Source organism: Streptomyces sp. Ag82_O1-12 (assembly GCF_900182715.1).
GTDB lineage: Bacteria > Actinomycetota > Actinomycetes > Streptomycetales > Streptomycetaceae > Streptomyces > Streptomyces massasporeus.
On the sequence record NZ_FXUW01000001.1, the window covers coordinates 8338349 to 8395387 of the forward strand.

General features: G+C 69.7%; 49 protein-coding genes and 8 pseudogenes (2 of these 57 only partly in view). 27 read left to right on the forward strand and 30 right to left on the reverse strand.

Going from position 1 to position 57039, the window contains the following annotated elements; translation table 11 throughout:
* The 4 genes from QOL88_RS38060 to QOL88_RS38075 form a co-directional block, all read right to left on the reverse strand.
* Window positions 1–824 carry the 5' end (the start) of a family 78 glycoside hydrolase catalytic domain gene (locus QOL88_RS38060; RefSeq protein ID WP_218892929.1) on the reverse strand. It extends 2461 nt beyond the left edge of the window, so only the first 824 of its 3285 coding nucleotides appear in the window; the start codon lies at window positions 822–824; its stop codon lies beyond the left edge, outside the window.
* A gap of 168 nt (window positions 825–992) precedes the next feature.
* Window positions 993–1469 carry a hypothetical protein gene (locus tag QOL88_RS38065; protein WP_097222724.1) on the reverse strand — a complete coding sequence of 159 codons (477 nt, stop codon included), beginning with the start codon at window positions 1467–1469 and terminating at the stop codon, window positions 993–995.
* A 163-nt stretch (window positions 1470–1632) separates the two neighbouring features.
* Window positions 1633–1932 carry an AzlD domain-containing protein gene (locus QOL88_RS38070; protein WP_097222725.1) on the reverse strand — a complete coding sequence of 100 codons (300 nt, stop codon included), beginning with the start codon at window positions 1930–1932 and terminating at the stop codon, window positions 1633–1635.
* Window positions 1929–2744 carry an AzlC family ABC transporter permease gene (locus QOL88_RS38075; protein ID WP_097222726.1) on the reverse strand — a complete coding sequence of 272 codons (816 nt, stop codon included), beginning with the start codon at window positions 2742–2744 and terminating at the stop codon, window positions 1929–1931. The genes QOL88_RS38070 and QOL88_RS38075 overlap by 4 nt, the downstream gene beginning before the upstream one ends.
* A gap of 63 nt (window positions 2745–2807) precedes the next feature.
* Between QOL88_RS38075 and QOL88_RS38080 the strand changes: the two genes are divergently transcribed.
* Both QOL88_RS38080 and QOL88_RS38085 read left to right on the forward strand, forming a co-directional pair.
* Window positions 2808–3458, forward strand: a complete 651-nt coding sequence (locus QOL88_RS38080; RefSeq protein WP_097222727.1) for a CGNR zinc finger domain-containing protein — start codon at window positions 2808–2810, stop codon at window positions 3456–3458.
* A 449-nt stretch (window positions 3459–3907) separates the two neighbouring features.
* Window positions 3908–6679 (forward strand): alpha/beta hydrolase family protein, encoded by a 2772-nt coding sequence (locus tag QOL88_RS38085; RefSeq protein WP_097222728.1) that lies wholly within the window; start codon window positions 3908–3910, stop codon window positions 6677–6679.
* A gap of 78 nt (window positions 6680–6757) precedes the next feature.
* On the opposite strand, the gene QOL88_RS38090 is transcribed toward QOL88_RS38085, so the two are convergent.
* Both QOL88_RS38090 and QOL88_RS38095 read right to left on the reverse strand, forming a co-directional pair.
* Entirely contained in the window at window positions 6758–7255 is a 498-nt protein-coding gene (locus QOL88_RS38090) for a peptidylprolyl isomerase (protein ID WP_031107460.1), read from the reverse strand.
* Window positions 7256–7386: 131 nt separating this feature from the next.
* Complete coding sequence (locus QOL88_RS38095; RefSeq protein ID WP_097222729.1) at window positions 7387–11184, reverse strand: CHAT domain-containing protein; 3798 nt, start codon at window positions 11182–11184, stop codon at window positions 7387–7389.
* A gap of 71 nt (window positions 11185–11255) precedes the next feature.
* On the opposite strand from QOL88_RS38095, the gene QOL88_RS38100 reads away from it, so the two are divergent.
* From QOL88_RS38100 to QOL88_RS38115, 4 genes and pseudogenes are all read left to right on the forward strand, one after another.
* A complete protein-coding gene (locus QOL88_RS38100; protein ID WP_097222730.1) occupies window positions 11256–11651 on the forward strand; it encodes a hypothetical protein in 396 nt (131 codons plus the stop codon).
* Window positions 11648–12601 carry a hypothetical protein gene (locus QOL88_RS38105; protein ID WP_097222731.1) on the forward strand — a complete coding sequence of 318 codons (954 nt, stop codon included), beginning with the start codon at window positions 11648–11650 and terminating at the stop codon, window positions 12599–12601. Before QOL88_RS38100 ends, QOL88_RS38105 begins: the two co-directional genes overlap by 4 nt.
* Window positions 12602–12619: 18 nt before the next feature.
* Window positions 12620–12724: pseudogene (locus tag QOL88_RS38110) on the forward strand (histidine kinase dimerization/phospho-acceptor domain-containing protein); the annotation flags it as partial.
* A 197-nt stretch (window positions 12725–12921) separates the two neighbouring features.
* Entirely contained in the window at window positions 12922–13305 is a 384-nt protein-coding gene (locus QOL88_RS38115; RefSeq protein ID WP_097222733.1) for a gas vesicle structural protein GvpA, read from the forward strand.
* 168 nt (window positions 13306–13473) lie between these two features.
* On the opposite strand, the gene QOL88_RS38120 is transcribed toward QOL88_RS38115, so the two are convergent.
* On the reverse strand, window positions 13474–14037 hold the full coding sequence (locus QOL88_RS38120; RefSeq protein WP_097222734.1) for a cysteine hydrolase family protein: 564 nt from the start codon (window positions 14035–14037) through the stop codon (window positions 13474–13476).
* 516 nt (window positions 14038–14553) lie between these two features.
* Between QOL88_RS38120 and QOL88_RS38125 the strand changes: the two genes are divergently transcribed.
* Both QOL88_RS38125 and QOL88_RS39065 read left to right on the forward strand, forming a co-directional pair.
* Window positions 14554–15396 carry an alpha/beta hydrolase gene (locus tag QOL88_RS38125; RefSeq protein WP_257028110.1) on the forward strand — a complete coding sequence of 281 codons (843 nt, stop codon included), beginning with the start codon at window positions 14554–14556 and terminating at the stop codon, window positions 15394–15396.
* A 342-nt stretch (window positions 15397–15738) separates the two neighbouring features.
* Window positions 15739–15834, forward strand: a pseudogene (locus QOL88_RS39065) (IS5/IS1182 family transposase); the annotation flags it as partial.
* A gap of 130 nt (window positions 15835–15964) precedes the next feature.
* On the opposite strand, the gene QOL88_RS38135 reads toward QOL88_RS39065, so the two are convergent.
* Complete coding sequence (locus QOL88_RS38135) at window positions 15965–16444, reverse strand: MarR family winged helix-turn-helix transcriptional regulator (protein WP_373559333.1); 480 nt, start codon at window positions 16442–16444, stop codon at window positions 15965–15967.
* Window positions 16445–16541: 97 nt separating this feature from the next.
* Between QOL88_RS38135 and QOL88_RS38140 the strand changes: the two genes are divergently transcribed.
* The 3 genes from QOL88_RS38140 (at window position 16542) to QOL88_RS38150 (ending at window position 19077) form a co-directional block, all read left to right on the forward strand.
* The gene (locus tag QOL88_RS38140) at window positions 16542–17423 is read left to right on the forward strand and encodes an NmrA/HSCARG family protein (protein ID WP_097222737.1); all 882 of its coding nucleotides are present in this window, start codon (window positions 16542–16544) and stop codon (window positions 17421–17423) included.
* A 79-nt stretch (window positions 17424–17502) separates the two neighbouring features.
* Complete coding sequence (locus tag QOL88_RS38145; RefSeq protein ID WP_097222738.1) at window positions 17503–17952, forward strand: MarR family winged helix-turn-helix transcriptional regulator; 450 nt, start codon at window positions 17503–17505, stop codon at window positions 17950–17952.
* A 291-nt stretch (window positions 17953–18243) separates the two neighbouring features.
* A complete protein-coding gene (locus QOL88_RS38150) occupies window positions 18244–19077 on the forward strand; it encodes a PIG-L family deacetylase (protein ID WP_097222739.1) in 834 nt (277 codons plus the stop codon).
* 253 nt (window positions 19078–19330) lie between these two features.
* Here the strand turns inward: QOL88_RS38150 and QOL88_RS38155 are convergent, their stop codons facing one another.
* The 4 genes from QOL88_RS38155 to QOL88_RS38170 all read right to left on the reverse strand — a co-directional run bounded on the left by QOL88_RS38155 (window position 19331) and on the right by QOL88_RS38170 (window position 22640).
* Window positions 19331–20491: an oxygenase MpaB family protein gene (locus tag QOL88_RS38155; RefSeq protein ID WP_097222740.1), complete on the reverse strand. Its 1161-nt coding sequence runs from the start codon at window positions 20489–20491 to the stop codon at window positions 19331–19333.
* Between the two features lie 83 nt (window positions 20492–20574).
* A complete protein-coding gene (locus QOL88_RS38160; RefSeq protein ID WP_097222741.1) occupies window positions 20575–21630 on the reverse strand; it encodes a polyprenyl synthetase family protein in 1056 nt (351 codons plus the stop codon).
* Window positions 21620–21898: a polyprenyl synthetase gene (locus tag QOL88_RS38165; RefSeq protein ID WP_097222742.1), complete on the reverse strand. Its 279-nt coding sequence runs from the start codon at window positions 21896–21898 to the stop codon at window positions 21620–21622. The genes QOL88_RS38160 and QOL88_RS38165 overlap by 11 nt, the downstream gene beginning before the upstream one ends.
* Before the next feature lie 418 nt (window positions 21899–22316).
* A complete protein-coding gene (locus QOL88_RS38170; protein WP_257028019.1) occupies window positions 22317–22640 on the reverse strand; it encodes an RICIN domain-containing protein in 324 nt (107 codons plus the stop codon).
* 586 nt (window positions 22641–23226) lie between these two features.
* Between QOL88_RS38170 and QOL88_RS38175 the strand changes: the two genes are divergently transcribed.
* The 3 genes and pseudogenes from QOL88_RS38175 to QOL88_RS38185 all read left to right on the forward strand — a co-directional run.
* The gene (locus tag QOL88_RS38175; RefSeq protein WP_097222744.1) at window positions 23227–24228 is read left to right on the forward strand and encodes a DUF6192 family protein; all 1002 of its coding nucleotides are present in this window, start codon (window positions 23227–23229) and stop codon (window positions 24226–24228) included.
* Between the two features lie 2 nt (window positions 24229–24230).
* Complete coding sequence (locus tag QOL88_RS38180) at window positions 24231–24650, forward strand: RacP protein (protein WP_097222745.1); 420 nt, start codon at window positions 24231–24233, stop codon at window positions 24648–24650.
* Window positions 24651–24717: 67 nt separating this feature from the next.
* Window positions 24718–25522: pseudogene (locus tag QOL88_RS38185) on the forward strand (IS5 family transposase); the annotation flags it as partial.
* Window positions 25523–25569: 47 nt separating this feature from the next.
* On the opposite strand, the gene QOL88_RS38190 reads toward QOL88_RS38185, so the two are convergent.
* Window positions 25570–26484, reverse strand: coding sequence for a S41 family peptidase (locus QOL88_RS38190; RefSeq protein WP_097223386.1), 915 nt, complete (start codon window positions 26482–26484; stop codon window positions 25570–25572).
* A 261-nt stretch (window positions 26485–26745) separates the two neighbouring features.
* Between QOL88_RS38190 and QOL88_RS38195 the strand changes: the two genes are divergently transcribed.
* A protein-coding gene (locus QOL88_RS38195) for an IS5 family transposase (protein ID WP_373559334.1) occupies window positions 26746–27563 on the forward strand; the annotation gives its coding sequence in 2 pieces (ribosomal slippage) (window positions 26746–27097 and window positions 27097–27563; 819 coding nt in all).
* 9 nt (window positions 27564–27572) lie between these two features.
* On the opposite strand, the pseudogene QOL88_RS38200 reads toward QOL88_RS38195, so the two are convergent.
* The 3 genes and pseudogenes from QOL88_RS38200 to QOL88_RS38210 all read right to left on the reverse strand — a co-directional run.
* Window positions 27573–27677, reverse strand: a pseudogene (locus tag QOL88_RS38200) (MerR family DNA-binding transcriptional regulator); the annotation flags it as partial.
* Window positions 27678–27819: 142 nt separating this feature from the next.
* On the reverse strand, window positions 27820–28611 hold the full coding sequence (locus tag QOL88_RS38205; RefSeq protein WP_097222746.1) for a hypothetical protein: 792 nt from the start codon (window positions 28609–28611) through the stop codon (window positions 27820–27822).
* Window positions 28608–29237, reverse strand: coding sequence for an ABC transporter ATP-binding protein (locus QOL88_RS38210; RefSeq protein ID WP_257028111.1), 630 nt, complete (start codon window positions 29235–29237; stop codon window positions 28608–28610). Before QOL88_RS38210 ends, QOL88_RS38205 begins: the two co-directional genes overlap by 4 nt.
* A gap of 212 nt (window positions 29238–29449) precedes the next feature.
* Here QOL88_RS38210 and QOL88_RS38215 point away from each other — a divergent pair, with 212 nt between their 5' ends.
* From QOL88_RS38215 to QOL88_RS38235, 5 genes and pseudogenes are all read left to right on the forward strand, one after another.
* Window positions 29450–30664: a flavin-containing monooxygenase gene (locus QOL88_RS38215; RefSeq protein WP_373559364.1), complete on the forward strand. Its 1215-nt coding sequence runs from the start codon at window positions 29450–29452 to the stop codon at window positions 30662–30664.
* A 773-nt stretch (window positions 30665–31437) separates the two neighbouring features.
* Window positions 31438–31629, forward strand: a pseudogene (locus QOL88_RS39070) (cation transporter); the annotation flags it as partial.
* A gap of 87 nt (window positions 31630–31716) precedes the next feature.
* Entirely contained in the window at window positions 31717–32502 is a 786-nt protein-coding gene (locus tag QOL88_RS38225; RefSeq protein WP_097222748.1) for a sulfite exporter TauE/SafE family protein, read from the forward strand.
* A 266-nt stretch (window positions 32503–32768) separates the two neighbouring features.
* Window positions 32769–33767 carry a YdcF family protein gene (locus tag QOL88_RS38230; RefSeq protein WP_143668918.1) on the forward strand — a complete coding sequence of 333 codons (999 nt, stop codon included), beginning with the start codon at window positions 32769–32771 and terminating at the stop codon, window positions 33765–33767.
* A gap of 326 nt (window positions 33768–34093) precedes the next feature.
* On the forward strand, window positions 34094–35083 hold the full coding sequence (locus QOL88_RS38235) for an aldo/keto reductase (protein ID WP_097222750.1): 990 nt from the start codon (window positions 34094–34096) through the stop codon (window positions 35081–35083).
* Window positions 35084–35272: 189 nt separating this feature from the next.
* Here the strand turns inward: QOL88_RS38235 and QOL88_RS38240 are convergent, their stop codons facing one another.
* The 6 genes from QOL88_RS38240 to QOL88_RS38250 form a co-directional block, all read right to left on the reverse strand.
* Window positions 35273–35842: a hypothetical protein gene (locus QOL88_RS38240; protein ID WP_097222751.1), complete on the reverse strand. Its 570-nt coding sequence runs from the start codon at window positions 35840–35842 to the stop codon at window positions 35273–35275.
* Between the two features lie 172 nt (window positions 35843–36014).
* On the reverse strand, window positions 36015–36188 hold the full coding sequence (locus QOL88_RS38710; RefSeq protein WP_349362275.1) for a hypothetical protein: 174 nt from the start codon (window positions 36186–36188) through the stop codon (window positions 36015–36017).
* Window positions 36185–36295 (reverse strand): hypothetical protein, encoded by a 111-nt coding sequence (locus tag QOL88_RS38715; protein ID WP_349362276.1) that lies wholly within the window; start codon window positions 36293–36295, stop codon window positions 36185–36187. Before QOL88_RS38715 ends, QOL88_RS38710 begins: the two co-directional genes overlap by 4 nt.
* On the reverse strand, window positions 36292–36846 hold the full coding sequence (locus tag QOL88_RS39075) for an nSTAND1 domain-containing NTPase (RefSeq protein ID WP_373559365.1): 555 nt from the start codon (window positions 36844–36846) through the stop codon (window positions 36292–36294). Before QOL88_RS39075 ends, QOL88_RS38715 begins: the two co-directional genes overlap by 4 nt.
* A gap of 9 nt (window positions 36847–36855) precedes the next feature.
* Window positions 36856–37308, reverse strand: coding sequence for a hypothetical protein (locus QOL88_RS38245; RefSeq protein ID WP_097222752.1), 453 nt, complete (start codon window positions 37306–37308; stop codon window positions 36856–36858).
* A 288-nt stretch (window positions 37309–37596) separates the two neighbouring features.
* Complete coding sequence (locus tag QOL88_RS38250; protein ID WP_257028020.1) at window positions 37597–37947, reverse strand: polyprenyl synthetase family protein; 351 nt, start codon at window positions 37945–37947, stop codon at window positions 37597–37599.
* A 170-nt stretch (window positions 37948–38117) separates the two neighbouring features.
* Between QOL88_RS38250 and QOL88_RS38255 the strand changes: the two genes are divergently transcribed.
* Complete coding sequence (locus QOL88_RS38255; protein WP_097222754.1) at window positions 38118–38900, forward strand: phosphotransferase enzyme family protein; 783 nt, start codon at window positions 38118–38120, stop codon at window positions 38898–38900.
* Window positions 38901–38909: 9 nt separating this feature from the next.
* Here the strand turns inward: QOL88_RS38255 and QOL88_RS38260 are convergent.
* The 4 genes and pseudogenes from QOL88_RS38260 to QOL88_RS38275 form a co-directional block, all read right to left on the reverse strand.
* A pseudogene (locus QOL88_RS38260) lies at window positions 38910–39271 on the reverse strand (NF041680 family putative transposase); the annotation flags it as partial.
* Between the two features lie 613 nt (window positions 39272–39884).
* Entirely contained in the window at window positions 39885–41048 is a 1164-nt protein-coding gene (locus tag QOL88_RS38265; protein WP_097222755.1) for a GH12 family glycosyl hydrolase domain-containing protein, read from the reverse strand.
* A gap of 276 nt (window positions 41049–41324) precedes the next feature.
* Complete coding sequence (locus tag QOL88_RS38270) at window positions 41325–42347, reverse strand: LacI family DNA-binding transcriptional regulator (protein ID WP_097222756.1); 1023 nt, start codon at window positions 42345–42347, stop codon at window positions 41325–41327.
* Between the two features lie 342 nt (window positions 42348–42689).
* Window positions 42690–45608, reverse strand: a complete 2919-nt coding sequence (locus tag QOL88_RS38275; RefSeq protein WP_097222757.1) for a glycoside hydrolase family 48 protein — start codon at window positions 45606–45608, stop codon at window positions 42690–42692.
* Between the two features lie 752 nt (window positions 45609–46360).
* Here QOL88_RS38275 and QOL88_RS38280 point away from each other — a divergent pair.
* Together QOL88_RS38280 and QOL88_RS38285 are read left to right on the forward strand one after the other, a co-directional pair.
* Entirely contained in the window at window positions 46361–48094 is a 1734-nt protein-coding gene (locus QOL88_RS38280; RefSeq protein ID WP_097222759.1) for a glycoside hydrolase family 6 protein, read from the forward strand.
* 458 nt (window positions 48095–48552) lie between these two features.
* Window positions 48553–48717 (forward strand): hypothetical protein, encoded by a 165-nt coding sequence (locus QOL88_RS38285; RefSeq protein ID WP_179879081.1) that lies wholly within the window; start codon window positions 48553–48555, stop codon window positions 48715–48717.
* A gap of 393 nt (window positions 48718–49110) precedes the next feature.
* On the opposite strand, the gene QOL88_RS38290 is transcribed toward QOL88_RS38285, so the two are convergent.
* On the reverse strand, window positions 49111–49281 hold the full coding sequence (locus tag QOL88_RS38290) for a hypothetical protein (protein WP_031106884.1): 171 nt from the start codon (window positions 49279–49281) through the stop codon (window positions 49111–49113).
* A gap of 453 nt (window positions 49282–49734) precedes the next feature.
* Window positions 49735–51717 (reverse strand): APC family permease, encoded by a 1983-nt coding sequence (locus QOL88_RS38295; protein ID WP_097222760.1) that lies wholly within the window; start codon window positions 51715–51717, stop codon window positions 49735–49737.
* Between the two features lie 388 nt (window positions 51718–52105).
* On the opposite strand from QOL88_RS38295, the gene QOL88_RS38300 reads away from it, so the two are divergent.
* From QOL88_RS38300 to QOL88_RS38310, 3 genes and pseudogenes are all read left to right on the forward strand, one after another.
* The gene (locus QOL88_RS38300; protein WP_097222761.1) at window positions 52106–52777 is read left to right on the forward strand and encodes a DUF4097 family beta strand repeat-containing protein; all 672 of its coding nucleotides are present in this window, start codon (window positions 52106–52108) and stop codon (window positions 52775–52777) included.
* 69 nt (window positions 52778–52846) lie between these two features.
* A pseudogene (locus tag QOL88_RS38305) lies at window positions 52847–53977 on the forward strand (serine hydrolase domain-containing protein).
* A 210-nt stretch (window positions 53978–54187) separates the two neighbouring features.
* Entirely contained in the window at window positions 54188–54952 is a 765-nt protein-coding gene (locus QOL88_RS38310; RefSeq protein ID WP_097222762.1) for a hypothetical protein, read from the forward strand.
* Between the two features lie 95 nt (window positions 54953–55047).
* Here the strand turns inward: QOL88_RS38310 and QOL88_RS38315 are convergent, their stop codons facing one another.
* The gene (locus QOL88_RS38315) at window positions 55048–55650 is read right to left on the reverse strand and encodes a TetR/AcrR family transcriptional regulator (RefSeq protein ID WP_097222763.1); all 603 of its coding nucleotides are present in this window, start codon (window positions 55648–55650) and stop codon (window positions 55048–55050) included.
* Between the two features lie 48 nt (window positions 55651–55698).
* Window positions 55699–56694 carry an NADP-dependent oxidoreductase gene (locus QOL88_RS38320; protein ID WP_283445920.1) on the reverse strand — a complete coding sequence of 332 codons (996 nt, stop codon included), beginning with the start codon at window positions 56692–56694 and terminating at the stop codon, window positions 55699–55701.
* A gap of 153 nt (window positions 56695–56847) precedes the next feature.
* On the opposite strand from QOL88_RS38320, the pseudogene QOL88_RS38325 reads away from it, so the two are divergent.
* A pseudogene (locus QOL88_RS38325) lies at window positions 56848–57039 on the forward strand (cytidine deaminase family protein); its annotated part runs 172 nt beyond the window's last position; the annotation flags it as partial.

Consider the following 57039-nt stretch of genomic DNA (forward strand, 5'->3'; position numbering starts at 1 on the left):
GTGAACGTGGAGTCGGTGAAGGTGCTGACGAGCTTGCCGTCGAGTGTCGTCCTGATCGTGTCGCCCGCCACGTCGTAGCGCACGGTGTGCCGATCGGCGAGGAGGGACGCGTTGGTGAAACCGTAGGCCGCGAGGTCTACTTCCTTGACGACGCTGTACGTGCCCTTGACCTGCTTGTGCAGCTTGAGCGTAGGGCTCGATCCGGTGACGTTGAACTGCCACATGTATCCGTTGGCCGAGTCGGGAGCGCGCAGGAACATGCCGAAGGCGGCGTTTTCGAGCTTGAAGCGGACGGTCGCGGCGTAGTCGGTCCATGTGGCCGCTTCACCCGGAGCGCCGGGGCGCGTGATCCACTGGGCGCCGTCCCAGTCGCCGGCGTCCAACAGGCCGGTCTCGAAGTGCGCGTCCGCGCTCCACCGGCTCACCGCTCCCTTGTCGTCCCAGACCCGGACGCGCCAGTGGTAGCGAGTGGCCGACTTCAGGCTCGGGCCGCCGTACTCGACGTCGACCTGCCGGCCGGACCTCACCTTGCCGGAGGACCACACGTCGGCGACCCCTGGTCCGCGTCCGACCTGTATCTCATAGGCCTGTTGTGCCGTCGCCCGCCGGTCCGACACCAACTGCCATCCGAATACCGGGGTTTCACCGCCGATGCCGATGGGGTTCGTGCGGCTGTTGGTGCTCAGGGCACGCACGGCGAGAGGGGTGTCCGCGGCGGACGCCGTTGGTGACAGGGGAGTGGGCAATACGGACATGCCGCCGAGTACCGCGAGCACGACGAAGCCCGTAAAGAGGCCGAGCGTGAGGGGGCGCCTGAGGAGCATGGCTTCTCCGGTCTGCTGAATCGTTTCAATCAGGCAGGTCGCGGGGACAGTAGCTGTGTGACGTGAGACACGTCAATATGTGAAGTCGGCCTGGATTGCCGTCGACGCCGGGCGGTTGAGGAGGAGTCGGTCTCTCGCGAGCGTGAGGCCGACGCTCCATCGACCATGTCAGTCCCACGAGTTGAAGAGGACCGCGCCCAGTGTGGTGATGCCGTGGAAGCGGATGTCACGCCATTCGCCCTGGCTGAGGACCGAGGTATCGACATCGGCCAGCGCGGTGGTGAGCCGCACGCGGTCAAGCACGTCGAACCCGAGGTCGGCGAAGGCGTGTGCCCAGGGCGGTGGGGTGAGGAACTCGTCGGTGTACCCATCCCGGAGTTCTTCGGCGAAGGCGATCCAGGGATGGTGGGCGTGGCAGAGGACCACGTGCTCGCCCGCGCTCGCGACGACCGTCGCGGTGTGGAACGTCCGGGGGTAGGTCTGCTCCTCGACCTGGCCCACACGGCCTTCGGCGGCCCGGGCGGCTGCGTACAGGGCTGCCCGGAACGTTCGCTGGTCGACCTCCGGCACAGGCCCGTCCTTCGGCTGGAAGAAGCCCGTGGCGCCTCGCGGCAGTACGAACGCTGCGTCCTTGTCTGCGGCCATGCGGCTCATTGTGACGAAGCGCGTCCCCGCCGGCGTCTCACCCGCGCTGCGAACGGCTGTGTCGTGCAGGCGTCAGGAGTCTTGTCGCTGACCTCCGTGCCCTTGGCCCGCCGGGATCGAGTTGTCGATCCGTCCTGGGCGCTTGCGGCGGGCGGGTGGTCCCCTACATGCGCAAGAGCGCCGTCACGGCGACCGCGGCCACCAGGGCCACGGGGAGTGGGGCACGGCGCCAGAGGAGCAGCGGGACGACCGCGAGTCCCGCGATCACGGTGAGGTCCACGGCGCTCCAGCGGGAGCCCAGTACGTCCACGACGATGAAACCGGCGAGCAGCGCGGGGGCGGTGAGGGCGATCACCGACTGTGCCCGTGGGGGCAGGGTGCGCCCGCCGAAGAGGGCGGGGCCGAAGGCCTTGCAGGTGAAGCTGAGGGCGGCGACGGCGCCGATGGTGAGCCAGAGAGTCATCGTGCGACCTCTTCGTCGGAGTGGACGGGTCGCACGGCCTTGTCGGACTCCTCGGCCTGCCCGGTCGCTTCGGCCCTGTCTGCCTCTTCGGCGCATTCCGGCCCGGCGGGCGGTGAGGCGGGCGCCCGGAAGAGAGCGACGAGGGCCGCGAGCGCCGCGCCCACGAGGGCGGGCCCGGCCGGCAGGAAGACGATGAGACCGGCCGCGAGCGCGGCGCCGAGCAGGGCCGGCAGCCGGTTGACCCGTTCCCGGCGGACCTCGTCGAAGAGGAGCGCGACGAAGAGTGCCGGTGTGAGGACGTCCAGTCCGAGTCGGTGCAGGAGATCGGGGTCGGGTGACACCACGACGCCCAGGGCGGTGCCCGCGACCCAGGCCGGCCACTGGATCGCGGTGGCGCCGAAGAGCACGTACCGGTCGAACCGTCCGCCTCCGAGATGGGCGGCGGCCCATGACCCGTCGACCACCGCCTGGCCTTCGAGCGCGCGGCGGAACCGGCCCCCGCGCAGATCACCGGCTACGGCGATGCCCATGGGGATGAAACGGCTGTTGATCAGCGCCGCTGACGTCACTGCGCCCGCGATGCCGCCGCCGGAGCCCAGGGTCGCGAGCAGGGCGAACTGGGCGGACCCCGAGAAGACGGCCATCGAGCAGATCACGGGCGCGAGATGTCCCCAGCCCTGCGAGGCGCTGATCGCGCCGAAGCTGACGGCGAGCAGAAAGGCAGCGGCCGCGAGCCCGGACCCGGTCTTGAGCCCGGACAGGAAGCTCGCACGCGGCGAGACGACGGCTTTCGCTGGTCGGAGACTGTCCATGACCCGAGCCTAACAGTCATAAGAGTTTATGCCCGTTAGAAAAGCAAGTACGCTGAGGGTGTGATGAGCAAGCAACCGGTCCTCCGCGCCCCGTCCGCGTCGGGAAGCCCTCACGACTCCGGCATGTCACTCGTGGGCGGCCACCCGGTACTGGACTTCGCCAACACCATCGCCTGGCGCCTGGACCCCGCCCGCACGGCCGACCGCGTCCAGGGCACCGAGGCGTGGGTCCGCTGGGCCGTCGCCGGCGGACTCCTCACCGTCGACCGCGCCGAGGCGATGCTCCGAGCCGAGACGGCGGACTCCGCACCCACAGAGGGCGAGACCGCGGCGCTCATGGACCTGCGCGCCACCCTCTTGCCGATCCTGGACGCCCTCGTCGACGGCGAGGCGCCCCCTGCCGAGGAATGGGAGGCACTGCGCCGCAGCATGGTGCTGGCCCGTGAGGACGCCGCACTGCCCCCCTCCTTCCCCCTGCGGTGGGAGCCTGGCACGGACCGTCTCGGCGACCTCGCTCACACGCTGGCGCTGCTGACGGAGGACCTGCTGTCCGGGGACGGCCTGGGCCGGATCCGGCGCTGTGCGGGCCCCGGCTGCGGCTGGTTCTTCCTCGACCGCTCCCGGAGCGGGACCCGGCGCTGGTGCAGCTCGGACGACTGCGGCAACCGGGACCGCGCCAAGCGCCACTACTCCCGCACTCGCCGGCCCGGGTGACATCGCGGGCGCGCGCCGCCGTACGAACCGTCGTTGCGGGCCTATGAGCCCCGGCGGCGGAGCGCACCGCCCAGGGCTCACGCGCAGGCGCGGGCGAGGATGATGGGGCCGCCAGGGCTCACGCGCGGGCGCGGGCGCGGATGTTTCGGGGGCGGCCAGGCGCCGGAGTTCGGTGGGCCGTCCCAAGACCAGTGAGTCGACCGCGGCCCGCCGGTGGAAGACCTGCGCGTCGTGCTCCTCGGTCAGGCCGACCGCCCCGTGCGACTGCGCGGCGTCGGTGGCCCGCTCGAGCGCTGACGGTCAGCCGCACTGGCTTGATCACACCGTTCGCCCGCCAACGGCGTCCGCTCCACAGACAACCCACAGACATCCCTCTCTCGTCCTACGTGACGCGAGAGACGCCCGGGGCCGACGGGACGTCTGCGCGCGGGGTTTTGAGGAGTGGACCATTGATCCGTGCCCGGCGAATATGTGTGACCGCAGTGGCGGTGCTGGCGACCCTGGCGGGCTCGCCCGGACTGGCACAGGCTGAACAGTTACGCGAATCGGGACTGTTGAGCGCGACGGACGACAACCCACTTCCGCCCGGGTGGCGGATCGGCGGGGAGGGCGGGGCGCGTGAGCTGGTCTGGCGTGCGCCTGAGGTCGTGCCCATGGGGGACGCCCGGGTCGAGTTCCGCACCGGGGACCGGCTGCTCGGGGTGCCGAAACCGGCGAAGGACGGGCGGACCTTCCGGCTCGCCCTCGACCAGACGCGTCCCAAGCAGCTGAGGGACCTTCAGGTGACGGCCGCGGGGCGTCGGCTGGACGCGGCGGCCGACGCCCCGCACGAGTCCGGCTCGCGCGGTGCACGGACGCCCGCGCAGGCGCCGGCCAACGGCGTTGACCCGGGCAAGCCCGGCTCCTACCGCACGGTCACCGGCACATACGACCTCGACCCGGTGCGCCTGCCCGGGTTCGACACCCCCGTGGAGATGACCGCCGAGGTCGTGGCACCGAAGGGTGCCGCCGGCAAGCGGCCGCTCGCACTGTTCCTGCACGGTCGCCACTCCACCTGCTACAAGCCGGGCTCCGAGGACGACGTGACCGGCGACTGGCCCTGCGCCGGCGGCTACAAGCCGATCCCGAGTCACCTGGGCTATCTGCGCGACCAGCGACTGCTGGCCTCCCAGGGCTATGTGACGGTGTCGATCTCGGCGAACGGCATCAACGCCCAGGATCAGGAGACCGAGGACGCCGGCGCGCAGGCGCGTTCCTCGCTGGTGCGCCGGCACCTCGCCCGCTGGGCCGACTGGACCGCCCATCGCTCCTCCGCCCCGGCCGCGGTACGCCGGGCGCCGAAGGCGGACCTCTCCCGCGTCCTGCTCGTCGGCCACTCCCGCGGTGGCGAGGGCGTCAACCGGGCCGCCATGGACAGCCTCTACCCGCCGCCTGCCGCCGAGGACGGCTACCGGGGCCCCGTGCGCTGGAAGGCGCGCGGCACCGTGCTCATCGGGCCGACGATCTACGGTCGGAATCCGGTCGCCGACGTACCGTCCGTGACGCTGCTGCCGGGCTGCGACGGTGACGTCTCCGACCTGCAGGGCGAGGACTTCGTCGACGGGACGCGCGGGATCGGCCGGGGCACGGCACTGCACAGCGCGGTCTACATGGTCGGCGCCAACCACAACTACTTCAACAGCGAGTGGACCCCGGGCGAGGCCGTCGCACCGGCCGACGACGACTTCAGGACCGACCCGGAGCAGCCGGCGGACCCGGTGTGCACGCCGGGTGCCGCGACCCGGCTGACCGCCGCCCAGCAGCACAAGGCGGGGGCCACATACATCGCCGCCGCGGCCCGGCTCTTCCTCGCCGGGGACGATCGGGTGCGTCCGCTGCTCGACGGTTCCGGCAAGCGGGCCCCGTCCGCGGACCCGGCCCGGGTGCTGACCCACGCGGTCGGCGGCCGTCGCAGCGGTGGTTTCCTGCCGGACGGCGGGGCGAAGGTGACCGGCGCCCGGCTGTGCTCGGCGATCGACCCGGACCCGGCCGCGGCCTGTCTGAACCCGGATACCCCCGGATCGTCACCGCACTTCGCTTCGTGGGAGACGGAACGGGAGACCGGCCGCAGCGCGGTGGACCTGACATGGTCGGCGCCGGGCAGGGCCGCGCGTGTCACTCCGGCCAAGCCGCTCTCCCTCCGCGGCTCCCAGAAGCTCGCGCTGCGGGTCTTCGTACCGCCGAACACGACCGGCACGAAGTTCGACGTGTCCGTCACCGACTCCTCCAACCGCCGGGTGAAACTGGGCGCTGTCCGGGTGGACGGGCTCCCAGGCTCCGCGAGCACCGCCTCCTACTGGGCTCAGGAGCTGCGCGTCCCGCTGTCGGCCGCGACCCGGGCCGGACTCGACCTCAGGCACGTCAAGTCCCTGGAACTGACGCCCCGTTCGCAGACCGGACGGGCCTGGCTGATGGACGCCTGGGGCTGGGCACCGGGCACGTCGGCGGTGAAGGCGGCCGCACTGCCGCGTGTCGACGTGGGCCGCACCATCGTCAAGGAGGGCGACTCGGGCACCCGCACCTACCGGATCCCGGTCGAGATCTCCGGGCGCGGCAGCGGGCAGGTCCGCGTGTACGTCCTCGACCCGGACAGCGGCCGGGCGGTTAACCGCCTCGTGACCGTACGGCCCGGCAGCCACACGATCGACGTTCCGGTCGAGGTGAAGGGCGACACGGCCTACGGCGACGACGTGGAGCACGACATCGCCGTCAAGGCCGTCCACAACGCCGTCGTCGGCAAGTACCGGGGCGGGATCACCGTCGAGAACGACGACCCCGAGCCGGTGATCACCCTGTCGCCGGTCACGGACCGGGTCACCGAGGGAGGGGCGCTGACCTGGCGGCTGTCCGTGGACGCGCCCGCGGCGGTGGACCTCTACGAGCCGGTGCGGGTGCTCCCGGTCGCCGAGGGCGCCGAGCTGTCCACCAAGGACGTGGACCCGCAGTGGCTCAAGGAAATGTCCGGCGACGTGCCCGACCCCGAGCGGCGGCTGTCCGACGCGCACCTGTGGGTGTGGCTGAACATCCCGCCCGGGAGCACCGGCGTGGACTTCGACGTGCCGACCCTACCGGACCAGGTGGTCGAGCCGGCCGAGTCGATGCGCCTCGCACTGACCGACCGCAACGCGGAGCCGCTGCCCGGCAGGCCGGTGCTGACGGGGACGGTGCTCGACAGACCGTAAGCACGAGGGACGAGGGTTCGCGAGCACCCTCTCGTGCGGGGTCCGGCCTGTCCCGACCCCGCACGCTGCGGCGTATCGTCAGAGAGTGCCGGAGTCGGCGATGGTGATCGTGGCCGAGGTGCGGCCGGACCGCGAGCCGTAGCTCTCGATCTTGCGCACGAGTTCCATGCTGCTCTCGTCGGCGACCTCGCCGAAGACGACGTGCTTGCCGTCGAGCCACGACGTCACGATCGTGGTGATGAAGAACTGCGAGCCGTTGGTGTTCGGGCCGGCGTTGGCCATGGAGAGCTGGCCCGGCTTGGTGTGCTTGAGCGTGAAGTTCTCGTCGGCGAACTTCTCGCCGTAGATGCTCTTGCCGCCCGTGCCGTCGCCGCGGGTGAAGTCACCGCCCTGGAGCATGAACTCCGGGATGACGCGGTGGAAGGACGAGCCCTTGTAGCCGAAGCCCTTCTCGCCGGTCGCGAGCGCGCGGAAGTTCTCCACGGTCTTGGGGGCGACGTCGTCGAAGAGGTTCATGTTGATCCGGCCGGCGGGAACGCCGTCGATGGTGATGTCGAAGAAAACCTTGATAGTCATGCCCCCATCCTGTCATCTGCCACCCTCAGGAGCGCCACGAGCATCTCGGATGCGCCCCCGCACCGCTGGTACGGCCAGGTGCTCCCCGAAGCGGCACGCCGTGCCCGGCCCGGCGACACCCCGGCACACGATCAGACTCCGGTGTGGACGTGCGCGGCCCAGCGGGTGGGGGCGGCGGGGTAGCGGTCGCGGAGGTCCAGGAGGGCCTCGGTCAGGGCTTGGGCGCCGGGCAGACCGGCGGCGCGGCGGGTGTGGAAGGCCTCGGCCACCGCTTCGGCCGCCGCGTCGGTGACCGGCCACAGGGTGCCGACGACCTGGCGGTAACCGCAGAGCTGGAAGGCCGCTGTGATGTGCACGAACTCGTCCGCGAGCCGGTGGGCCGTGACGCCGGTGCTGCACGCGGACAGGTGCGCCAGGTCCGCCTCGCGCAAGCGGAGGTCCGCGAGTACGGCGACGGTCAGCGGACGCTCGCGGTGATCGGCGAGGAGCAGTCGACTGCCCGACGGGTCGAGCGGGTCGGTCAGACCGTGGCACACGAAGTGCGCGGTGCCGTGCCGCGGGAGGGCGTCGAGTACGGACTGCGAGGTGGCCGCCGGGCCGGTGAGTACGGTGACGGGCCCGGCGGGCCGCAGAAGCTCGGCGACGCGGGCCGCCTCCTTCTCGGCGTGGCCGAGAGGTTCCGCGCCCGGGGTCTGCGGCAGGGCGACGACCAGCGTGCCTGCGGCCGGGGACGCGGGAGGGCGGGTCCGGGCCTGGGCAAGAACGCGCAGAGTGGAGGTGGTGGAGGAAACCGTCCGGTCGAGGAGCGTGGCGCGGCGACGACCCCCGGGCGGGGGTGAGCGGTGCAGGCCGGCCGCGTGCAGGGGCAGCGAGGCGAGGAACCCGACCGGGCACCACCACAGGCGAGGCCGGGGGCGGTCCGCCGCACCGTCGATGCCGAGCCGGTCGAGCACAGGGGCGGCGACGGTGTCCCAGAGCCATTCGAGAGTGGCGTGGAGCTCGCTCTGGGCGTGTTCCTGCGCGCCGAAGACGGCGAACGGGTCGTCGCCGAGCTCGTGCGGGGCGGCGAGCGCATCCTGGAGCCGTTGCGCACGGGCGACCGCGTCCTCGGCGTCGAGGTCAGGCAGTGGGACGACGGTGACCGGTTCCGTGGGCGGTGCGGCAGGGTCGAGGATGAGGGCGTCGGAGCGCCAGGCGCTGCAGTAGACCAGCACGACCGGGCCCTCTCCCGCCGCGTCCCGCAGCTCGTCGATCGTCGGCCCGTCCAGGAAGTCGGCGTTCCCCAGCGCGCGGATGCGGGCGAGCAGGCGCGTCCAGCGGACGCCGTGCCGGAGCCGCTCCTCGGCCGAGCCGTCGAACGCGGTCGGCACGGCAGCGCGCAACTCCTCGAACTCGGCGGCGAGTTCGGGCTGCTCGCGGCGCAGGTCCGCGAGCGCGGTGTCGGGGGTGCCCAGGGCATCGGCGGCGAGGACACCCCTGGCACGTTCAAGGAATGTGACGGCCCGTGCGGGGTGGCCGGCCGCGACGGCGGCTGCCGCCGTGGAGGAGGCCAGCCCGGCGGTCTCCCGGAGCGTGAACTGCCGGTCCCGGCGCGTGAGTTCGTGCGGGGCGATGAGCGGCAGCAGTCCGACGGCCGTACCGAAGGCGTCGAGCGCGGCCTCGGCGTCCCCGCGGTCCATGGCCCAGTTGCCGGCGCGGGCCGCGGCGGCGAGCCGTGCGGCGGGCCGGGCCGTGGTGATCGTGGCAGCCTGCCGGAAGGCTCCCTCCGCCTCCGCGGCGGCCTCGGCGGCGCGCTCGGGGTCGCCCGCCGCCCGCGCCTCGCGGTGGTCCAAGGCGCGGACCACGGCGAGCGTCAACAGGAACTCGACACGGTCCGGATGCTGTGCGGGCACGGCGGCGGCCGCCTCACGGGCCAGCGCGGCGGCCTGCGCGAGGGCGTCGGGCTCCCGCGTCTCCAGCGCCGCCGCGGCCAGATGGTGGACCTGCAGACATTCGGCGAGTGCGATGCGCACCATGGGCCCGTTCGTGGCGTCGAGCGGGATCGCGGCGACGGCCTCGCGCAGCAGGGCGAGGGCGAGCTCGAGCAGGGCGGGATGAGGCTCGGGCCCCGCGCACAGGCCCAGGACGGCGTGGCCGGCATGGGCGACGAGGGACGGCTTGAGGGGATGGTCGTCGGGGCAGGTCTGCTGGGCCTGAAGGCAGCAGCTGACGCCCTCCGACATCCGCTCGACGTACGCGTCCTCGTCGCTCAGCCGGTCCGCCCCGCGCAGCAGTACCTCGCCGAGGTGGGCCAGCGCCACGGCACGCCCCACGCCGGACGGGGGTGAGGAGGCCACCACCCGGCGGGCGTAGGTCTCGGCGTCCCCGAGCGCGTCCAGGTCGCGGCGGCGCTGGTACAGCTGGAAGAGCCCCTGGCTCAACTCGGAGAGCCACGTGAGCTGCTCGTCGGCGGTGAGGTCGGGGTCCGGGCCGTCGGGGCCGCCGTCGAGTTCCCGCAACAGCTCGATGCCCTCGGCGAGTGCGGCGAGGTCCCCGGTCTCGTCGTACCGCCTCAGCAGGGTGCCGGCGAGCAGCCGCATCGCGTTGCGTGACCGGGACCCGGGCGCCTCGGCCCGTACCCGCTGCCGTGCCTCCTCCACGGGGTCGGCGGGATCCTGTCCGGCAGCGTGGGCCAGTCGCTCGGCCTCTCGCAGTAGCCCGACGGCGTCGCGGTACGAGGCGTGGCCGGGCGGCGCGAGGCGGCACGCTTCCTCGGCGGACGCCAGGGCCTCCGCGACGAGCGCCGTGTTCCCGCCCGCCCGTTCCTGCCGTGCGAGGTCGAGCAGGCAGTGGGTGAGCAGCAGCCGGCGGGAGATCCGGTTCGGGTCGTTGGCGGCGGACCCCGCCACCGAGGCACGCAGCGCGTCGGCGGACCGGCGCAGCAGCTGGAGGTCGCGGGTCTCCTTGTAGAGGTTGCGCAGGTCCTTGCCGTAGTTGTTGAGGATCGCGGCCCGCTGCGGCTCCGCGTCGGGCACGGTGCGAGCGGCCTCCGCGCCGAAGTCGACGGCGGAGCGCAGGACGGCCGGGTCCGCGGAGCGGTCGTACAGCGCCGAGTACAGGTTCTGGACGTGGCAGAGGCGCACGGCGCGCAGGGGGTCGTGCAAGGGGGTGAGATTCAGCGCGACGATGCTGACCTCCAGGCTCTGCTCGAGGGCCGCCTCGTCGCCGGTGCGGCGGAACGCGTCGAGGAGCAGCGAGCCGTGGTTGAACATGACCAGCGGCCGCTGCGGATCGTGCTCGGCGCAGAGCCGGGCGGCCTCCTCGCTGTAACCGCGTGCCGCCTGCAGGAGGTGGAGTTCGCCGGTGCGGGTCAGTTCGTGCTGGAGGGCCACGCCGAGCGCCGTCCGGGCACGGACGCTGCGGGAGCGCTGCTCCTCGGGCAGGATCTCTAACAACCCCGGGGTGACGCCCACCAGTTCGCGAAGCAGGACGATGGCCGTGCGGAGGGTCGCCGGGTCGCGGATCGCACGGTAGCGCTCGACGGCGAACGCGGCATGGTCGTAGAGCGCCTCCAGCCGCTGGTCGGGGTCGCGGGCGATCCTGGCGAGGCCCCTCGGCAGCCGCGGCAGGCGCCGTACGCCGGCCCGGATGCCGGATGGTACGAGCGCCGGCGCGAGGGCGTCGAGCCAGGCCGACAGCTCCAGAGCCCTATTGCGCAGGGCGCGTGCGCTGACGGGCGGCGGCGGGGCTGCCAGGTGGAGCTGCCAGCTCGCGACGGCGACGGTCTGCGCCATGTCGGCCTCGGGCGGCGGATGATCCTGCAATGCCTGGTCGGTGAGCCGCAACAGACCTGCGGTGGTGGGATCGAGGAGCGGCACGTCGTCCCCGGTGTCCTCGAACCGGCTGACGCGGGCGCGCAGTTCGGCGTAAAGACTCAGCTCGACAGCCACTCGATGCTCCCGTCCCGCTCCCGGCCACTATCTGACATTCTCTGCCATGACGACCTTGGACGGGAGGGCGCATGCACGACCTGGCGGACCGACTCGACCGGCTGTGCCGACTGCTTCGTGGGGGCGAACTCACCCGCCGTGCCCGGGAGTACGGGGTGGCCGAGCACCTGGAGCGAGTGCTGGACGCCGTGCGCGCCGGGACCGACCCGGAGCGGGTACGCGCCGATCTCGAAGCGCTGGACGAGGGATTCGCCCGACACGGCATCGACGGCCTGACCGTCCGGGCCCGGGCCTACCAGCCGCTGTCGGGGACCGTCGGGCATCCGGTCCTGCGGGGCTGGGTGTGTCCGGCAGCGCACCGCTGCTCCCGGTTCACCCAGCACGCCACCGGGACCCCGGGCGGGGACGCCGGGCCCGTGTGCGAGGCACTGGGGACGCCCCTGGTGTGGGTGGAGATCCCACTGTGAACGCCTTCCTGGGAGAACTCGGCCGGAAGCTGGCCGAACGCTGGGTGACGCTGCTCGTGCTGCCGGGCGCGCTCTACGTGGCCGTGGTGACGGCCGCGTCGGTACTCGGTCAGGGGCGGGCGCTGGACCTGCGCGGGCTGAGCTCCTGGATCGACGGTCTCGCGGCGGCGCGGGGCGCCGGCCAGGTCGGGATCGTGGTCCTCGTGGCGGCCGGCGCACTGACGGCTGCCACGGGTGCGGGGCTCTGCGCGGCAGCACTCGGCGAAGGTGTGGCGCTGCTGTGGGCGGTGGAGGGGCGGCGCGGCCCGGGGCGGTGGCTGGCCGAGCGGCGCCGGCAGCGGTGGCAGCGGGCCTACGCGGAGGTCGTCGCGGCGCGCCGGGCGGTGGCGCTGAGCGCCGTACCTCCGCACGGGGCGGACCCGGAAGCGCGCGCGGCACTACGGGCGTCGCTGGACCGCTGCCGTCGGATCTGTCCGGTGCCGGCCGACCGTCCGACATGGATCGGGGACCGGCTGCGGGCGGTGGACCTGCGGGTCCACCACGCGTACCGGGTCGACCTTGAGGCGCTTTGGCCCAGACTGTGGCTGGCGTTGCCGGACCCGGCGCGCACCGAGCTGACGGACGCGTACGCCGCGTACCGGGCGAACGCCCGGCTGACGGGCTGGGGCCTGATGTACTTCGTGCCGGCGCCGTGGTGGTGGCCCGCCGCGCTCGTCGCCGCCGTCACGCTCACCACGGCATGGATCCGCGCCCGGGGCGCGGCGGAGTCGCTGGCGGACCTGGTGGAGGGGGCGGTGGACCTGTACGGGCGCGACGTGGCGACGACGCTCGGGGTACTGCCGGACGGCGAGGGCCTGGACCGCGCGTCGGGCGACGCGGTGAGCGCGCTGCTGCGCAAGGACGGGTCGCTGCACCCGGAACCGACGGATCCGCCCGTCGGCCCGCTGTAGCAGCGGGTGGCGGCGGCATTGCTGGCGCGCCTGCTGACGGAGTACCGGTTCACAGCCGAGATCGCCCATGAACTGCGCACCCCTCTGACGGGCCTTCTGACGGCATCCGAGATCCCTCCGGAGCGCCGGCGCCCCCCCGGACCGACTCGGCAAGTCGTCGTCCCCCCGCTGCGCAACTTCACCCTGTCCAGGGCTTCGTGCTTCGTACGTGCGTTTGATGTGGCGGATAGGGGTCATCCGCATGCCAAGCCTGCCTCCCAACGGGGCGGCGCCGACAGCATCATGCGGGGACACGACGCGGGCGACGAGGAGTGAACGCGATGACCGTCGCGACACAGCAGGGTGGCGGGGGCGGTTCCAGCGGCCTCTACGACGTTCTTGAGCTCATTCTCGACCGCGGGCTGGTGATTGACGCGTTTGTGCGCGTCTCCCTCGTCGGTATCGAGATCCTCAAGATCGACATACGGATCGTGGTGGCCAGCGTGGACACCTACCTGCGCTTCGCCGAGGCGTGCAACCGTCTCGATCTGGAGGCGGGTCCACGCAAGCCGGCCGGGCTCACGGAACTCGCGGGGAAGGTCACCGAGTCCGGCGCCCGCGGCAAGACCAAGGGCGTCCTGTCCGGTGCCGCGGAGACCATCGCCGACGCCTTCCAGCAGACCCGAGACGAAGCACGGGATCGTCAGTCTGGACGCGGCCGCTAATAAGGCAGTGCAGGGCGCGGTGGCCATGCCGGGGCGCCGCGGCGCGACGCGCCACGCTGGGCTCGCGGAGCATCAGCACACCTCCGGTCCGCGGGCGGCGGAGGGGGTGGAGGCACAGCGGTCTTCACCTCCGCCGCCGGCCTGCTCGGCGTCGGAGCCGGCGGCGTTCTACCGCGCTGCGATGGCTTTGAGCCAGTCCTCGACAGTGAAGACGTCTGCCCACTGCGGGAAAAGCCTTTCCGTGAGCATCGTGTGCACCTCGGGGTCGGTGTCGAGGCAGGCGTCCGTCAGGACGGTGAGGCCGAAGTCCAGGTCGATGGCGTGCCACAAGGTGGACAGCACTACGGCACTGGTGGCGATGCCGGCGAGGACCAAGCTGTCGATGTCCCGCGCCCTGAGGACCAAGTCGAGGTCGCTGCCCGAGAAGGCGCTTCCCCGCCTCTTGGTGATCACGACGTCGTCCTCTTGGGGCGCGACGGCGTGATGGATCTCGGTACCAGGGGCACCCTCGGCGAAGAGGCCGGCCCGTACGGCGTTGGTGATCACCTTGTTGCGAGGGCTGACTTCTGAATCGCCCGGCCGTAACGCGATCTTGACGTAGATCACGGTGATGCCGGCAGCCCGGGCACCGTCGATCGCTCTGCGCAAGCGTGGCAGATATCCGGAACCGTCGTCGGCGATCGCCACGACGTCCTGTTGAACGTCCATCACCAGAAGTGCACTGTTGCCCATGCTCGTCAGCCTCTTCTCCCTTGGGAAACATGCAGAAGTCTGGTGGGTCTCAAGAAATCACCCCACGGGCCGATGAACACGACGCGCCCATGCTCGCATCGTCCGCTGACGCACGCTCTCCTTTTCCACACACACGACCAGCCGGTCAAAGGTGGCACTGCGTCCTCACGCACTGTCGCCTCGGCAGTACGACCACCAGAAGGGACTGGCGACGCTGCGGACGCCTGGGGTCGAGCTCTCTGGTCGATCTGCCCGATGGGGAACTTCACCCACCGTTCGTACGGCAGGCCCTACTCGCAGCCCCGTAGCAGCCCGTACGACGCGCTCTTCTCGACGCGCTGCCCCATGGGCGGTTCGTTGTGCAGGGCCATACTGCCGCAGGGGATCAGAACGCGCAGATCGTCGGGCGGGACGGGCGACGCCGCCGCGGCTTCACCATGCTGCGAGGTGGAGCGTCTGAATGAAAATCCCTTACGACCAAGGGAGGTGACCGCTCTACGGTTGCTCCTCGTGACCATGGAGATGCCCTACCAGCCACTTCCGATCGACCAGTCCGACGTGCGCTACATCCACGGACCCGATTCCGCTCTACAGCCGGGTGTGCCCGCTGGTGAAACGATCGAGCTCGAGTGGAGCGGCAGCGAGGTCTACCCGGGAACCTTCCGGAAGTTCTGGGTACACGTGCCTGCACAGTACGACCCAGCGGAACCGGCATCCCTGATGGTGTTCCAGGACGGATGGTGGTACCTGGACCCCGCCGGGGAAGTACGCGGCGCGATCGTCCTGGACAACCTCATTCACCGCGGCGACATCCCCGTCACCATCGGCGTGTTCGTCGATCCTGGCGTCTTCCCCGACGCGGAGAACCCGAAGAACCGCAACAACGAGTACGACGCCTTCGACGACCGGTACGTCACCTTCCTCCTCACCGAGATCATCCCGCAGGTTGCGGAGCGCCATGCCATCGTCCAGTCACCGGAAGGGTGGGGCATCTGCGGCGGGAGCAGCGGCGGCAACTGCGCCTTTACCGCCGCGTGGCTGCGTCCGGACAAGTTCCGCCGCGTGATCGGATACCTGTCCAGCTTCGCGCAGATGCCGGACGGCAACCCCTACCCAGACCTCATCGCCCGCGTCCCCCGCAAGCCGCTGCGCATCTTCATGCAAAGCGGCCACCGCGACCTGCACTGGAATGAGCCACAGTGGAACTGGCTCGCCGAGAACCTGCGCGTGGCAGCCGCGCTCGCTGAAGCGGGCTACGACTTCCGCCTAGTCCTGGGGGACGGCGGACACAGCCCCAACCACGGCGGCGTCCTGCTGCCGGACGCTCTGCGCTGGCTGTGGCGGCCCAACGAGGATTGATCGATACACGCATCATCCAACCTGGCGCCGGCTGCGGTGAGATGGGCTGCACCCTGGTCACATAGATGCGTGCAACTCCTGGTCGGTGAGTTCCCAACCGAGATCACTCGCTGGACCATGAGCGTCGTCATGCTCGCCTACCCGTCCGCGATCGACCTGGCCAGCTCACACTCGCGCTCCCTGACCAGGCGGCTCGCCGAGCGCCGCCGACAGGTCGGCACCCGCTGGCGGCGCCGGCCCGCGAATCGGCAGACCCCGCTCGTCCTGGCTCACCTGCGCCGATCGGCATGGTTTGCTACGGCGACAAGGGCTACCAGGGTGCTGGCGGCACCGTACGGGTGCAAGAGCTGGCGTCTCCTTCGCACACTGCGGTGCAGCACCACCCGCATCACCGGCCTCGCGCAGGCAGTCCTCGCGCTTCACATCGGAGGGGCCTGAGATGGGAAAAGGCTCAGTGGTACGTGATGGGTAGTTGGGTCCCACGAAGTTCTGACCTCGAGACACCGGCACGAGGTGAGGCGCACTGGCGCGGGCTCCTGCGCCGATCGTGGTTGCCTGCGGCCAGCACTCAGTCCGGCTTGGGCCGGGATCGCAGGTGCCGCATCTGGGCGTGGCTGAGGTCGTGCGCCTGTCGCATGTGACGGGTGATCACCTCGAGCTCGTCTTCGGTGTGGTCGTCGAGCAGTGCCTGCCAGGCCACGCCGAGGTCGTCCCAGACCGCGGTGACGCGGGCCACGCGTTCGGGTGCGAGGGTGACCAGGACCCGGCGGCGGTCCTGCTGGTCCGGGGTGCGGACCACGTAACCGCCTCGTTCGAGCCGGTCCACCAGCCGTGTGGCAGAGCCCGTGGTGAGGCCCGTCATGTCGGCGATCTGCTTCACCGTGAGCGTCCCGGGTTCGGCCGTCAGCAGGCTCAGACACTGCACATCGGTCGCATGCAGTCCGAGGTGGTCGGCGAGAGCCTGGTTGAACAGCACATACGCCGCCAGGTAGCGGCGGGACTCCATCGACAACTCCTCGTACAACCGGGCCCGACGCGACTCCGTCACCTGGATCACCTTCCAATTTGCTGCGCGACGCAGCAATCTATAGGCTGCTGCGTGACGCAGTTAATGCGCCAAGCAATTATTCTACCGAGGGGGACCCATGCTCACCGTCGCCGTCACCGGGGCCACCGGAGCCCAGGGCGGGGCCACCGCCCGCGCGCTGCTTGCCGCCGGCCACCGGGTGCGCGCGCTCACCCGCCGACCCGGCTCGCCCGCCGCCGACATCCTGCGCGGCCTCGGAGCGGAGGTGCACCGCGCCGACTTCGACGATCGCGCGTCCCTTGACGACGCCCTCGCCGGGGCGGATTCGCTCTTCGCCGTAACCACTCCCTTCGAAGCCGGCACCGCCGTCGAAGCCCGGCAGGGCAGGACCATCATCGATGCCGCGGCGGCCGCCCGCCTCGGGCACGTCGTGCTCACCTTCGCCGCCCACGCCGACCGCGGCACCGGTGTGCCGCACTATGAGAGCAAGTATCTGGTCGAGCAGCACCTGCGTGCCTCCGGCCTGCCCTGGACGGTGATCGCCCCGGCGGCGTTCATGGACAACTACGCCGGCGGCTGGACTCTCGACGGCCTGCGTGACGGCACCTTCGCCTGGCCCATGCCCACCGACCGGCCGCTCACGTTCATCCCCGCCGACGACATCGGCGCATTCGCCGCGCTGGCCCTCCAACGCCGCGACGAGTTCACCGGACGGCGCATCGACATCGCCTCCGACGAGCGCACGCCGGGCCAGGTCGCGGAGACCCTCGCCGCGGCCACCGGCCGCCCGGTGACCCATCAAGAGGTGCCTCTGGCTTACGTACGGACCCGGTCCGCAGACCTGGCCGCCATGTTCGGGTACTTCACCACCTCGGGCCTCGGCGTCGACGTCGCAGGGCTGCGTAACGACTACCCCGAAGTCGGCTGGCACAGCTTCACCGAGTGGGCAGAGGCCCAGGACTGGACCACGCTCCTGGCCTCTGCGCCCGCAGATCAGTGATCTCCAGAAGCGGCCCGGCATCATCCCGCCTCGGTCGCAGACGTCCGCGGGCAACCATCCAGAAGGGGAGGGTGCCAGCATGAAGCCCATCGGTTACTGGCTGAACCGCACCGACCAAGCCATCACTCGCTACATGAACGAGATGCTGCAGGAGTTCGGCCTGACCCGGGTTGCCTGGCAGGTCCTCAACCTCATCCACGACACTCCCGATGCCACCGACGTCGGTGTCCTGTCGGCTCTCTCCGCCAACGCCGACATCCACACGCTGACCGCCGCCGTCGAAACCGTGCTCGCCGACGGCTGGGCATCCCGCCCCGCACCGGACCGGCTCACCTTGACCTGCCGTGGCCGCCAGGGCCTGACCGAAGTCGCCGAACGCGTCACCACGTTCCGCGACCGGTCCACAAGCGGCATCTCCGCAGACGAGTACCGCACAGCCGTCCTCGTCCTGGAACGCATGACCCGCAACCTGGAAACGTCGACTGGCGCGGATCTCACCGACGAAGAGGCGCGTGGCCCAGGCGGATGACCGAGGCTGTCGCCCGGCGACACGGCGTCCTACCTCGCCGACAGCGAACTGGATGCGACGCTGGATCGTACCTTTTGGGCCGGTGTGTTCGGTGTGGACGGCAGACCAAGCGGCCGTGCCGGGAACAGCGGGTCCGGTCGGCAGGGTTGTATCGACCGAGGATCGGCACCGCATGAGCGGGGAAGCAGGGAGACGGCAAGGTCGTCCGCCCCATCAGGTTCCGGACCCCAGGGTTCGCGGTAGCCCGCCGCGCGCTTTGATGATGACGTATCTCTTCGAGAGGACTGTTTCATGGCTGACCGGCCTTTGACGCTCATGGCTGTGCACGCGCACCCCGACGACGAGGCCACCGGAACCGGGGGTGTCCTCGCGCGGTACGCGGCGGAGGGTATCCGTACGGTTCTGGTGACGTGTACGGACGGCGGTTGCGGTGACGGACCGGGTGGAGTCAAGCCGGGGGACCCCGGGCACGAACCGGCGGCGGTCGCCTCGATGCGCCGTCAGGAGCTTGCAGCGAGTTGTGAGGTGCTGAAGGTCAGCGATCTGGAGATGCTGGACTATGCCGACTCCGGGATGGCCGGCTGGCCGAGCAACGAAGCCCCCGGATCCTTCTGGCAGACCCCCGTGCAGGAAAGCGCGGCCCGGCTCGCGGAACTCATGCGGCACTACCGGCCGGATGTGGTCGTCACCTATGACGAGAACGGCTTCTACGGCCACCCCGACCACATCCAGGCCCACCGCATCACGATGGCGGCGCTGGAGATGACCGCGCTGTCACCGAAGGTGTACTGGACCACGATGCCCCGCTCGATGATGCAGCGGTTCGGCGAGATCATGCGCGAGTTTCATGAGGACATGCCGGAGCCGGATCCTGCCGAGACCGCCGCGTTGGCGGAGATCGGCCTGCCCGACGACGAGATCACCACGTGGGTGGACACCACCGCGTTCAGCGGCCAGAAGTTCGACGCGCTGGCCGCGCACGCCAGTCAGGGCGAGAACATCTTCTTCCTCAGGATGGGCAAGGAGAGGTTCGGCGAGCTGATGGGCATGGAGACCTTCGTGCGGGTCCAGGACGCCACCGGCGCGGCCGTACCCGAGAACGATCTCTTCGCGGGACTGCGCTGATCCGGCCGCCCCACCGGCGACATCGCATCGCCCGCATGCGCGATCAAGTGCACGAGGACACTCCGGCACCCCGATCGCTCGGCGCCAGGCCGCACCGACCTCGACGGCGTGCCGCGCCTGAACGGTCGTGATCGACCGACGGCTTCCGGTAGGCGGCGTGGGGCCTGACCATCGCCGGCATCACTGGGGCAGCGAGCCCGATGGTTCTGTGATCCGGCCGGGTCCCACCCGACACCGCGCGTGAAGCCGCTGGTCAGATGATGCTGGGGACGGGTGGGATCCAGCGGTGTGTGCGGGGCACCGTGCCGACGATGCCGTATTCGTCCCTGAGCTGTTGGGGGATGGCGTAGTGCATGACGCGTCCCCGGGTGAGGGAGGACAACTCGAAGATGGTGGTGAGGTGGCCGAGGCGGTCCAGTGCCCAGGCGCCGAGCGGTGAGCGGTCTTCGATGGTCTCCAGAACGCCGAGCAGGTGGGGGACGGTCTTGACGACGGTGTCCCAGGCGGTGCGGGGGACCTGAAGCCAGTCGGCACAGGTGTCGCCGATCAGGTGGCGGATCAGTGCGGAGACGATCGGGTCGAAGAGTGTGCCGGGTACGACTTCCTCATACAGGTCGATGAGCTGCCGCGTCAGGTGCGCGCCCTCCTCGGACGGGCCCATGTGCCGAATCATGTACAGGTCCAGGAACTGGCGGGCTTCCTCCAAGGTCCCGGGGACGGCGTCCTGGTCGACACCGAGCATCGCTCCGACCACCCGCCAGGCGTAGAAGTAGGCCTCGGCGCCCTCGGTGGACATGTGGATGCCCAGGCGGTGCAGCGAGTCCAGCACGAGGAGGGAGAAGAACATCTGGCCGCCGATCATGTCCTCCTGGCAGATCGGCACGCCCAGTGTGGTGGTGTCCCAGCGGTTCTCGCGCTGGAGGTGGTGGCGGATTCCTGCGTGCAGGAGGCGGACCTTCTGCACGGCGGGGATGAATCGGCTGCCGGCCTCGAAGGCCCCCGGCTGCATGAGGTAGACGGTGAACTGGCCGGTCTCCGCCATCCGCTTGGAGGGGTACTTCAGTCCGTGGGTGGCCGACAGCAGCCGTGCCACATGCGGGACGACGTAGCAGGCCGGCATGGAAGCGAACGACAGGGCCGTGGAGATGTGCACGTTGTTGTCGATGAAGAACAGGCGGGCCCTCTCCATCTCCCCCCAGTCCACCCAGGTCGGCGGGGCGCCGGTGGCCTGGAGGTACTCCCGGGCGACGTCGGGCAGCCCCTCGGGCAGGGGAGCGCCGACGGTGGATACGTACCGCATGAGGGTGTTGAACGTGCCGACCTCGCCGCGCTCGAACAGTTCGGCGACGGTGGCGTCGGCGAGTTCGTCACCGACCTGGCGCAGGGCGTCCATCGACGCGTCCGTGTAAGTCATCACAGGGCTCCTTGGTCGTGCGGGACAAGCGGGGGTGCCGTCGCCGGCATGAGGCGGTGCGGCCGGACCGCTGTGCGAGGGCCTCAGTGGTGACGGGCCGTCACCGACCGGGCCAGCGCGGTCAGAGCCGCGGTGGCGTGCCTGGGGATGTCCAGCTCGTGCAGGCAGTCCGTGGCCTCCTGGACCCGCGCGGTGATCATGTCCTCTACACGGTCCGGCGCCTTCAGCCGGAGCATCACCGCGCGCACGGCCTCCAGCCCGTTGTGGTCCAGGTCTCGTCGGCCCAACAGGGCGCGCAACTGCTCGCGCTCTCCGTCACCGGCAATGCGCCATGTCTCTGCCAGCAGAGCGGTGGGGCGGTGGCCGCGCACATCGTCGAGGCTGGCCTTGCCGGTGCGCTCCGGATCCCCGAACAGTCCCAGCAGATCATCCCGGAGCTGGAACGCCTCGCCCAGCGGCAGGCCATACGCCGAATACCCCTCACGCAGTTGCTCACCGGCGCCGGCCAGAGCACCGCCGATCAGCAGGGGCTGCTCGACGGTGTACTTGGCGGTCTTGTATCGGATCACCTTCAGCGACGCGGAGGTGTCAGGAGTGGTTCCGGTGTGCAGGATCTCCAGGCACTCCCCGGCGATCAACTCACGGGCCAGAGCCGCCCACAGCGGACGGGCCCGCCCGATGTAGGCGGCGGGCAGGCCGCTGGTGGCGAACAGCTGCCCGGCGAGTGACATCAGCAGGTCCCCTACCAGCATGGCCAGCGACCGGGCCGCGTGCGCCGCCCGCGGACGGCGCGGCAGCGCGGCGCGCAGGGCCACGTGCGCGGTGGGGCGGCCATGCCGCAGTGGACTGTCGTCGATGAGGTCGTCATGCACCATAGCGGCCGCGTGCACCAACTCCATGGAGGCCGCCGCCCGCACCAGCGCTTCACTGTCCGGTTGCCCGGCCGCGCGCCAGCCCCAGTAGCAGAACGCCGCTCGCAGCCGCTTTCCGTCCGTGACCGCCTGTTCCACCTGCCGGGCAACCGGGGCCAGGCCGGGATCGATCACCGCGAGCCGGTCGGCTTCCTGAGCGACGAAATGATGCAGCACCTCGTCGACTTGGACCTTGAACGCAGTCGGTTCCCAGTGTTCAGACACCATCGCCGGCCCGACGGGCCATGGAGCGCCGCGCGAGGATTTCAAGATGGGCCGGTGGTACGGCTGTGCACCGGTCGAGTGCCAGGCGCCCGCGTGCCACCAGTTCCCGTTCGGCCTCGGCCGCCAGCTCGGCCGTATCGGAACGACGCAGCAGCCCGCGCATCGTCCCGAGGGCCGACCCCACGGTGCTCACCGTCAGATCGGCCAGCCCCGCCACCAGTAGCACCGCTTGATGTTCCAGGCCCCCGGGGCGTTCCGCCTGCCGTGTCATGCCTCTCCCCACCCGCAGAACGTACGTCTCGTGGCGCCCTGACGCGCCATCCTCTCCAGCGTCGCGTCACACAAGGTGGCGAAGGGGAGGAACTCACCAATGAGCGATCACACCGTACGGACGTACGATCATTGCATGCGCTCGGCCCAGCCCTTCGTGATCGAGACGCTTGTCCATGTCCAGGCACAAGGTGCCGTACGGGTCGACGCTCGAGCGGAACAGCGGGGAACAGAGTTCGGTGCGTGCTGGCCAACATGCGGGTCTTGGGCGGACTTCGGGAACGCGGTCCGGTCAGGTCCAGCTGCGGGTGACCGCCCTTGCATCGCCATGTGACCGGCGCTCGGCGGCCACCCGCTGACAGGCGTCACGCTTCAGTACGCACTCCCCGTGGTGGGGCGGCGCGCGTTGTCGTCCGGAGTCATCCATGGCCCTCGGACGAGGGGTAGATCCGCCACAGCCGGGAGAGGTTCGGTCTGCCCCACATGCGCGTCAGCCCTACCAGCCGGTCGTTGCCCTGGAGATGGTCGGCGATGGCCAGGGCGTAGCGCGGGTGCACGACCGAGACCATGTAGAAGTCGTTGCCGCGCTCCGCGTGGGACACCAGCCGCCAGTGCTGGCTGAGGCTGTCGGTGCGTTCTCGAAGGGCCACGATGTCAGGCGGGTTGGCCCCGGCGGTGAGGCAGCGGTGGTTGGCGTACGACTCGATGCGCACGGTGCCGTCGGCGTCTGCCGCAGGAACCAAGCTCTCGAACGGGTGGACGGTGTCACCTGGGTCACCTGACCGAGCGTCACCCACACTTAGTGCGTGTTTCTGATCCCCGAATCTGAGTAGCCTTGGGTTTTACGCTGGCGCGGTGTCCAGGGGTACCGGGCAGGGCGGAGAGAGGATCTGTCGGGCTTGTGGTGACCGGCTGAGGCTGGGCCCGCGGCCTGACGCCTTGTTCTGTTCTGCGGTGTGTCGTGCCAGGCAGTGGCGTACGGACCGGCGGTTGCGCAAGCGTACGGCTGCCGCGCTGAGCGGTGCGGGCGAGGTGGAGTGTCCCGAGTGCGGGGCTCGGTGGGTGGCTGGCGTTGACCGGAGGTCGAACGCCGTCTTCTGCTCGCGCCGATGTGTGGTGAGAGCTTGGAGGCGCCGGAAGGAAACGTTCGGCGAACGGGCACAGTGACCGCATCCCGTACGCATCCTGCGTCCAACTTCGTTCAGAGCACGGTCACTTGCGGTCATTCGTTGTGATCTGTGTATTTACGGTCTGACTCTCGGCTGAGCGGGCCGCGTCCACGTCACGGACATCAGCTCCGTGCTGCGGCCCGCATGGGTGGTGAAACCCATGACGGAGGAGATCGACAAGGTCGGAAGCGTCAGCCAGTCCCGTTACGAGCAGATCGTGTCCGAGCTGCGGGACGTGGTGGAAGCGCAGACGCGCGGGCAGTTCACGATCGGGGACCGCGCCCTGGAGATCGAGCCGATGAGGGAGCCGGGCGGCCACCACGCGGTGGACCCCGAGTGGTCGGTGACCACGACGCTCACGCGGCTGGCCGAGGACATCGGCCTGAAGTTCAGCACGGTGAAGTCGGCGAGGTGGACATCCTCACGCTGGCCGGCCGATCGCCGGCAGAAGGGCGTCTCCTACACCGTTCACCGGATCCTGGCCTACATCGAGAACGACCAGGAACGATTCGCCGCGATCCTCACACCGCCTGGGGGCAAGGCCAGGTGGACGCCGGACGACGCCAGCCGACGGGTCGGCAACCGGGTCGAGACACCGGTGACGCCGAAGGAGAAGATCACCGCGATCCACACGCTGGCTCAGGACGAGCAGGTCGCCGCGGCGGTGACCAGCGACTTCCTGAAGCGGCCTGAAGTGACGGCCAAGGTGACCACGGTGGACAAGGCCCGGGTGGTGGAGGAGTTCACCCGTGACGAGCACGTGGCCACCACGGCGGCCACGAACCTGCTCCGCAGGCCGGACGTTGCATTCAAGGCGATGAGCGACGACACCGCCCGCTTCCAGGTCAACCATGCCCAGGCCGAGCGGTCCCGGCAAGCCCGCGACCACTTCGAGGACACCAGCCCCGTCGCACCGGCGGTGAGGAAGATCGACCGGACGGTGGAGTTTCTCGACCTGGTCACCGCCTGCCACTCGTTCGTCGCAGCAGCCGGCCGGACCGTCCCGGGCCTGCGCGACCGCACCCTGAGCGAGGACGAGGCCACGATTGTGCACCAGAACGTCGCCAAGGTACGGGCGACGCTGGACTGGATCGAGACCGCCGTCGACACCGGCAAGGTCGACATGGACGACGCGCTCGCCCGCATGCTGCGGAGCGAGTAGCCATGCCCCGCGCCTCACGGCGCCGGGGCGAGGCCGCCCAGCGGCATGCGGACACTCTGCGGTTCGTGCTGTTCGAGGCCAGACCCGCAGGACTGCTGTTCCCCCAGCTGACCCGCGCGAGTGGGCTGTCCCCCAGCCAGGTCCGGTCGGGGCTGGCCGCCCTGCGCGACATCATCGCCGAAAACGGCTGGCCACCGCTGATCTGGACCAGGGCCGACGGCTACCAGCTCGGTGCGGAACGCGCCGCGCTGGAGGCATACGAACGGGCCGTGCTCACCGAGAAGCTGACCGAGTTCCGCCGGTTCATCACCGGCACGGTCGCCCCGCACGCCGCCGCCCACCCGGGCGACAAGTGGGTCAAGCACGTCATCGCCCAGCTCAACTCCATCGAATCCACCCTCGATCTCGTCGTCTCAGCCTGACACCCGGGGGCGCCCGGCCTCATGCCGGGCGCCTTCTCCCCATCTGGCCTGGAGGGAAGCCGCCGCCATGCGTCAGAGTCGCTATCCCTCCGACACCAGCGCGGAATGGGCTCTGATCGAACCCCTGTTGCCGGAGCCGGCCTGCGAAACCAGCCGCGGCGGCCGACCGGAGAAGCATCCACGGCGGGAGATCGTCGATGCGATCCGGTACGTGGTCGACACAGGCTGCAAATGGCGGGCCCTGCCTGCAGATTTCCCTCCATGGAGGACGGTTTGGGGATTCATGGCCCGCTGGGCCGCAGCCGGGGTGATCGGACAAATACGCGACCACCTGTCCGGCCGGATCCGCCGCGAGATGGGCAGAGGCCCCCGAGCGGTCGCCACCGTGATCGACTCCCAGAGCGTCAGGGCCGCCGAGACCGTGTCCAAGGCCACCCGTGGCTACGACGCGGGCAAGAAAATCAACGGTCGCAAGCGCCACCTGGTCGTCGACATCCGCGGCCTGCCCCTCATGGTCATGGTCACCCCCGCCGACCTCCACGACGCCGCCGCAAAAGAAGTCCTCTTCCGCCTCCGCCTGATGCACCCCGAGATCACCATCGTCTGGGCCGACTCCGCCTACGCCGGCAAGCTCGTCGACTGGGCGAAACAGCACCTCAACCTCACGATCAAGCCGGTCAGCCGCCCCAAGGACGCCTCCGGCTTCGTCGTGCTGCCCCGCCGCTGGGTCGTGGAACGCTCGCTCGCGTGGATGATGCACGCCCGCCGCCACGCGAGGGACTACGAACGGCTCATCCAACACTCCGAGATCTTGATCACCTGGGCCGCCATCACCCTCATGACCAGGCGCCTCGCACGGAAAGGCGCAACCCCAGCTGGCCGAGGAAACCGGCGCCCACCAGCTGATCACCCACCCCGTCTACGCGCAGCCGGGCTGCTCGGACAACCATTGCGTTGCCGCGTCCAGGACGGGATCTTTGCTTCCTCCGCGCCTGAGGTTGTCGACGACTGGCTGGTCAGGCGGTATGGGGCTGTCGTATGCGCGCCCCGTGCGGTCGGCGTCCTTCACCTCTGTCAGGTTGAGGATCGCCCCGTCGGACAGTCGATGCTGTACGTTGCCAGTGGGGACCCCTGCGGTGTCCTCGCCGAAGGAGCGCGTATCAGGGCGCCCGCGGAAGGCCACGGTCACCGCCTCCCCGGAACTGCCAGTGGAACGGCTGGTGAGCACCGCAACAGGGGCGGATCCGCTACCTACGGGAGGACTTGTTCCCCAGCCGGTGGAATCACCGTCCAGACGAGGGCTGCCCTTCGCAATGGACCACACCGTCTTCTTGCCGTCCGCATCGACGAATGATCCGACATCGCCGTCACCAAGGATCGGTCCCACGACGGCAAGCATCGGCCACATGTTGCCACCGAGGTTGCGGCGCAGGTCGATCACCCAGCCGCAGGCGTTCGGACGATTAGCCATCGCCACCGCATTTCGCCCCTCCCGCACGTACTGCTGATAGACCTTCTCAGATCCCAGGACGCCGGGGAGCGACAGAAACCCCAGGCGGCCAGCTAACGCCCGCCCTTCCACAGGGTTGCGGATCTGCTCGTCCCCGAACGTCTCTTTCGCCCTCTTCGGGTCGTGGAAGCCGCTGTGCCCATCTCCCAAACTGCCCAGGGCCGCCTCAATGGCCCGATAGGTATCGCCAGGACGCTGCGCGTTGCCGGCTTCGGTGAAGGCTGTTCGCCGTACCTCATCCCAGTCGACATCGTCGCGGCGAAGTGCCTTGTCCTCCATGAGGTCCAACGCGGTGGACAGGTAGGACCGGGCCTTGTCAGACATTGCCGGGCCAGGGGGCGACGCCTCCCTTCCCGAGCACCCGGCCCCGACAGCGAGTACACACACCCACCCAGCAGCCCTTAAATGCAGCAAACGCCCCCGAACCATGTGTCCTCCCAGTCAGCCAAACCAGTCGATCTATTGGTGACCCTAACTTCCGATGATCAACGCACGGCCGACCCCGGTTCAGAAACACGCACTTACTGGCTCTAACAAAAGCGCGTGATCATGTGACTGTCGGCCTGATCGCTCGTTGATGCGGGCATGGGGAAGCGTCAGTCGCGGCCGTGGATCGTGTCGGACGAACTGTGGTCGTTGATCGAGCCGTTGCTGCCCGAGCCACCGCCGAAGCAGGTCGAGGGACGGCCGCGGGTGCCTGACCGGCAGGCACTGTGCGGCATCCTGTTCGTCCTGCACACCGGCATTCAGTGGGAGTACTTGCCCCAGGAGCTGGGCTTCGGCTCGGGCATGACCTGCTGGCGGCGCCTGGCGGCCTGGAACGAGGCAGGTGTCTGGGACGAGCTGCACCAGCTGCTGCTGAACAAGCTGCGGTCGAAGAACCAGCTGGACTGGTCGCGGGCGGTGATCGACTCCTCGCATGTCAGAGCGGCTCGGCGGGGCCCAAAAGCGGACCCAGCCCGGTCGACCGTGCACGGCCGGGCAGCAAGCACCACATCCTCACCGACGGCCAGGGCATCCCGCTCGCGGTGTCGCTGACCGGCGGCAACCGCAACGACGTCACCCAGCTCCTGCCTCTGCTCGACAAGATCCCAGCGGTCGCGGGAGTCGTCGGCCGGCCCCGACGCCGCCCGGACATGCTCTTCGCCGACCGCGGCTACGACCACGACAAGTACCGCCGGCTCCTTCGCGAGCGGGGCATCCGGCCGGTGATCGCCGAACGAGGCCAGCCTCACGGCACCGGCCTGGGGACCTTCCGGTGGGTCGTCGAGCGGACGATCTCCTGGCTGCACGGCTTCCGCCGCCTGCGCATCCGCTGGGAACGACGCGACGACATCCACGAGGCCTTCCTCGGGCTTGCCGTCTGCCTGATCACCCACCGACACGTCCAAAGGCTTTGTTAGGACCAGTTAGGCCGGGGGCAGCAGCCCGGAGTCGGCGTAGAACCGCAACGCGCTGGAGGTCAGACCACTGCGCTGGGCAAAGACCCCCATGGGCATCAGCTCAGAATTCGGCACTTCGCCATCATTGAGCTTCAACCAACTCGAAGGTCAACATCGACGTAGGGCGTCACCCACGTCATGGCCGGCAACAACCAGCCCTCGGCGGATGGCTGTGTATTCCGGGTCGACCCGCCGCACATGGTCCGTGCCCGGAGGTTCAGGGCTGTGATACCGACATCCTTCGCCGCCACGGGGAGCGGGAAGGACGATGGGTGTGGAGGACCAGCAGCGCCAGGGCGCCGGTCGCCGCCGACCAGGTGAGGGAGAGCAGGCCGTGGGACCAGGGGACGTCGGGGCTGAGAGCTGAGCTCAGCGCCAGCTGGTTCACGCCGTACAGAGGAAGAGCCGACACCCCTGCCACATCCATGAGTGTGTTGAAGACGGGATTCTGCAGGCCGGTGTCGACCAGGCTGAGCATGATGATGAGGAAGAATCCCTCCAGCTCGCCCCGGACCAGGGAGCCGAGCAGAAGGCCGATGCTGCCGTAGGCGAGTCCGGCACCTGCGAGGGCCAGCGCGAGCGGGACCGCGTGGTGTACGGGCAGCGAGATCCACAACAGGATCGTGGTGTAGGAGGCCAGCAGGACGGCGGTGAGGGCGACGGCGGCGAGTTTGGCGAGCAGCATCGGCAGCCGGGGGTAGCCGGCCAGCAGCAGTCGGCGGTCCATCTGCCGGGACAGGAAGGTCTCCGTGAAGGTGATGAAGCCGGCGACCATGGTGACGGCACCGAGCGCGCTGGCCACCTGGCCCACCTGGCCGGCCTGGGCGGAGACGGGGGCGCTGATGGCGTCCAGCCAGACGCGCACCACCCGGTCCGAGGTGCACAGGCGTGCCACGGCGATCCAGATGGGGATGAACGCGACCGCCAGAACCAGGGCCAGCCGGTTACGCAGATGTCCCTTGAGAGTGGACCGTAGCAACTCGGTGAATGCCGCCCAGGACAGCCTCAACGGTTAACCTCCTCGAAGTGCAGACGTCCCTGGCGCAGTTGAGCGATCACATCGAAGTGCTGCACATCGTGCAGCAGGTGCGAAACCACGATGATCGACCGGCCCCGGTCACGCAGGCCGGCGGCCAGCGTCCAGAACCGCTGGTGGGTGTCCCAGTCGAAACCCTGATAGGGCTCGTCCAGGACCAGCACCTGCGGATCGTGCATGAGGGCGATCAGCAGGTTCAGCTTCTGCTGCGTTCCGCCACTGAGCTCACCTACCGGCCGTCGCCGGCAGCCGGTCAGCGCCAGCACTTCCATCAGCTCGCCGGCGCGCTCCAGCGTCGGCAGCCGGTAGGCCATCTGGAACAACCGCAGATGCTGTTCCACGGTGAACCCCTCGTTCAGTACCGCCCGTTGTGGGCAGTAACCCACCGCCCCGGTCCGCGTCACCGTTCCGCTGTCAGGCACGAGTTGTCCCACGGCGATCCGCAGCAGCGTGCTCTTGCCCGCCCCGTTCTCGCCGACGACACCGACCAGTGTTCCGGCGGGTACATCGAGGTCGACGCCGCGCAGAACCTGCCGGCCGCCGTACCCCTTGCAGACTCCGCGGATCCGCAGCGGCGGCCGGTGGCGCGTCGTCGTCACTGCCTGCACATGGGCCCCCTCGATGGATCGGGCAGGTGGCGAGCCGGCGGGCTGCTGCCCGGTGTCCAACGAGTCCGTGCCACCGCCGTAACGGCGGCCTCCCGCTGTCCCGTTGAACAGCCGGACCGCCACTCCACATGATCTGCGTCCCCCGCGCCGACCGTGACGTGAGCCGCGGTCCGCCGTTGTAGGAGGCGATGCCCCCGACACCAATGCGAGACAGGGCCGCTCCCGTGATCGTGATCGGAGCCGGCCCCCACGGCCTGGCCGCAGCCGCGCTGCTGCGCCGCTCCGGAGTACCGGCCGTGGTCCTGGAGCGGTCGGACCGCGTAGGAGCGAGCTGGGCGCGGCGCTATGACCATCTGCGCCTGCACACCCCTCCAGGCGCCTCGAAGCTTCCCGGCCTGTCGGTACCGCGCCAGGCGGGCCCGTGGGTGAGCCGGGACGACTATGTGCGGTACCTGGAGCGCTACGTCGCCCATCACCGGCTCGACGTCCGGGTGACCACCCCGGTGCGACGCGTCGAGCGGGCCGAAGGCGCTTCGGGAGCACAGTGGCTCGTCCACATCCCAGGCGCTACGGTGGCCACCGGTGCGGTCGTGGTGGCCACCGGCCGCTGCCACACCCCGAACACCCCCGACTGGCCCGGGCGTTCGACATTCACCGGCACGCTGCTGCACTCGGCCCACTATCGCTCTCCGGCCCCCTACCGCGGGCGGGACGTCCTGGTGGTCGGCGCGGGTAACAGTGGTACCGAGATCGCCGCCGTCCTGGCCGGGGCCGGAGCCCGACAGGTACGGATCGCGATCCGTACCCCGCCCAACATCCTGCCCCGCTCCAGCGCCCGGTGGCATGCGGTCGGCCGGCTGACGGAGGCCCTCCCGCTCACGTGGCGCGACAGCACCTCGTTGCTCACGCAACGCCTCGCAGTGCCCGACCTGACCTCGTGGGGACTGCCACGACCGCGCTCGGGCCTGTACACCCGCAATATCCACGAAGGGGTCAACCCGGTGCTGGACCACGGCTTCGTGGACGCCGTCCGGTCCGGACGGGTCGAGCCCGTCGCAGCAGTTCAGGCTTTCGACGGCCCCGACGTGCTGCTGGCCGACGGTGCCCGACTGCGACCCGACACGGTCATCGCCGCGACTGGCTACCGGCCCGGACTGCACGACCTGGTCGGGTCCCTGGGCGTACTCGACGAGGCCGGGCAGCCCCTCGCCGTAGGGGCGAGGACCCTGCCGGGAGCCGCACGCCTGTACTTCGCCGGATACACCAATCCCCTGACAGGCGTCCTCCGCCAAGCGGGCATCGACGCACGGGCCATCGCCCACGCGTTCCGCCGCGAGGAGGCACGGGCCCCCTTCCCCGCCCCTCGCGTCGGCGACCGCGCGACCGGCACACGCCCCGAGGGACACCCACCGAGCTGATGCCGCCTCGGAGTCCCGGCCTTCCGGCCGGCACCGGCGCGCGGTGCCGGCAACCGAGCGTGCCGCGAACGCTGCCACGCACCGCGGCGTCCGGATCGCCGTCCTCCCCGGACGCCCCGTCGTATACACGGGTCGACAACACGTATCCACCGGCGGCTGGGGCCGGGTAGCCGGAGCGCAGTGGTGCGCTCCGGCTACCCGATCAGAGGCGCCGACATTGCTGATGCCGTGCCGCTGTCACGGGGAGTGCGTTTGTGTGTCGTCGGCCGGAGCCCGAGGGAAGAGGAGACTCTCCAGAGCGTCCATGGCGAAGAGGAACGCCAGCATCAGAGCAGGCATGAGCAGGGCGAGCAGGATCACAGGACCTCCCGGGGATGGTCGGTCTGTGGAGCCGATGGTGCCGCTTTTCAGGATGAGGCCGAATGGCGTAGTGCGCATGTCGTGCGCGATGGCGCGGCGGGTGTTACATCCCCGCAGCCGCCGCGCCCGGTGTCCCGCTGCGGGGTCTATGCGGCTCACAAGGCGTTTCCCCAGGTGGACGGGGTGAACTATCAGGCTGTGATGTGGTGAGGCGGAGCTCGCACCCGTACTTCCGCACGCCCCGCCCGTCCGCCCGTCCGCCGGCGGACGGGCGGACGGGCGGGGCGAGCGCAACGAGGACCAGGACCACGTCACCGAACCGACGCGGGCCGCCGCTCACCGCAGCCCGCGCCCGGGAGATCACGGCCGGGCTGCGCGAGGCGATGGACGACGTCCAGCGCTGCGTGGCGGTACTCACCGCCCGCGTCATCGCCGCCAGAGGCACCAAAGGACGCGATGCCTGGCAGGGCAAGGGCTGCTGTGCCCCGACAGCCGCTCCCGCGCCCGCCGCGTCGCGCGACGACGTAGGACGTGCGCGGCTGCCGTCGTCGCGCGACGACGTGGACGTGTGCGGCTGTCGGCCCGGCTGTACCTGCTGTCCATGAACATCGTGTTGCAGGAAGGCCATATGGCCGTGCGACGCGCTGATACTGACCGGGCGGGTGACGGGCGGGCGACGGGCGGGAGCAACGGTGGACTGGACTGTGCCGGGAGGGCTGGCCGCCGGCCTGTTGATCGCGACCGTGACCGCCCCGGTCGGCGTGTCGGGGGCGGTGTTCCTGCTACCGGTTCAGCTGAGCCTCTTCGGCGTGCCCAACCCGGCGGTCACGCCGACCAACCTGCTGTTCAACGTCGTCGCCGGCCCCGGCGCCCTGTGGCGCTACCGCCACGACGGTGCCCTGCGCGGCGGCCTCGCCCGACGGCTGGTGCTGGGCACTCTGCCCGGCGTCGTCGTCGGCGCCGCCATCCGCGTCTTCGCCCTTCCCGGCCCGGACCTCTTCCGGCTCCTGATCGCCATTCTGCTGCTGCCGCTCGGCCTGTGGCTGTGTCTGCGCACCCTCGCCCCGGCGCGTCACCGCTCGCCGCACGCGGGCGAGTTGCCCCCACGTACCCTCACCGGCCTCGCCATGGTGGTCGGAGTGGTCGGCGGCATCTACGGCATCGGCGGCGGCTCCCTGCTCGGCCCGCTCCTCGTCGGACGCGGCCTGCCCGTCGCACTTGTCGCCCCGGCCGCGCTTGCCGCCACCTTCGCCACGTCGCTAGTCGGCGCCGCCGCCTACACGCTGCTGTCGCTCGTGAGCACCGGGGACGTCGCTCCCGACTGGTGGGTCGGGCTGGCCTGCGGCACCGGCGGCCTGATCGGCGGCTACCTTGGCGCACGCCTCCAACCGCACCTACCCGAACGGGCCCTACGGGTCCTGCTCGGCACCCTCGCTGCAGCCGTCGGCGCCGTATACGCAGGTCAGACCCTGACCTGAAGGTCGGGTGGGGCTTCCGTACCTGCCGGATCTGCACCGGGCAACAGGGCACACCGTCCATCTGAGCGTCCTGCGCGACCGCCGGGCAGCACCACCACGACACGCCGGTCCCGCCGAACCCACCACCCCGCCCGCGTTCGGGGCACCACAGCAGGTCTGGGAGGATGGCCGACAGCCATCCGTCCCGGGGCGGGGAACCCGCGGGCGGCGAAGGGTGGGCGGGTACGGGCAGCGGCCCGGCGAGCGGGAGGGCGGAGGTGCGGCACATGCCGGAGTACCCGGAGTACCTTGCCGCGATCGTGTTCGCCGCGGGCGGCGTCGTCAACGCCCTGCTGGCACCGCACCGGTTCTCCACCGCCGTCCTGTTCTGCCTCGCGGTGACCTCTGCCGGACTCGGCGTGGCCGTTCGCAGCGCGGCCGCCCATCCGACCATCGCCACCGTCCTCGCCGTCGCCGCCCTGCTCCTGGCGCTCGCGCTGGGTCTGCTGCTACTGGCCGACGGTGTCCTCCTGGTCCGGCGCTACGGACCGCAGGCAGCCCTGCTGGCGACCTCGGCCGCCGGCTGCGCGGTGCTGGCGGTGCTCGGCCTCGACGCGGTCTTCCACGCGGTCGGCAGCGAGACGCTCGGTGCCCTCATGGTCGCGGTGAACGCGGCCGCGGGATACCTCACTCTGCTCTTCCTCGTCTTCGCCGGCTACGTGTTCGTCCGGGGCCGTAGCACCCCACTGCCGGAAACCACCCATGTCGTCGTCCTGGGCGCCGGGCTCAACGGCGACCGGCCCGGCCCGCTGCTGACCCGCAGGCTGGAGCGCGCCCTCGCGATCGACGCCGCCCGCGCACCGGACACGCCTCCTGTGGTGTTCGTCCTCTCGGGCGGCCAGGGCGACGACGAGGTCCGCTCCGAGGCGGACGCGATGGCCGACCATCTGCGCGGACGCGGAGTGCCCGCCGACCGCATCGTGCGAGAAGACCGCTCCGTCAACACCGGGCAGAACCTCCGCTACAGCGCGGCGCTCGTGGACGCCACCACTCCCGGCCACCGTGCCACGGTGGTCACCAGCGGCTTCCACGTCTACCGCACGACCCTGCTGGCCCGCCGGGTCGGCGTGCCCGTGCACGTCGTGGGCGCGCCGACCTCCCCCGCCTACTGGCTGGCCGCGACGCTGCGCGAATTCGCCGCCGTCCTGTGGCTGGACCGCATCCCCCTGATCGGACTCAGCCTGCTGCTGGCCGTGCCGGTGGCGACGGCGGTATTCGCGCGCTGAAGCGCCGACGCAGACCTTATCCACTCTGTTTCGTCCCGGCACCGCGCAGGAGACGCAGGCCACCGGGCACTCGGCCCCAGCGGCGACTTTGCACGCCGGAGGCGTGCGCCATCCGGAAGTGGCCTCCCGGAGTCAGGCCTTCCTCACATCCCATTTGCCATGGAGCGCGCTCGAAGTCATAGCGTCGAGGATGCAACGGCGCACGAGGCCGTCTGAGCGTCCCGCTCCTCCCGGGATGCCGGGTGACGGCATCTGTGCCTGGATGGACGGGAGGCTTCGTGTCGCCCGAAGGACGATCAAGCGTGCAGGGAAGGCTGGGACACGACATGCGGAAGCGTAGTCTGCGGGAATTGCAGGTATCGGCCATCGGCCTGGGGTGCATGGGCATGTCCGCCTTCTACGGAACCGCCGATGAGGAGGAGGGCGTCGCGACGATACGGCACGCCCTCGACCTCGGGGTGAACTTCCTCGACACCGCGCAGATGTATGGCCCGCTCACCAACGAGTCCCTCGTCGGCGAGGCGATCCGGGGGCGCCGCGACGAGTATGTGATCGCGACGAAGTTCAACTACCGGATGGATGACGCGGTACCGGGCGACATCAGCACGGTCGGCCCGCAGGACGGCTCGGCCGAACACGTCCGCAGCTCCGTCCACGGCTCGCTGAAGCGTCTGGGAACCGACCACATCGACCTGTACTACCAGCACCGGGTCGACCCGAACGTGCCCATCGAGGAGACGGTCGGCGCGCTGGGCGAACTGGTCGCCGAGGGCAAGGTGCGCTACATCGGGCTGAGCGAGGCGAGCGCCCAGACCATCCGGCGTGCGCACGCCGTGCACCCGGTCACGGCCGTGCAGAGCGAGTACTCGCTGTGGTCGCGGGACGTGGAGGCCGAGGTGCTGCCGGCCTGCAGGGAGCTGGGGATCGGCTTCGTACCGTATTCGCCCCTCGGCCGCGGCTTCCTCGCCGGGCGGTTCACCTCGCCGGATGACCTGGACGCCAACGACTGGCGCCGTCAGAACCCGCGCTTTCAGGACGCCAATCTGGAGGCGAACCTGCGGCTGGCGGCGAAGGTGAAGGAGATCGCCGCCGAGAAGGACGTGACGCCGGCTCAGCTGGCCATTGCGTGGGTGCTGGCCCAGGGCGAGGACCTGGTGCCGATCCCGGGCACCAAGCGCCGCACCTACCTGGAGCAGAACGCCGCCGCCGCCGACATCGACCTGACGAAGGACGACCTGGCCCGCATCGACGCGGAGCTGCCCGAGGCGGCAGGTGAGCGGTACGACGAGGCAGGGATGCGGTCCGTCAACCGGTAGGCGGAGGGGGCGCACACCCCGCACGGGGGCTCCGCGGGGAACGCGGCGGGGGCATCGATCTCCTGACCGCCGTAGGAGGCGTCGCTGGTCGCGGTCGCCGCACGCGCCCACTGCAGCAAGGCCGACCAGGACCACGCCCCATGACTCCGGCCGGCGGCCGACGAGCACCCGTGGTTGCGCAGCCGGAACTCAGTTCGGCCGCTCGTACTCGTCGACCGTCCCGTCCCCGTTGTCGTCGAACATGTAGTCGTATGCGTCGCCGTAGCTGTCCCGGTAGCGCATACACATGCCCTGGGCGCGCAGCTCGGGCTCGCCGTCGTAGTACCCGAGGTGGAGGGTGACCCGGATGCCGTCGTCGAGGGTGGCGGCGATGCCGTCGTCGACCTTCTCGACGGTACGGCCGTCTTCGCGCCAGGTGTTGCGAAGGGACGCCAGCGCCGTGCGGTAGTCGTCGTCGCCGGTGAAATCCAGGTCCCAGGCGAAGATTGGCTGGTCCCGGCTGACGCCGGTGTCGTCGAAGCCGAAGTCGTCCACGCAAGAGGAGCTGTCCTGCCGGGAGGCGTACGGCTCCTTGGCGGGTGCCGGGGACAGCGCGCGGTAGACGTCCTCGCCGGCCCGGGTGGTGGCGCGGACATGGTCACGGAAGGCCTCGGTGCTGCGCACGGGCCCGCCCTGTATCGCTTCGCACCCCTTGGCTGTCAGCCCGAAGAACGCCACCAGGGTGACGCCGAGCACGGGGACCATGATCTTGGGCTTCATGCCGTTGATCAAAGCCGCCGCGGCGGGACGCGCGGCAGCGCTCTGCTACTCAGCCGCCTACTCAGTCGGTCTGAGCAGCAGCGCTCAGAGCGGTCGTCGCGGGGACGGACAGCACGGGACGGCAGTAGCGTCAGTAGCGGGGGAGGAGTACGTCCGGGCACAAGGGGCCCGATCACCTGCAGGACGAGGGCGCGGTGGGCGGTGGGCGGTGCCAGTCGGCCGCCGTGAGGTCAGCCGGGTCTGTGGTCCGGCACATTCGGCGGGCCACGCGGTCCGGGTCGGTGTCCCACAGCAGCGCAGTCCAGTCCTCGCTTCCTGTGGCCAGGGTCCGCCCGTCCGGGCTCACGGCGAGGGCGTCGACCGTGCCGGGTTGAGCGCGCGGTACGCCTGCTCGGCGGTGCGGGTGAAGGCCTCGTCGATACCGCCGGTCGCCTCGAAGGCGGCCAGCGTCAAGGCGTTGCCCCGGCGCCGCCGCCATGTCTCGCAGCGCGTGGGAAAGCAGCGGAAGCACCGCCGGCTGTCCTTGGGTCCGGGCCACCAGTACAGCCAGGAGTGCCGACTCCACCATCACGTTGGCCGGGCGGCGGGCCCGCATATGACCTGCCGCAGTTCCTCCGTCGGGGCCCCGGTGTCAGCGTCACCACGAGCCCGTCGGGGTGCTCAGCCTGCCAGGCTGGAACGAGCCCGGCGTGCAGCAAGGACGTCTTACCCGCACCGGAGACACCCACCACGGCGCTGAACCGGCGCCGGCCCACCTGCTCTGACAGCTGCTCGAGCTGCCGCCGGCGGCCGACAGCGTCAAGGAGGAGAAGCCGGTCAGTCGCGCCAACTCCCGGTACGTCGGCCGGCCCGCTTGGCTGCGCAACTCCCGCAGCGCCCCTGCCAGAGCCACCACCGGACCGTGGTCGTCGTCCAGCGGTCTGTGCATGGGGCGGGAAGGGGTGCGGCGTGAGAGGGGACCGGATGAGACGCGCAGCCGACCCGGAGGTCGACCACGCCGACAGGCCGTCAGGTCAGGGGCACAGGCCACTGTCCGAGTTGTAGTAGATGTCGATCGAACCGCTCCAGGTCATGCACAGGCCGGGCTTGGGCAGGTCCTTGTACACCGGGCCGGCGAAGGTCGTGTAGGAGCCGGCGTCCCTGGCCGGGGTGCTGCCGGTCGGCCAGGTGTCCAGGGTGACCTCCATGAACACGCGGGCACCGGGCTTGCTGCGCACCGTGACGGCGCACCACTGCTTGTCCGCGGAACTGTAGGCCACGTAGGTGGTGGCGGCCACCGTGGTCTGCGAGGACTTGACCGGAGTCGAGGTGAAGACCTCGTACCCCGTGCCGCACGCCCCGTTGTAGGCGCCGGCGCCGGCGCCGGCGGTAGCGGCCGAGGCCGGGGCGGTCGCGGCGAGAGTGCCGCCCAGAGCCAGAATGGCAAGGGCGCCAGCGGTGGCTGCCCTGTGGTGGATCGACTTCATGCTGTTCCCCCTGCTGGTGTCATGGCCGGACGGCCACCTCGTTGCCGTCCACGCAGAGTGAGACCGGACAGGCCCACCGACAGTTGTGGGCTTTGTTGTCGCAGGCCTGTCACCGCTGTCACAACGGCCGTTACGGCCACCCACACCCCGGGGCAGGGACGGCACGTGGACCACACCGCAACCACGACAAACCCCCACGGCTACGGCTACGGCTCCGACTCACCCGCCTGGACAGCCGAGAACTCCAAGGGCAACTCCAGTGTCCGGGTACTGTCCGGCGGGCACCAGCTACGCACCCCCGAGCACGCCGCAAGACGGCAGCACCGGCACCGTCCGGCCCGCGTCCGGTGCCTCGGCCAGGGTCTGGACAGCGGCGAAGAACAGAGCATCGCCCGCGAGGATCGCCGTCGGCATCCCCTTGGCCGCCCAGAGCGCGGGCCGGCCGCGGCGCAGCGGATCCTGGTCGATGACGTCGTCGTGGAGCAGGCTGGCGTTGCGGACCAGTGCCACCGCCACAGCCGCCGCCCGCGCGAAGTATGGGTCTGCGCCCACCGCCCGGCACGCCAGCAGGGCAAGGGCCGGGCGCACGCCCTTGCTGACGGGCGGGGCGACGCCGGAGCGGATGGAACAGTTGTCCACGATCGGAATGCGCCGGGTGGAGCAGCGTACGGACGAGTAGCGGGGCCGGGCAGGGCATCCTGTCAGGCCCCGCTGTCGTCGGATCAGCTTGTTCTTTAGCCTCTGTCCGCACTCTGACGTTCCCCGGTTAATGGGGTGATCGTGGCGAGCTGGTCCGACACACTGGTTCGATGCAGCACGATGATGAACAGCCGTTGCCTGGCGGCAACGTCAGTGATGGTGTCGTTCGCGTCGGCGACACCGTTCGCCGTCCGGCCGGACCGTGGACTCCCTCCGTGCATGCCCTGCTTGCCCACCTGAACGAGGTGGGATTCAGCGCGGCGCCTCGCCCACTCGGCATTGACGATCAAGGACGTGAGGTCCTGACCTTCATGCCGGGACATGTGGTCTGGCCCGACCGGTTCTCGCTGATGGAACCCCCTCGACAACTGGCTCGCGTTGCACGCCTCATCCGCGACTTCCACGATGCCGTGCAGGACTTCACGCCCCCGTCCGACGCGCACTGGCAGACCCTGATCCCCATCGAGGGCAGTGACATCATCGCCCACAACGACCTGGCCCCCTGGAACCTCGTGGTCGCAGACGAGTCGCGGTGGGCCCTCATCGACTGGGACGCAGCAGGTCCCGGCTCCCATCTGTGGGATGTCGCATACGCCATTCACGGATTCATCCCGCTGTCCGCACATCCAGACTGGCAGCGCCCGGACGCGGCGGAACGACTGCGAGTCTTCGCCGACGCGTACGGTCTCGATGAGTCCGAACGTCGTCGGTTGGTCCCTCTGCTGGGGCGCCGTACGCGTTCCATGCACGACTTCCTGCGAGACCAGGCAGCCCAAGGTGTCCAACCCTGGGCGAGGCTGTGGGCTGAAGGCCACGGGGACGCCTGGCGAAACGACGCCGAATACATCGAGCAACGCGAAGACCAGTGGGTGCACGCCCTGCTCGCCGGCTGATCTTGTTCCTCATGGTCTGACCTGGTCACGTTCGGCGATGGTGCCGGGCGTCTGGTCGTCTTGCCCACGTCGTAGCGGGTGGCAGGGCGCTGATCCTTCGGGCCGAGCGGGCGTCCGAGGCCGGGCCGGTTGGGTTTCGGTGCACGGGCCGGGCAGACGAGATGTGGGCGGAGGTTCCTGAACCCGCGGCGGACGAGTGCAGGGGTGAGTCGACCGTGCTCGGCCGGCCTCTCCCAGGGGCGGCGGAGGTCTGCGGCCAGCGGGCGGGCGAGGCGGAGTTGAGTGTGGGCGGCCACGAGCAGCCAGGTCCACCGGTCCGCCGCCTCGGGTGTACGGAGTCTTGGACGGGTCCAGCCGAGGGGCTGCTTGAGCGCTGCGTCTTGCCTGGCGGGGTGTCCGCGGCGTACCCAGGTGCTGCCGCACTCCGGGCAGGTGAAGCGGGGCCAGGGGGCCCGCCCGGCAGCGCCGCGAGAAGTGGGTGCGGGCTCGGCACCTACAGTCCCGACCGCCGGCGGGAGCGGTACCCCGAGCCGGTCGGCCGGTGACCGGGCCGGGCCCGCCTCGGTGAGCCGGGCGTCACGTGCAGGGCGGGTTGGGCGTGGGCCGGACACCGCCACAGCCGAGGACTGAAACGGCCGAGCGCGTCCGGCGCGACCGCGCCGCGTCGAAGCCGTGAAGGGGCCTTCTCAGGCACGCAGTTCGATGACCGCGCAACCCCAGGGCGTCCCCGACAGGACATCGCATACGGCGGTCAGCCCTGGATGAACTCGACATCTGTGCCCAGGCCAAGCCTTGGATCGCCTTGCGGGCGGTGCGGCAGACGCGGGAACACTTCGCCCGGCCGTGACCGGGTTGCCGGTTGCCCTGCGGCCTGCGGCCTGCGGCCTGCGGCCTGCGGCCTGCGGCCTGCGGCCTGCGGCCTGCGGCCTGCGGGGACCCACCTGTCCGCGGGGGACAGGCGGGCCCTCGGAGGGGGAACGAGTGTCACGCGGTGGTGCAGGCGGTGCCGTTCAGGGTGAAGCCGGAGGGCTTGGCGAAGGCGCCGCTCGAGGTGCCCTGGAACCCGAAGGTCACCTGACCGCCCGCCGCCACTTCTGCGTTGTGAGCCACATTGCTCGCGCTGACGGCTCCTGATGACCCGGACAGGTTCGCGTTCCAGGCGTTGGTGATCTGCTGACCGGACGGGAGGGTGAACGCGAGCTTCCAGCCACTGACGCGGGAGGAGCCGATGTTGGTGATGGTGACATCGGCGGTGAAACCGCCCTGCCAGGCGTTCGCCCCGTACGCCACCTTGCAGGCCGTGGAACCTCCCGGGGTGCCGGGGTCGCCGGGGTTGCCCGGGCCGGGGCCGCCCGGGTCACTGGAGGAGCCCGTGTTGACGGTGGAGGAGAACGAGTTCACGGCGAGGCCCGCACCGTTCCGCCAGGGCTCGAATCCCGCCTGAACGCTGGTCAGGTACCAGTTGTTCTGCGCGAGCCCCCGTGCGACGGCGTGCCGGGCGAAGTCCATGACGTCGAAGTTCCAGCTGGTGATCGCCGACGGTGCGACGAACGACAGCACGTCGTTCGAGCCGTTGCTGCCGGACCAGACCTGCCACTCGCGCCCGGCCACGTTGGCGGAGCCCACCGGGGAGCCGATGGGCTGGACGCCTCCGACCTTGTTGAACCAGAGCATGATCTCGGTACGGTTCACACCGTCGGTACGGGGCGTGGGGTCGAGCCAGATGTCGTACGAGGCGTTGTACGCCGCGTCGTTCACGTAGGTGTAGGAGATGCTCGAGGGCGCGGACGAGATGGTGCTGAGCTGAGCGGGGAGCTTGGTTCCGGGCGAGCAGTTGGTGTAGTGGCAGCCGTTGTAGACGGACGGGTAGGACTTCGGAGCGCCGTTCGTCGGGACGGAGCCGTCTGCCTGGGTGATCCTGAACCCCGAGTCGGTGGCGGCGATGCACTGGGTGGCACTGGTGCCCCAGCGGTTGTTCTGGACCACGTAGCGGCCCTGGATGGTCGTCGAACCGAACGGTTGGCAGATCGTGGTGTCGGCCTGCGCCACCGAGGATGCGGTCAGGAGCGCGGCGAGCGAGACGAGCGAGGTGAGCAGCGCGCCGAGCAGGCCACGCGCGCTGTGGGCATGGTGGGGTGAAGGACGCATGCGGATCCTCTTCGAGGGAGGGGTGGGGGTAACGGAAGTGCTTCCCGGGAACGTGCGAATGGGAGCGCTCCCAATTCTGGGGATCGGCACGGACTGTAGGGATGCTTCAGGTCCCTGACAAGACTGTCGGCATGAACCTGTCGTCACCGATTCCACAACCGCAGGTCAGGCGAGGGCATCGAGACGCGGCTCGCCAACTTTGAGGCCGTTCCCGGGACTTGGTCGGCGAACGCGCACCGGCGACGGTCCGCCTGATCGGGCGGACCGTCGCCGGTGTCAGGTCGAGTCGCGGACCACCAGCTCCGTACGGAGGATGACGTGACGCCAGGCGACGGCGCCCTCCTCCATCTCCTCCAGGAGGAGCCGGACCATCGCCCGTCCGATCTCCTCGATCGGCTGGCGAACCGTGGTCAGTCGCGGTTCGGTCCGCTGAGCCAGCGGAAAGTCGTCGAAACCGATCACGGCGACATCCTCCGGCACCCGGCGCCCGGCCGCGCGCAGCGCCTCCAGAGCTCCTGCGGCGGTGGTGTCCGACGCGGCGACCACGCCGTCGATGTCCGGATGGCGTTCGATGAGCTCGGCCATGGCGCGGCGTCCGCTCTCCGCCGTGAAGTCGCTCTCGGCGACGCGGGTCCGCTCGCCCTCCAGGCCCGCAGACGCCAGAGCCTCCTGGTAGCCGCGCAGGCGGCACTGGGCGGCGTAAAGGTCGAGCGGCCCGGTGATGGTGGCTATGACCCTGCGGCCCCGTTGCAGAAGATGGGAGACGGCGCTGCGGGCTCCGCCGATGTTGTCCGCGTCGACATAGCTGACGTACTCGTCGCCCGAGCGGCGCCCCAGCAGCACGGTCGGCATCCGGGCCTCGGCGAGCATGTCCGGCAGCGGATCGCCGGCGTGCACGGACATCAGCAGGACACCGTCGACCCGGCCACCGCGGGCGTACTCGAGGAAGCGCTGCCGCTCGGCGTCGGAGCGGACCAAGGTGAGCAGCAGCTGTATTCCGGTGTCCGTCAGCGCGTCCCCGAGCGAGCTGACGATCTCGGAGAAGAACGGCTCGGAGAACTGCCGCCAGTCCGGCTCCGTCATGACCAGGGCGACGGCGTCGGCCCGTCGCCCGGCCAGGGAACGGGCCGCGAGGTTGGGCACGTAGCCCAGTTCCTCGATAGCCCGCTGTACGGTGCGGCGGGTCGACTCCTTCACGCCCGCCGCGTTGTTGATGACGCGGGAGACCGTGCCCCGACCCACCCGAGCCCGGGCGGCCACCTCCTCCAGCGTCGGTGTCCCAGGGCGTCGCCTGCCCATGACCACCTCCCCCACGAGATCACCGATCTTACCGGCCGGAGGCAATCGAGCACATGACTTCGGCAACGGCACCGGGTCAGGCGGTCGCGCCGCGCCCCAGGGTTGGGAGCGCTCCCGCCCTGGTGGGGAGGTATTCGGTCTATCGCTGATGGTCGACGGTGGAACGCGCTTCTCGTGGCTCTGCTGATCACGTTTGCGTGGGGAAACACCGTGCCGTTAGTCGGGTGGCGTGCAGGCGTCGGAAGAGACCGGGACCGGGCGGCCCCTGGGAGGGTGGGGCCGCCCGGCTGGGTGACCCCGTCGCCTTGTGACGGGGTCGCGTACGCGGATCGCCGGCGGGGGCTACTCGAGGAGTTCCGCGTACGAGCCCATGGCCAGGGCGATGTCCGCCTGGGCCCAGAACCGGTGGTAGGTGAAGACGGGCGCGGCGCCGCCCTTGAGGTAGGCCTCGATCTTCGACCAGGCCGGGTCGTTCTTGTAGAAGGACCGGATCGAGGAGAACGTCGAGGACGAGTCGATGGTCTCGCCGTTCGGCATCTTGCCGGTCCAACCGCTCGGCACGTAGAGCTTGTCGTTGAAGCGGCTGTAGTCGGTGCGGGTCTCGGGGACAGCGATGCCGAGGCTGTCCTGGTAGTGGTCCCACATTCCGTCCAGCAGCGCCTTCGCCGTCGACTTCGCCTTCGCGTCACCGGACTTGGCGCCGTAGTACGTCAGGGTCTTGGCGTACGCGGCCGCCACGCCGACGTCGTTGGTGTAGTCGGCGACGGTGACGTGAAGTCCGCTGTTCGCGCCGGGACTTGACGCGTTCCAGGTGTCGGGCTGGCCCGACCACTGGAGGGTGGAGGGAATCTGGTAGGTGCCGTCGGGGTTGATCGTGGTCTTGGACAGCGCCCACTTGACCCACTTGTCGAGGATCGCCTTCGCGGAGGCGTCCCCCGTCTGCTGGTAGTACTCGGCGACGCGCTCCATCGACCATGCCTGGAAGCCGAACCACTGGTTGGACGGCGGGTCGTGGTAGACGGGCTGCTGGTCGTAGTACATGCCGTAGAACGTCGACTTGCCCGAAGGCGGGGTCGCGTAGCGGCCCGCCCAGCTGTTGGTCGAGCCGCCGGCGATCGCGCCCTCGCTCGACTGCAGCCAGCGGTAGAACTCCATCTGCCGCTGGAGTGACTTGCTCCAGTCGGCCACGCCGGTGGAGGACTTGGGCTTCAGGTCGGCGTGGGAGCTGAGCGCGTATGCGGCCAGCGGGTTCTGATAGCCGCTGTGCGCGAAGCTGGATCCGATCCGCCAGGCCCAGCCTCCGCTGGTGTCGGTGGAGCCGCCCCAGGCGTAGTACCAGGACATCAGATAGTGCGAGGCGTCCTTGCCGGTGCCGGCCGGGCAGGCCGAGGGGCCGACGCAGTTGCCGATCTTCTTGAAGTACTTGTCGTACATGGAGTAGCGCAGGTAGTCGCCCATCTTGGCCGCCTTGGCGACCGTGCCCGACACGGCCGAGCCCTTGCCCTGCTGCTTCGCCCACAGGTCCGCCCAGTAGGCGGCCTGCACCGCACGCGCGTCGGCGTCCGGGGCGGTGGTGTACTTCCACTGCTTGGCGTACGACTTGTCCCCGGTGAACAGATCCAGGTAGCCGTTCTTGCCGCCGTACTTGAAGGCGTCGCAGGTCGGCTGCGGCACCGTCTCCCACACCGACTCCTGCGGGCCGCGCTGGAAGGTGTTCATGTACGACGGTCCGGTCTCCGACGGGCCGGCTTCGCACGTGCCGCCCGGGGTGTTGCCGAAGCCGTAGGTGTTGTCGACGTCCTGGATCCAGTGCATGCCGTAGACGTCGTCCGTGTTGTAGGCCGACTTCAGCTCACCGGCGAGCGGGTCCGAACCGGCGGCCACGGACGGGTCGAGCGCCGTCGGATACCGGTCGGGGGTGTCTTCCTCGGGCGCGTAGGTGGCCGGCTTGGAGGCGTTGTAGAAGGAGTTGGTCGGCTGGTCGGCGTGGGTGGGGATCATGTACTTCTCCATGATCTCCCAGGCGCCGTTGAACTTGGTCCAGTCGCCGGTGATCTTCCCGTACATGGCCTGGAGCCACAGGAGGTAGCTGTATGCCTCGGACGTGGTCTCGTGGCCGTGGTCCGGGGCCTCGACGATCAGCGTCTCGACCGAGTGGTAGGGGATGCCCTCGGGGGAGAAGTAGCCGTTGGCCGGGTTGGTGATCTTTCCGTAGAGGTCCAGGAACCGGGCGTCGTATCCCTTGGACGCCGCGATCTGGGTGACCGTCACCGCCGCCTTGCCGTGCCCAGGGGCTGTCGACTCGAAGGTCGCCGCCCCCGTGCCGGAGTTGTCCGCGGCGACGGTCACCTTCTGGGCGGTGCTCCAGTTCGACGGGGTGAAGGTGAGTGACGCGCCGCCCGTGACGGACAGCCCCGAGTTGCCGCCGGTCCGGGAGGTCGTGACGGTCACGTTGGACGACGGCTGGGTCGAGAGCTTCACGTCGTATGTCGCCGTCTTGCCCTGGTGGACGGCGAGTTGCGTGGTCGAGGCCATCACGGCGGGGCCCGAGGCGACCGTGATGCCGACCGGGGTGGACTCCGCCGAGGCGCCCTGGCTGTCGTAGGCCTTCGCCAGCAGGGAATGACTGCCCACGGTCAAGCCAGAAGCGGAGTGCGTGTAGGGCGCGCTGGTGTCCGTGCCCAGCAGCGTGGTGTCGTCGTAGAACTCCACCTTGCTGATCGTCGCGCCGTCCGCGGCCGCGGCGGTCGCCGCGAGCGGCACGGCGTCACCGCGCGAGTAGACCGCACCGGCGGCCGGGCTGGTCAGCACGGTGATCGGCGGCTGGTGGGCGCCGACGCAACGGGTGCCGTTGACCGCGAAGTCGGTCGGCGCGGTGTTGCTGCCGCTGTAGCTGAACTGGGCTCCCGTGGAGACCGCGCCGCCCGCGGCGATGGTGCCGTTGTACGAGGCGTTCTTGACGGTGATGGCCTGCCCGGCCTGGGACCAGCTGCCGTTCCACCCGTTGGCGAGCTTCTGATTGCCCGAGTAGCCGTAGGTCAGAGTCCAGCCGTCGATCGCGGCGGTGCCGCGGTTGGTGAGGGTGAGGTCGACGGTGAAGCCGGAACCCCAGTCGTTGGCCTTGTAGTCGACGCTGCACTGCACGGACGCCGCGTTCGCGGTGGTCGTGCCGGTGGCGAGCATCGACAGGGGAAGGGCGAAGGCGGCGGCGACGGCGGTCCAGAGCCGTCGTGCGGCTCTGCGTTTGCGTCCGGGATCCATGTGCTGTTCCTCCTTGCGTCACGCGGTTCGCGGAGAGGTGCCAAAGCCTGAATCCAGTGGGAGCGCTCCCATCGTGGGGATGAAGGCGGGTGCGGTCAAGATGTTGAGGCGTTCAAAGTTCGAACTGGGCCGGTGGAAGCGAAAGTTTCGCAAGGCCCCTATGAAACCTGGCCGGTTGGCGCTAACTTCCTCTCCACCAGTGGGAGCGGTTCCATCACTCGACGCGTCCGTAGCGGCGCGCCAAGCTGTAAGGACTCGCTCATGCGACACCCCCCGCATTCAGTTCTTTTAGTCAGCGACGGTCCAGTTGCGCTCGTCCCGAGCGTGGTCCTGCCGCTGTTCCCGGCCCGGGGAGCCACGGCCGAGAGCACGGTGGGACACACCGTCATCAGCCGGCGGCACAGCGGCTACCAGGGTCGTGAGCCGATCGACGACCGTGACGCCGTTGCCGGACCTGGACCACGCCGCGTCCGACCGGGCCTCGCCGACCGGCCCCTTCGGACACCACCGCACGGCCGTGCGCACCGCGCCGCGACGAAGGGGTCGCCTCCCTTCGTCGGCCCGGGCGTGACGTGGCCCGACGACCGCGAGCCGCTCCACCCGTGCCGGACCACGAACCCACGGCACTGCTCATACGGTCCGTCGCCGCACTCGGCCTGCGACGGCGCAGTCACCGCCTGAAACGCCGGGCATCGCGAGCATCCGCGCGCCCTCCATCCGCAAGGCCCCTCGAGAGAAGGAAGCCCGCACTCATGAGTCACACCAGGACATCCCTGCTCGCCGCCATGGCGCTGGTCGCCGGGACGACGGGGACGGCGTTGCTCGTCGGCCAGGCCGGCGCAGCCACCTCGGCCGTGCCCTGCACCGTCGACTACAAGGTGCAGAGCCAGTGGGACACCGGCTTCACCGCCGCCGTGACCATCACCAACAACGCGGCCGCCAAGTCGGGTTGGACGGTGAAGTGGTCGTACGCCGGCAACCAGAAGGTCACCAACGGCTGGAACGGGAAGGTCAGCCAGAACGGCGCGGACGTCACCGTCGCCAACGAGGGCTACAACGGCAGCCTCGCGAGCGGCGGCTCGGTCAGCTTCGGCTTCAACGGCACCTACAGCGGCACCAACAGCGTGCCCGCCACGTTCACGCTCGACGGCGTCACCTGCAACGTCGACGGCGGCGGCCCCACTGACCCGGGACCGACCGACCCGGGACCGACCGACCCCGGCACCCCGTCCGGCAAGGCCAACAACCCCTACACTGGCGCCAAGGTCTACGTGAACCCCGAGTGGTCCGCCAAGGCCGCCGCCGAGCCGGGTGGCAGCAAGATCGCCAACCAGCCCACCGCCGTCTGGCTCGACAGGATCGCCGCCATCAACGGCGTCAAGGGCGGCATGGGGCTGCGCGCCCACCTCGACGAGGCACTGAAGCAGAAGGGCTCGGGGGAGCTCGTCGTCCAGCTGGTCATCTACGACCTGCCCGGCCGCGACTGCGCCGCCCTCGCCTCCAACGGCGAGCTCGGGCCCAACGATCTCGACAAGTACAAGTCCCAGTACATCGACCCCATTGTGTCGATCCTGTCCGAATCCAAGTACGCGGGCCTGCGGATCGCCACCGTCATCGAGCCCGACTCGCTGCCCAACCTGGTCACCAACGCGGGTGGCACCCCCACCACCACCGACGCCTGCGTGACCATGAAGGGCAACGGCAACTACGAGAAGGGCGTCAGCTACGCCCTGGACAAGCTGGGCGCCATCCCCAACGTCTACAACTACATCGACGCCGCCCACCACGGCTGGCTCGGCTGGGACAGCAACCTCGGCCCCGCGGTGCAGCAGTTCCACAAGGTGGCGACGACGAACGGCGCGAGCGTGAAGGACGTGGCCGGCTTCATCGTCAACACCGCGAACTACAGCCCCACCAAGGAGCCGCACTACAAGGTCACCGACACGGTGGGCGGTCAGACCATACGTCAGTCGAAGTGGGTGGACTGGAACCAGTACGTGGACGAGCAGTCCTTCGCCCAGGCGATGCGCGACAAACTCGTCGCGGCCGGGTTCGACTCGGGGCTCGGCATGCTGATCGACACCTCGCGCAACGGCTGGGGCGGCTCCGCCCGGCCCAGCGGCCCCGGGCCGCAGACCACCGTCGACGGCTACGTCGACGGCAGCCGCATCGACCGGCGCATCCACGCCGGAAACTGGTGCAACCAGAGCGGCGCGGGCATCGGCGAACGGCCGACCGCGGCTCCGGCCGCCGGCATCGACGCCTATGTGTGGGTCAAGCCGCCGGGGGAGTCGGACGGCAACAGCGCTCCCATCCCGAACGACGAGGGCAAGGGCTTCGACCGGATGTGCGACCCGACGTACGGCGGCAACCCGCGCAACGGCAACAACCCCACGGGCTCCTTGCCGAACTCGCCGCTGGCCGGGCAGTGGTTCTCCGCCCAGTTCCAGCAGCTGGTGCGGAACGCCTACCCGCCGCTGTCATGACGCGCTGACACGGTGAGTGTGCCGGGGTCGGTCCCGCTCGGCAGGGCTGAAGGACTGATCCCGGCGGTTCCCGCGGCGGTGCCGACGACCTGCTGTGCGTGAGGTGGGCCGGGTCACCGAGTCACGTCCGTGGACTGTCTCGGCGACTCGGCGTCTGACAACGGCGGTCCCAGTCTCGGGCAGTGGGCCTCGCGCCGATGGTCGGCGGCTTCTTGCTCTCCCCCGTTGGCGCAATGGAGCCGGAAGTCACTCGCCCAGTTCGTCATGCGCCCCCGTCTGGAGGAAGTTGCGTACGAGGGCCCAGGCGCGATCGACGGTCAGGACGAAGTCGCCACTGAACGCAGCCAGGTCGTCCATGATCGGGACGTCGACGACAGTGGGACGGCAGCACGTGGAAGTGGGCCGACCGCGGCACCGCGACCGGACGCGTCCTCGAGCGCCCCGGCGAGGTACTCACCGTGCAGGACAACACCAACGCCGCTCAGCGCCCCTACGCCCTCCTGATCACCAATGTCTTCACCCTGCTCGCACTCGGCCACCTCACCCGCCTCCTGGACCCCGCACCCTGTCGAATACCCGGAGTGACAGGGGCAGCACGGGTGAACGCCACCTGCTCCCTCTAGCCCACCCCCGGAGGCGACTGGCTATGGAACTGCTGGGAGACAACTCAGCGGTCGGCTCGTCATCATGTGAGACGCCGCGCGATGCACGGGGAGGCTTTCTTGGCGTGGTGCGAAGTGGAGCGTTCCGGGCGGATGGCGGTGCATGGCTCCTTGTATTCCATCCGTGCGTGCTGTTGATGGGCTGGCAGGTGGTCACGCCTTGTGGGATTGAGGTGTGGCTGGGGCCGGTGGTTGGAGGTGCAGGTTCCGCTGCGTCACCGGACCCCAGCTATGAGGTTCTGTGCCCGGGAACGTGTTGCTTACACCGTTTGCCCGGGGAGATGTCATGAGGCCGGGCATGCCTGTGGGCCCCGGGTGTTCCCGAGGCCCACAGGCTGGTGGCTGTGTGGTGGGTTACCAGCGATACCAGCGGCCCTTACGGCCGCCTGTGTCCGCGCTGCGCAGTACGAAGCCAAGCAGCCAGACGACCAGCACGATGACGGCGATCCACCACAGTGCCTTCAGCGCGAAGCCCGCACCGAAGAGGATCAGAGCCAGAAGCAGGACGAGAAGCAGGGGAACCATAGTTATCAACCTCCGTCGCTCCTTGTGCCCGGCGATTCGAAGAACACGCGGCCGATCTGCCTGGTTTCTTCACCCTTCTTGCGGGAACTGGGCTCAGTTTCGTCACCCACGTCCGCCTCCCGGCCGCCAGGCGTGTGCCCGTCCGCGCCTTTTCCGTCGCACAGCGCAGACCGCGAGATCGGCAGCAGGGCACTGGGGAGCCGAACACCCCCCCCAGTGCCCGCAGGGCTCAGGGCCGGTAGATCATTTCGATGAGGCCGGCTGTGATCAGGGCCCAGGCGGCGAGTCCCAGCAGCCACATGGAGTCGGTGAGAAACCCGGCGGTTCCAGGGCGGTCATGAGGGTCAGCAGGAGGTATTGGGTGCGCCGGATGCCGCGGTCGTGCCGGTGCCGCCTTGTCATGGCTGCGGCTGCCTTTCGGTCGCTGGGCGTCGAATATCGCGTGCCTCGGGTTCAGCTGCCGACGTGGATGCCGGGGCGTCGGTCGGGGTCGGGTTCGTTGCTGCGGATGATCTCTCGGGTGACCGGGGCGGTGTCACCGCGGCCCAGGAGGAAGTAGCGGAACATGTGCTTGAGCGGGCTGCCTTCGGCCCAGGCGAAGTAGCAGTGCGGCCGCACACCGGTGGCATCGCGCAGAGCAAGGAGGATGGCGGCGATGGCGTTGGGCGCGGCCGGCGCCTCGGCGCGCAGAATGCGATAGCCGTCGACCTCGACGCCGTGGACGGTGAGGGTTTCGCTGAAGTCGGACGGGTCGACGACGTCGATCTCGAGGAAGAGCACGTCAGCGAGACCCGGTACCGGGTTGGTTCCGCGTTGTTCGCGTTCCTTGGCGGAGTATTCGGCCTTGTCGCCGGCCTGGCGGCGGTTGGCGATGATGTTGATGGACTGGTCGTGGGCGAGGGTGTCGGCGATGAACCGGCGGGCTGACTCGTCGAAGACGAGGCGGTCGGCGCGCAGTTCGGTGGTGCGTGCGACGCGGGAGACGAGCGAGACGATGATGATGCCCAGGATGAAGAAGCCGGAGATGGCGATGCCGTCGGGCTTGTCGATGATGTTGGCACCCAGGGCGTAGAACAGGACCGCGGTGAGCAGGGCGAAGCCGACGGTTGCCACGCGTCGGCGGTTGCGTGCGACGAAGACGGTGACGGCGAAGGCGGCGGAGACCATCATCGCCAGGATCCCGGTGGCGTAGGCACCGGCCTGGGCGTTGACGTCGGCGTCGAAGGCAATGGTGATCAGGACGCACAGGGCCGTGTAGACGAGGACCACCGGGCGCACCGCGCGTCCCCACTCGGGTGCCATGCCGTAGCCGGGCAGGTAGCGGGGAACGATGTTGATCAGCCCGGCCATCGCGGAAGCGCCTGCGAACCACAGGATGAGGATGGTGCTGATGTCGTAGGCGGTGCCGAACGCCTCTCCGACGTGCTCGTGGGCGAGCCAGGCCAGCGCCCGGCCGTTGGCCGCACCACCGGGCTCGAACTCGTCGTGCGGGATGAGCACCGTGGTGACGAAACTGGCCGACAGCAGATAGACGCTCATGATCACAGCGGCCGTCGTCAGCAGTCGGCGGGCATTGCGGATCCTTGAGCGCAGCCGCTGCTCGTCGTCGGCTCCCTTGGCCGCGATCAGCGGCATCATGCTCACACCGGTCTCGAAACCCGACAGGCCCAGCACCAGCAGCGGGAAGGCCAGCAGCGCCGGACCGGCCAGATCACCAAAGCCGCCTCCGCCGTCGGCGAGCGCGTGGGTCCAGGCCGTCAGCGCGCCGTCCGTCGTGAACACATGGACCAGGCCGACTGCGATGACGACCGCGTTGAGCACAAGGAAGACGGCGACAAGCGGGATGGCGACACTGACTGCCTCATTGAATCCAAGGAGGAAGACGCCTCCCAAGAGCAGCAGCAGCGCCACGGTCAGAGCGACCTCATGGCCGTGCAGTGCGGAGGGGAAGAATGGGTTCTCCACCACGTGTACCGAGGCGTCCGCCGTCGACAAAGTGATGGTGATGATCCACGAGGTAGCCACGAACCCCAGCAGGACCAGGACGAACAGCTTGCCCCACCAAAACGGCAGCAGATCCTCCAGCATGGCCACGGACCCCGCCCCGTGCGGGCTCTGCTTGGCCACCTTCCGGTACATCGGCAGCATCCCCAGCAACGTCAACGCCACGATCAGCAGCGTCGCCAACGGCGACACCGCTCCCGCGGCCAAAGCGGCGATCGCCGGCACGTAGGCCAGGCTGGAGAAGTAGTCGACCCCGGTCAGGCACATCACCTTCCACCACGGATGCGCCTCGGCATGACTCTCCCCGGCCGCCGGCCCGACCGGCTGCACCCGGTGACGCAGCAACCATCGCGCCGCCGCGCCCGTCGGCTGTGTCCGCAACGCGGGACTGTCCACCACCTCCGGCATCACCGGCTGGTCCGCGTCACCCATATCCCCCACACCCTTCCTTCTGACCATCGAGTCAGTCGCAGCAGTCACTCAGACGGCATAGCAACGATCACTGAGTATGTGTCCTTCCACTCCTGCCACACAGTTCCCGAGGCATCCCTGTGCGATCCGCTCGAGGTCCCGCAGTAGCCGCCCGGCCCCGCGGGCCGCTGTGCCGGGTCCGGCGTCTCTTCCGGACCGGGCGGTAGCGTTCATTCTCATTCCATTGCAACGAGCCCTGTCGGGTGTTGCATTACTGCTCATAGTCATTCAATGACTTCTGGGCTTTGAGCTGCATAAATAGCTTCACTTCGCAATGAGTGCGTTGCATGATTGGTGAATGCAACGTAGCTTTTCCGTCGTCGGAAACAACGGTTCGAAGGAGAGCACCATGCAGCAGTTCCACACCCCCGCCCCCGTCTCCACCGTCCTCGACGTCCCCGCGGGCCGCATCCGGTTCATCGCCGCCGACCGGACCGACACCACCGTGGAGATCCTGCCCGCCGAGCCCTCCAAGAGCCGCGACGTGAAGGCCGCGGATCAGATCGAGGTCGCCTACGCCGACGGCGTCCTGCGGATCGAGGCCCCCGCGGCGAAGAACCGGATCCTCGGCGCCTTCGGAGCCGTCGAGGTGACGGTCCAGCTGCCCGCCGGCTCACACCTCGAGGCCAAGGCTGCCGCCGCCGAACTGCGCGGCGTCGGACGGCTCGGTGACGTCACCTTCGAGGGCGCCCAAGGCCCGGTCAAACTCGACGAGAGCGCGAGCGCCCGCCTCACCGTCCTGGCCGGCGACATCTCCGTCGGCCGTCTCAACGGCCCCGCGAAGATCAGCACCCAGAAAGGCGACATCCGCATCACCGAAGCCGTCCACGGCGCGGTCACCCTGCGCACCGAATACGGCGACATCTCGGTAGGCGCCGCCCACGGCGTCTCCGCATCCCTGGACGCCGGCACCACCTACGGCCGGATCCACAACACGCTGAAGAACACCGACGGCGCCGCCGCGGGCCTGACCCTCCACGCGACCACCGCATACGGCGACGTCACCGCCCGCAGCCTGTAAGAGGCCCCCTCAAGCGCGTCGACCCCGACCGTTCAATTGCATCTCGTGACCTCCAAGGAGCACACCGCCATGTCCCACACCCTCACCGACCAGGACCGCCCGGAACTGCGGAAAACCATCGAGGAGATGGTCGACTCCGGCTTCATCGGAGTGACCCCATGCGCGTGCACGACGAGCGGGGCGAATGGGTCGGCAGTGCAGGGGTGCGCAAACTGGGCGTGACGGCAAAGCCGCCGGCGAACGGGCACGTCCGGATAGGCAGCAACACCAAGACCTTCACCGCGACCCTGATGCTGCAACTGGTAGCCGAGGGCACGATCGGGCTGGACGCCCCGGCGGCCGACTACCTGCCCGACTTCGCCCTGGACGAGCGGATCACGCTACGGATGCTGCTGCAGCACACCAGCGGCATCTTCAACTTCACCGGTGAGCACTACGACGACGGGACGTTCGCGCCGGGCATCCCCGCCACGACCGCCGGCCGGGAGTGGGTGGACAACCGGTTCAAGACCTACCAACCGGAAGAACTGATACGGCTGGCGTTGTCCAAGCCGGCACGGTTCGAGCCGGGGGACGGACTGGAGCTACTCCAACACCAACTACGTACTGGCCAGGCTGCTGATCGAGAAGGCCACCGGCCACTCGATTGCCGAGGAGATGCAGCGGCTGATCCTGGGGCCGCTCGGGCTGTTGGACACCGTAGTGCCGGACAGTGCGCGGATTCCCGGGCCGCACCCTCACGCCTATTACCGGTACGAGGACGCCGGCCAGCACAAGACGGTCGACGTCACCCGCCAGGACCCCTCCTGGATCTCCACCGGCGGAGACATGATCTCGACCACCCAGGACCTCCACACCTTCATCTCCGCGCTCTTGGGCGGCAAGCTGCTGCCCGCTCCGCTGCTGGCCGAGATGTGCACGCCACATTCCAAAACCGGCTACGGCCTGGGGGTGTTCGTGCAGGACGCAGGTGAAAACGGCGGCACCGTCATCACCCACAACGGCGGCATGGCAGGCCACGCTGCGCTGATGTACAGCACGCCCGACGGCAGCAGAACCCTGACCGCGGCGCTGAACTACGTCGACGACGCGGCACTGTCCATGGCAGAGGCGTTTCACAAGGCGACGCAAAGGCTCGTCAGGGAGGTATTCGGCGGTGGGCAGGCAGGATCGGCAGGCGCGGCCGAGTCGGTTCAGTAGACAAGTGCCGAGCGCCTGACGTCCCCGTGGCGGCTGCTTTGCCCATGCCTCTGGCTGGAGTTGCGGGTAAGGGCGACGGACGGCGCGAGCGCGGCCGGCGATTGGGGCGCTCGCCCGGTGTCGCGCGTCGGCCGGGCCGTCGCGCCGTGCTGCCGTTCATGGCGACGGCCGTGTAAGGAGGGGGAGGTCGGTGGGGGAGAGATCGGTGTAGTGGCGGTGCAGGCGTTCGTGGAGATCGACAACTGCTTCGAGTCCGCGCAGGTCCTCGCCGCGAAGATCGACAAGTACATGCGGTTCTGCCGGCGGAAGGTGAAGGACGTCGACGGCAAGGAGCGACCGATGTGGCGCACCCGCTGGTGGGTGCCCGACGGCCGCCGCGGTGGTCAGCCGAACCCGCCGCTGCTGCTCGTCTTCAACCGCGTCGGCCCGCGCAACCCCAACACCGTCATTGCGCAGCTGGCCGAGCTCACCCAAAGGCAATGGCAAGGCGAGGCGTACGACGACGGCTTCCACATGTACGACGGCAAGCTCCCCATCGTCGTCACCGGCACGAAGCAGCTCCAAGAGCACGGCCCGGCCGGAGCGATCTTCCGGCGCTTCGGCCGCCCGCACAACCAGACCCTCCTCGAGGCGATCGGCAACCCGCGCCGCGAAGCCCACGACGCCCGCCAGCAAGCCGAGTACGAAGCCCGCGAGTGGGAGTACAAGGAGCAGCAGCGCCGCGCGGCCGAACAGAAGCGGGCCGAGCGGGAGGCCCGCCGTCCCGTGTGCGCCAGCTGCGGAGCGAAGTTCACCGACGAACGGTGGAAGGCCATCGACCCCGCCGGATGGGACGCCCCACGGGAGACCCACCCGCACTTGTGCAACGGCTGCAAGCAGCGGGCCATCACCGCCGAACGCCAAGCCGAGCAGGCCACGCACGAGCAGAGGGCCGAGGGCGGTTGGCTCTCACGCTTTCGTCCCGGGACCGGGTGACAACAACCGCGTGCGTGCCTCGGGCGGGTGAAGCCTCCGCACCGGTGGTCCACCCGCGGGCCCGGGCGTAGTGCTGTACCGGGCTGGGCCGCGCTTCAGCGAGGCAGCAGGACGTCGACCTGCCTGCGGATGTCCTGCACGATCTCCTCGACGCTCAAGGCGATGTTCACGCCTGCCGCCATGCTGAGGAACATCACGGCGGACACGATGTGTGCCAGCGTCGCGGCGTCGCCCTCTGCGACCCGCTCGTCTCGGCGCAGCACGGCGGCGACGGCCTCTTCGGTCTGCGCGACGATGGCGAGTGCTGCGCCGTGCCGGGGCTCCTCGGGGTCGCCGAAGACCATCTCTCGCAGGTAGGTGCGTCCGTTGTCGATCTGGATGCGGTTGCACTCGACGATCGGCCGGACGATCGCCAGCACCGCGTCCAGCACGCCTGGGATGGCCTCGGCGTCCGCCCGGCCCTGCTCAAGTGCTTCGACGTACTTGGCGTTCTGGACAAGGAGGAGGAGTTCGCCCTTGGTCTTGGCATAAAGGAACAAAGTCCCGGTGCCGATGTCGGCCTTGTCAGCGATCTGCTGGGTCGTGACCTCATCGACGCCGTGTTCGGCGAACAGTTCACTGGCGGCAGCGACGATGCGGTCGAGTTTCTCCTGCTTGTTCCGCTCGCGCCGTCCGACCGACTGGGAGGCGACAGACATGGGTGGTGTCCTCGTGTGTTCTGTGTCGCCCGTCGCGGTTGCGGCGGGTCAGCTGTTGCGGATGACGGCCTTGCCGCGGATGCCGCCCTTGGACAGGGACTGCAGCGCGTGCGGGGTCTGGTCGAAGGGGAACACCTTTCCCACGACCGGGCGCACCGCGCCTTGGTCCATGAGGGTGGTGATCTGGTGGAGCTGGTCGCCGCTGGCGCGCATGAACAGGAACTCGTACGTCACGCCGAGCTTCTTGGCCTGCCTGCGGATCTTGCGGCTCAGGGCCGCGACCGCGAGGCGCAGCAGCGGGTTCAGGCCGGCCTCGCGGGCGAACGCGGGGTCCGGGGGACCGGTGATCCCGATGGCCTTGCCGCCGGGCTTGAGTACCCGCAGGGACTTCTCGAGAGTCCCCCCACCGATGCTGTCCAGCACCAGGTCGTAGCCGGTCAGGAGCTGCTCGAAGTCCTGGGTGCGGTAATCGATCACAGTGTCCGCGCCGAGCGCGCGCACGAAGTCCGCGTTGGAACCGCTGGCGGTCGTGGCGACGTTCGCGCCGAGGTGCGCGGCGAGCTGGATCGCGATCGAACCGACCCCGCCGGCGCCGGCGTGGATGAGAACCTTCTGCCCGGGCCGCAGCTTCCCGCGCTCCACCAGCGCCTGCCACGCCGTGAGCGCCGCCAGCGGCAGTGAGCCGGCCTCTTCCATGCTGATCGATGCGGGCTTGAGCGCCAGGTCGCCCTCCGCGACGGCGATGCGCTCGGCGAAGGTGCCGATGCGGTCCTGGTGGGGCCGGGCATAGACCTCGTCTCCGGGCTTGAAGCCGCGAACTGCGGTTCCGACGCTGATGACGGTGCCCGCGACGTCGTTGCCCAGGATCTGCGGGAGCTTGTAGGGCAGGATCTGCTTGAACTCACCGGCGCGGATCTTCTCATCCAGCGGGTTCAGCCCGGCGGCCTCCACGCGGACCAGCACGTCGTGCTCCCCCACGGTGGGCTCGGGGACGTCCGCCTCCTGCAGCGGCTCCTTGTACTTGGTGACGACGAACGCTCGCATGGGGCGCCACTCCTTGTCTTCATCCTATGTATCCAGGCGTGAGGCCGGATCAGCCAATTCGGCATGACATGGGGCCTTGCCTCACTCACTCAACCCGAGTGCACTCAACTGTGAGTCTACTCAGAATTCTTCTCGAGGGAGGTCCCATGGGACGCGGCCACACGCTGCCGGGGCGACAACCACACCATGGCGGCTGCGGCCCGCGCACGGGACGGCCGGATCGTCACCGCGGTGAACGCCTACCTGCGCGGAGCTGGTACTCATCGGCACTGCTGCCGCCCAAGGCGCCTTTGACCTGGACATCATCGTCGCCGTGGGCGACCGCGACCGAGGCGTCGTGCCCCC

Coding starts and splice junctions, on each gene's coding strand:
- QOL88_RS38120 (WP_097222734.1), bottom strand. CDS start 14,037: ATGGGCAACAGTGCACTTCTGGTGATGGACGTTCAACAGGACGTCGTG.
- QOL88_RS38125 (WP_257028110.1), top strand. CDS start 14,554: ATGGAGATGCCCTACCAGCCACTTCCGATCGACCAGTCCGACGTGCGC.
- QOL88_RS38155 (WP_097222740.1), bottom strand. CDS start 20,491: ATGACTTACACGGACGCGTCGATGGACGCCCTGCGCCAGGTCGGTGAC.
- QOL88_RS38320 (WP_283445920.1), bottom strand. CDS start 56,694: ATGCGAGCGTTCGTCGTCACCAAGTACAAGGAGCCGCTGCAGGAGGCG.
- QOL88_RS38165 (WP_097222742.1), bottom strand. CDS start 21,898: ATGACACGGCAGGCGGAACGCCCCGGGGGCCTGGAACATCAAGCGGTG.
- QOL88_RS38065 (WP_097222724.1), bottom strand. CDS start 1,469: ATGGCCGCAGACAAGGACGCAGCGTTCGTACTGCCGCGAGGCGCCACG.
- QOL88_RS38115 (WP_097222733.1), top strand. CDS start 12,922: ATGACCGTCGCGACACAGCAGGGTGGCGGGGGCGGTTCCAGCGGCCTC.
- QOL88_RS38145 (WP_097222738.1), top strand. CDS start 17,503: ATGAAGCCCATCGGTTACTGGCTGAACCGCACCGACCAAGCCATCACT.
- QOL88_RS38070 (WP_097222725.1), bottom strand. CDS start 1,932: ATGACTCTCTGGCTCACCATCGGCGCCGTCGCCGCCCTCAGCTTCACC.
- QOL88_RS38300 (WP_097222761.1), top strand. CDS start 52,106: ATGCAGCAGTTCCACACCCCCGCCCCCGTCTCCACCGTCCTCGACGTC.
- QOL88_RS38295 (WP_097222760.1), bottom strand. CDS start 51,717: ATGGGTGACGCGGACCAGCCGGTGATGCCGGAGGTGGTGGACAGTCCC.
- QOL88_RS38140 (WP_097222737.1), top strand. CDS start 16,542: ATGCTCACCGTCGCCGTCACCGGGGCCACCGGAGCCCAGGGCGGGGCC.
- QOL88_RS38190 (WP_097223386.1), bottom strand. CDS start 26,484: ATGTCTGACAAGGCCCGGTCCTACCTGTCCACCGCGTTGGACCTCATG.
- QOL88_RS38215 (WP_373559364.1), top strand. CDS start 29,450: ATGCGAGACAGGGCCGCTCCCGTGATCGTGATCGGAGCCGGCCCCCAC.
- QOL88_RS38090 (WP_031107460.1), bottom strand. CDS start 7,255: ATGACTATCAAGGTTTTCTTCGACATCACCATCGACGGCGTTCCCGCC.
- QOL88_RS38160 (WP_097222741.1), bottom strand. CDS start 21,630: ATGGTGTCTGAACACTGGGAACCGACTGCGTTCAAGGTCCAAGTCGAC.
- QOL88_RS38280 (WP_097222759.1), top strand. CDS start 46,361: ATGAGTCACACCAGGACATCCCTGCTCGCCGCCATGGCGCTGGTCGCC.
- QOL88_RS38240 (WP_097222751.1), bottom strand. CDS start 35,842: ATGAAGCCCAAGATCATGGTCCCCGTGCTCGGCGTCACCCTGGTGGCG.
- QOL88_RS38275 (WP_097222757.1), bottom strand. CDS start 45,608: ATGGATCCCGGACGCAAACGCAGAGCCGCACGACGGCTCTGGACCGCC.
- QOL88_RS38150 (WP_097222739.1), top strand. CDS start 18,244: ATGGCTGACCGGCCTTTGACGCTCATGGCTGTGCACGCGCACCCCGAC.
- QOL88_RS38255 (WP_097222754.1), top strand. CDS start 38,118: ATGCAGCACGATGATGAACAGCCGTTGCCTGGCGGCAACGTCAGTGAT.
- QOL88_RS38290 (WP_031106884.1), bottom strand. CDS start 49,281: ATGGTTCCCCTGCTTCTCGTCCTGCTTCTGGCTCTGATCCTCTTCGGT.
- QOL88_RS38315 (WP_097222763.1), bottom strand. CDS start 55,650: ATGTCTGTCGCCTCCCAGTCGGTCGGACGGCGCGAGCGGAACAAGCAG.
- QOL88_RS38175 (WP_097222744.1), top strand. CDS start 23,227: ATGACGGAGGAGATCGACAAGGTCGGAAGCGTCAGCCAGTCCCGTTAC.
- QOL88_RS38245 (WP_097222752.1), bottom strand. CDS start 37,308: ATGAAGTCGATCCACCACAGGGCAGCCACCGCTGGCGCCCTTGCCATT.
- QOL88_RS38235 (WP_097222750.1), top strand. CDS start 34,094: ATGCGGAAGCGTAGTCTGCGGGAATTGCAGGTATCGGCCATCGGCCTG.
- QOL88_RS38230 (WP_143668918.1), top strand. CDS start 32,769: ATGCCGGAGTACCCGGAGTACCTTGCCGCGATCGTGTTCGCCGCGGGC.
- QOL88_RS38270 (WP_097222756.1), bottom strand. CDS start 42,347: ATGGGCAGGCGACGCCCTGGGACACCGACGCTGGAGGAGGTGGCCGCC.
- QOL88_RS38265 (WP_097222755.1), bottom strand. CDS start 41,048: ATGCGTCCTTCACCCCACCATGCCCACAGCGCGCGTGGCCTGCTCGGC.
- QOL88_RS38075 (WP_097222726.1), bottom strand. CDS start 2,744: ATGGACAGTCTCCGACCAGCGAAAGCCGTCGTCTCGCCGCGTGCGAGC.
- QOL88_RS38080 (WP_097222727.1), top strand. CDS start 2,808: ATGAGCAAGCAACCGGTCCTCCGCGCCCCGTCCGCGTCGGGAAGCCCT.
- QOL88_RS38180 (WP_097222745.1), top strand. CDS start 24,231: ATGCCCCGCGCCTCACGGCGCCGGGGCGAGGCCGCCCAGCGGCATGCG.
- QOL88_RS38100 (WP_097222730.1), top strand. CDS start 11,256: ATGCACGACCTGGCGGACCGACTCGACCGGCTGTGCCGACTGCTTCGT.